Consider the following 56,139-nt stretch of genomic DNA (forward strand, 5'->3'; position numbering starts at 1 on the left):
GCAGAGGGGACTCTGTGGGAGAGTAGGACGCCGCCGAACAATTTTTCAGCTCCGGTCCCTGAACCTTGTGGTTCAGGGACCGGAGCTTTTTTGCGTTCCCGAGGAATATGAATAGCCGGGCCGTACGTTTTTCGGGCCCGCACGGCATGGCGTTTACGCTCGAAGGATGCGCTATGACCTCATCATCTTCGACAACGACGGCGTGCTCGTCGACAGCGAGCCGATTTCCAACACCATCATGGCCGGCTATCTCACCGAACTCGGCCATCCCACCTCGTACGAGGAATCGATCCGCGACTACATGGGCGCCGCGATGCACCGGGTGCACGACCTGGTCAAGGAGCGGACGGGACAGCTCCTCCCCGAGGACTTCGAGACCACTTTGCACGCGCGCGTCTTCGAAGCCTTCGAGCGGGAGCTGGAGCCGGTCGCCGGGGTGGCCGAGGTGCTGGGCAAGCTGACGGCGGACGGGACGCCGTACTGCGTGGCCTCCTCCGGCAGCCACGAGCGGATCCGCGTCGGACATCGCAAGACCGGCCTCGCCGAGTGGTTCGAAGAGGAGTGGATCTTCAGCTCGCAGGATGTCGGCAAGGGCAAGCCGGCCCCCGACCTGTTCCTGCACGCGGCCCGCGAGATGGGGGTGGCCCCCGAGCGCTGCGCGGTGGTCGAGGACAGCCCGCTCGGCGTCCAGGCCGCCGTCGCCGCAGGTATGGACGTGTACGGCTTCACCGCGATGACTCCCGCGGAGAAGCTCACCGAGGCCGGCGGCGTCGCCGGCCTCTTCGCATGCATGGCGGACCTGCCCGCCCTGTTGGCATAACCCCAGCCCCGTCCGCACCCCTGCTCACCTCCCACCCACCGCCCACCTCCCGCCCCACCGTTCGACCGATACGGTGACGGGCATGAGCGGCCGTGCACAGCTGATGTGGGACGAGGCAGTAACGGGCTACGACTTCGGGCCCGGACACCCGATGGACCCGGTCCGGCTCGCGCTGACCATGCGGTTGGTGGAGGCGTACGGACTTGACCGGGGGCCTGACGCGGTGGAAGTGGTGGCCGCGAAGGCCGCTGGAGTCTCCACGCTGCGGCTCGTGCACCGCGAGGACTACATCGACGCCGTACGGCAGGCGTCGGCCGACCCGAAGGCCGCCGACCCCGCCTACGGGATCGGCACCGAGGACGATCCGGCGTTCGCCGGGATGCACGAGGCGTCGGCCCTGATCGCGGGGCAGTCAGTGGGCGCCGCGGAAGCCGTGTGGCGCGGCGACGCCCTGCACGCGGTGAACTTCGCGGGCGGCCTCCACCACGCGATGCCGGGCGGCGCGTCGGGGTTCTGCATCTACAACGACGCGGCGCTGGCCGTCGCCCGCCTGCTGGAGCTGGGCGCCGAGCGCGTCGCGTACGTGGATGTCGACGTGCACCACGGGGACGGCGTACAGGCCGCCTTCTGGGACGACCCCCGCGTCCTGACGATCTCTCTGCACGAGCACCCCCGGACGCTCTTCCCGCAGTCCGGCTGGCCGGAGGAGACCGGCGGGGAGGGCGCCGAGGGCAGTGCGGTGAACGTGGCGCTGCCGGCCGGTACCGGCGACGAGGGGTGGCTGCGGGCCTTCCACGCGGTGGTGCCGGACCTGCTGGCCGCCTTCCGGCCGGACGTCCTGGTGACGCAGCACGGGGCCGACACCCACTTCGAGGACCCGCTCGCCCACCTGGCGGTGAGCCTGGACGCGCAGCGGGCGGTGGCGGCGGCCTGCCACGACCTGGCGCACGAGCACGCCGGCGGCCGGTGGGTCGCGCTGGGAGGCGGTGGCTACGCGGTGGTCGACGTCGTACCCCGCTCCTGGACCCACCTGGTGGCGATCGCGGCGGGACGGCCGATCGAGCCCACGTCGCCGGTGCCGGAGGAGTGGCGGCACGAGGTGTTCCGGCGTACGCGCCAGGACGGGCCGCACCGGATGACGGACGGCCGCGGGGCGGGTTGGCGGGACTTCGTCGGCGCCGGGTACGACCCGGCCGACCGCCTGGACCAGGCGGTACTGGCGACGCGGCGGGCGGTGTTCCCGGCGCACGGGTTGCTGCCGTAGGCGGTCGTGGGCGGCCGTAGGGCCGGGTTCGTCCCGAAGGGACGGCACTTCGGGGCCAATGCGCCCGGATGTGTGACTACTGGGCGGTTCGGGCATGGGCCGGTCGCCGGACCCGTCAGCATGGGGGCCGTGTGGGGCACCGGTGCGGGGACGGACGGTACGGACAGGTCAGGCGGTACGGACAGGACAGGCGGCACGAACGGGTCAGGCGGCACGAACGGGTCAGGCGGTACGGGCGGTACCGGCGATACCGACAGGGCGGCGGACGCCGAAGCGCGGAAGCTGAAGTCGCATGTGGTCAGGGTGCGGCTGGCGGGGACGATCGCGACCCCGCGGGAGAAGAGCCTGACCCGGTACCGGCTGTTCGCGGCCGGCGACCCGCGCGTACTGATCGGTCTTGAGCCCGAGAACGACTGGTCTGTGAGTGAAGTGCTTCAGGTGATGGCTGAGCAGTGTGGAGTTTCGGCCGACCCTAGGCACACTTCCGGCCCAGATGTGATCGATCCGGAGCGTACGCTGGTGGGGCTCGACGCCTTCGCGGACCGGCTCGGCGCGGCGGCCGCCCGGCACGCTCCGGTACTGATCGGAACGGGCCACCCGCACCGGCTGCTGGGCTTCTACGGCGGGTTGGCAGACGCTCTGTCGGCGGCGGGATGCCCCCTTCTCACCCCGGCGTATGGCGACTGTGTCGACATAGCGACCCGATTCGGGGTACGCACGTACAACCTTGACTACGTACGGGGAGTCGCGCTGATGCGCGAACCGGGCGTGCGGCGCACCGCCGGTGAGCCGGGTGTGCACACCCACTCCCCCCTCCCGGTTCGTACCGCCCTCGACGCCGCGGCAGACGCCGGCGGACCCCTTCCCGAGCTGGTGATCGGTGACCACGGATGGGTCTGCGGAGCAGGTCAGCTGGGCTTTGAGGCCATCGGACTGGCGGATACGGACGATCCCGCGCTGTTCGTCGGGCAGGCGGAGGGGCGGGTGTCCGCCGTAGTTCCGCTTGATGACGCTGTGCGGTCTGATTACTACCGACCGCTTACTCGCTATGTACTCAATCGAGCGTGTCTGTCACAGTAGGCGGCCGATCGCTGCTCCTCTTCCCCACTCGCATCACCCGCCCCTAACCTGGGGAGTGAGCGCACAGCGACGGGGAGTCACCGGAGGGGAAGCCGGTGCCCGTCATGTGCGGAAGGTTCAGGTGTGTCATGGCTGCAGACCAAAGGCCTCTCAATGAGGTCGTGTTCCTGACCGTGGCGGAAGTCGCCACGGTGATGCGAGTGTCGAAGATGACCGTGTACCGCTTGGTGCACAGCGGTCATCTGCCCGCGATCCGAGTGGGGAGGTCATTCCGGGTTCCGGAGCAAGCGGTCCACGACTACCTCCGTGAGTCCTATGTGGGGGTGGAATCGGCCTGAGGGGCTCAAGGTGACCCTCGGATTACGCCGTAGGCTCGTTGCCGGGTAGGCTGGCCCGATGTAGGTAGTGTGGGCTCGGACGCCCCGCACCGAGTGATACGAAGTGAGCGAGGGTAGTCGTGGGCTCTGTTATCAAGAAGCGGCGCAAGCGGATGGCCAAGAAGAAGCACCGCAAGCTGCTCAAGCGCACCCGTGTTCAGCGTCGCAACAAGAAGTAAGCGACGCTGATCGCGATTCCGCAGCCTCTCACCGCATCAGGCGGTGGGGGGCTGCGGTGCGTTTGGGGGCGGCTCAGCGGTGCACTCGGTGGGGCGCGGAACGGGCGCCGGATTGTTCATCCGTGAAGAACGTGGGGCGGCGTTCGTACGTATCCGTGTCCTGTCGGCGGTCCATTCGCGGTGGCACCCGATGCGCGGGAGCGCACCCGCTCCGAGGCCGTGGGAAAGCCTGCCGATGCCGCGGGAAGGACTGCCGAGGCCGTGGGAAAGACGGCCGACGCCGCGGGCAAAGCTCGGGCCAAGGCTTGAAATGTAGCTCAGCGCAGCCCGCGGTCATCACAGCGCAACAACGACCCGATAGCGTGGCCGCACAGCTCGGCTCACGTGAGGGACAGAGGGCGGGAAGGAAGGGCTGATCTTGGGAAAGGTCGTGCTCGTCACTGGAGTCGCACGGCAACTGGGGGGCCGGTTCGTACGACGCATTCAGCGCGACCCCGACGTCGCCCGGGTGATCGGAGTCGATGCGGTGGAGCCCGAGCATCAATTGGGCGGCGCCGATTTCCTCAAGGCCGACATCAGGCATCCGGCCATTGCCAGGGTGCTGGCCGAGACCAATGTGGACACCGTGGTCCACATGGACATCAACGGCACGCCGCTGGGCGGCCGCGGCAGCCGGGCGACGGTCAAGGAGACCAACGTCATCGGCACCATGCAGCTGCTCGGTGCCTGCCAGAAGGCACCCCACGTCAAACGGCTGGTGGTGAAGTCCAGCACCAGCGTGTACGGCTCCGCGCCCCGCGACCCCGCGGTCTTCACCGAGACCACGCCGCCGAAGTCGCTGCCCAGCGGTGGCTTCGCGAAGGACGCGGTCGAGGTCGAGGGATACGTACGCGGCTTCGCCCGGCGCCGCCCGGACGTCGCGGTGTGCGTACTGCGCTTCGCCAACATCCTCGGGCCGTGTGCCGACTCGCCGCTCGCCGAGTACTTCTCGCTGCCCGTCCTGCCCACGGTGCTGGGCTACGACCCGCGCCTGCAGTTCGTCCACGAGGACGACGCGATCGAGGCGCTGTGTCTGGCCGCCGGCAAGCCGCGCCGCGGCACGCTCAACAGCGGCACGTTCAACATCGCGGGGGACGGCGCGCTGCTGCTCTCCCAGTGCTCGCGGCGGCTGGGCCGGCCCACGCTGCCGCTGTTCCTGCCGACCGTCACCTGGGCCGGTACCGCGCTGCGCTCGGTCGGCATCACCGACTTCTCGCCGGAGCAGATCCGGATGCTCACGCACGGCCGGGTCGTTCAGACGACCCAGATGCGCGAGACACTGGGGTTTCACCCGAAATACACGACGGCGGAGTCCTTCGCGGAGTTCGCCCGCAGCCGTGGGCCCGGGCTGCTGCCGCCCGAGGTCCTCGCCCGTACCGTCGACCGGCTCGCCGCCGTGCTGCCCGCACGCAGCGGCCCGACCCAGTGAGGAGTTCACCCACAATGGCGGACGCCAAGGTCATTCCCTTCGGCGAGGAGCCCCGGTCGCGCAGAAAGATCAAGCGGCCGGGCCGCGGAGGCCGCCGTACGCCGCTGTCGCCCGTGCCCGAGCCGCGGCACCAGGGGGAGCAGGAGCAGGCGGCGGGAGCGCCGCAGGAGACGCCTGTGGCGTCCCTGGAGCAGCGGATCGCCGGCGGCCTGCGCTTCCTGCGCCGGCGGCTCACCGGTGAGTACGAGGTCGACGACTTCGGATACGACGAGGAGCTGACCGACCAGGTCCTGATGTCGGTGCTGCGGCCCCTGTACGAGAAGTACTTCCGGGTCGAGGTCAAGGGCATCGAGAACATCCCCGCGGACGGCGGCGCGCTGATCGTCGCCAACCACTCGGGGACGCTGCCCCTGGATGGGCTGATGCTCCAGGTCGCGGTGCACGACCACCACCCCGCCGACCGGCACCTGCGGCTGCTCGCGGCCGACCTGGTCTTCGTCCTGCCGGTCATCAACGAGCTGGCGCGCAAGGCCGGGCACACGCTGGCCTGCGCCGAGGACGCCCAGCGGCTGCTGGAGCGCGGCGAGGTCGTCGGGGTGATGCCGGAGGGCTTCAAGGGGATCGGCAAGCCCTTCGCGGACCGCTACAAGCTCCAGCGGTTCGGGCGCGGCGGGTTCGTCTCCACCGCGCTGCGGGCCGGGGTGCCGATCGTGCCGTGCTCCATCGTGGGCGCCGAGGAGATCTACCCGAAGATCGGGGACGCCAAGACGCTGGCGCGGGTGCTGGGCATCCCGTACTTCCCGCTGACGCCGACCTTCCCGTGGTTCGGGCCGCTGGGGCTGGTGCCGCTGCCGACGAAGTGGACGATCCAGTTCGGGGAGCCGATCCCGACGGACGGCTATCCGGCGGAAGCGGCGGACGACCCGATGCTGATGTTCAACCTGACGGACCAGGTGCGGGAGACGATCCAGCACACCCTGTACAAGCTGCTGGTGCAGCGGCGGTCGGTGTTCTTCTGACGGGGCCCGGTGGGCGGCTCCGGGGTGTTCGTACGTGGGCTGACGAGTCCGTGGCGCCCCGTGGTGTCCCCGTGGGGCACGCTGAACGCCCCGGTGCCGTGTGCCGGCACCGGGGCGTCGCGGCGTCGGGTGGCGGCCCGACGCGGTCGGTCAGCCCAGCGGGTTCTTCCCGTCGAGGCCGATGTCCGGGAGCAGGCCCGGGAGCAGCGGCGGGATGGTGACGTCGGGCTCGTGCGGCGTCTCCTTGCCCTTGCCGGAGCCCTTGCCGTCCGGCTCCGGGGTGCGGGCGTCGGCGGGCGGGTCGAGCAGGCCGCCCGTGCTGCCGCCGAGCAGACCGTCGTCCTCGTGGGACGGGGAGGAGGCGGGCGGATGCTGCGGTGTGTGCGAACCGCCGGCCTCGCCGGACGAGGAGGCACTCTTCCCGGACGGTGACGGATGGTCCGTACGGCCCTGGGTGCTGCCCGGCGCGGGCGCCTCGGGGGCGCTCTCGTGACGGCTCTCGCCGCCCGGGTTCTTGGGCAGCAGCGAGCGCAGCGGGCCGACCTCTTCGTCTATGGCGTCGAAGACCGAGCTGACCTCGTCGCGCACGTCCGTCAGCTGGGCCGGCAGGCGGTCGCGCAGCCGGCTCCAGCTGTCGCGGTGCGACTTGGTGAAGGCGTTGAGCGTCTGGATGGGGCCGAGGGAGCCGTCCCGCTCGTACTCCTCGTGGAGCAGGCGGTGGCCCTCGCCGGCGTCCTGCTTGACGCCGGACAGCGCCTTGCGGATCTCGCCGAGCGACTCGTGGTCGAGGGGGCCGGAGCGGATGCGCTCCATGAGGCGGTGCGCCTCGAACATCCGGGTGGACGCCTGGTCGAGGAAGAGGCGGCCACGGTCGGACACGTCGTCCGTCAGGTTGAGCTTGAGGTCCTCCATGCCGCGCTTGAGGGGGTACAGCGAGTCGCCGGGGAGCGCGTCGGAGCTGGCGGCGGCGACGCCGCTGAAGGCACCGGCCGCGACGCCCACCGTCAGGCCGCCCGCCGCGAGCCCCTTGGACAGCCGCGACCGGGGGCGCAGCCGGCCCAGGGACTTCGCCGCGCGGTGCGCGCCGCGTGTCCCGCGCTGCTGCGGCACCCGTGAGCCGTCCGACGCGCCGCCCTCGGCGAAGGCCGCCTCCATGGCCGCGATGAGCTGCGCCCGGTGGACGGTCCTGACCTCGGGGTCCAACTCCGGCTTGGGCAGTTCTCCGAGGGTGTCGGCGAGCGCCAACAGCCTTGTTTCTCCGCACGCTTCCGCCGGTGTGCCGACCTCGTCCTCGGCCGCCGCGCCCGGAAGGACCTGATCCTCCAGGGCCTGGGCGAAGGCGTTAGCCCGCCGGTGCACCGATACGTTCGCGATCACGGGCGGCACCTCCTCTCGTCATCCCGCTCGACTCCCCGGACTGGCTTGACTATCCAGACGGGCCGGAAGGTTGCACGCCTTGCTCGCATCCACTCGATCGAGTGAGTAGGTGCGGGCATGGCGTGACCGCAGGGAGCCTGCGTTCTGCACAACGAGCGCCGCGGCACTTGGGTTACGCACTCACGATGATCTGACCGAACGGTCACGAACGATCACGCACGGTCGGACACCTGGGGCGGCCGACGCCGGGCGTGTCCACGGACGCGGCGGTGTACGGGTGCCCGTACGGGGCGGGGTGGCCGTCAATGTCGGTCCGGGAGATTCAGGCGATCGGGGCGCTGGTTCAAGCGTTAGTCCTGGCGGTGGGCCGGAGCGGACGGATCCGGTGCGGTGTGGTGCGGCAGACGGAAGCGCGGTGGGCACGGGGACGGGTGCCGGGGCCGGGGCGCGGGCGGGGACGCGGGTGTGGCAGGCCGTACGGGCCGCGGTCCGTACGCTGCGGCGGCGGTCAGCGGGCGTCGTCCGGGAGCAGCCGCGCCAGCGTCCGTACGGCCCGGTACTGGAGCGTCTTGATGGCGCCCTCGTTCTTGCCCATGACGCGCGCGGTCTCCGCGACCGAGAGGCCCTGGAGGAAGCGCAGCGTCACGCACTCCTGCTGCTGCGGGTTGAGCTTGCGGACGGCTTCCAGCAGCGCCGCGTTGGACAGCGACTCCAGGACCGAGTCCTCCGGACTGCGTTCGACCTCGTTGGCGTCGAGCATCTCACCGGTGGTGACCTCCAGGCGGAAGCGCGACGACTTGAAGTGGTCGGCGACCAGGTTGCGGGCGATCGTGACCAGCCAGGCCCCGAAGTCGCGGCCCTGCCAGGTGAAGGTGCCGATGCGGCGCAGGGCGCGCAGGAACGTCTCGCTGGTCAGGTCCTCGGCCGTGGCCCGGCCGCCCACCCGGTAATAGATGTAGCGGTAGACCGTGTCGGCGTACTGGTCGTAGAGCCGGCCGAACGCTTCTGCCTCGCCGGCCTGGGCCCGCTCGACGAGGTCCATCATGCGGCGGCTGTCACTGTCGGCCGGGCGCCGGGCGGCGGGCGTGCCCGCGCCGCGGCGGGTTCTGCCGCCGGCCTTGCCGACTGTGGTGGTGCTCCCGTCGGCCAGGGCGTAGCAGGGGCCGGCGGGGATGGCGGTGGCGAATGCGGGGACGGCGATCGCGGTGGGGACAAAACTGCGCAGGTGGTCGACGAGTGTCGTACGCAGCGTAGCCAGGCCCGAGGCGTCAACCCCGACGTGTGGGTACACGGGACTCCCAGAGGCAGAGCTTCCATCACGTGCAGTGCGGGACCGTTCACCCGTCGTAGGGACGCGTGGGTACCGGTTTGCGTCTGAGGAGAATAACGCTTCGTACAGGCAGCGCTACACCCAGTTGCTCAAATCATCGATTACTTCTGGTCCGTTACGAGTTCCTGCCCGATCAAGTATCGAATCCTGAGCAGATATTGATCAGAAAGGAACGTGATCTGCCTGGTTGCGGGCTGAGGGTGACCGCGTACCTGGTCTCGCGCTTCGCGCGAGGGTTGCGCTGTCGCGCGGCTCGCATGGGTTTCGTTTGGGGGCGGGGGCGCGCAGGGGGCCAACTCCTCGGCACCGTGTACGTCGCCCGGGACGTGAAGTGAACCCAGGCTCCCGGCTGACCTGCGGGGATGACCCCCTACACGCCCCCTCAGGCCGGTTCGGCGAGGCCGGGACAGCAGGGGGGAGGAATCTGTCGATCACCCCGGTGTGCCCCCACCACATGGTGAGGTCCTCGGTGATGTGGCGCGTGGTCAGCGCGCCGCGTGCGGGTGCCCGTCTCGCGCTTCGCGCGAGGGTTGCGCTGTCGCGCGGCTCGCAGAGGTTGGTGCCGGGGCGGGGGCGCGCAGGGGGCCAACTCCTCGGCACCGTGTACGTCGCCCGGGACGTGAGGTGAACCCAGGCTCCCGGCTGACCTGCGGGGATGGCCCCCTACACGCCCCCTCAGGCCGGTTCGGCGAGGCCGGGACAGCTGGGGGAAGGGGGTCGATCACCCCGGTGAGCCCCCACCACATGGTGAGGCTCACGCCGGGGCCGGGGCGTCACTCCGCGTCACGTGAGCGTCATGAGGCGGCCCGGGTGCCTGCCCGCCTCCCTCGCGCTGCGCGCGAGCAAGGTCCCCCGTGCCGCGCGCGAGCAAGGTCCCCCCCGCGCTGCGCGCGAGCAAGGTTCCCTCGCGCTGCGCGCGAGTGAGCTTGTGGAATTTTCGCCCCGATGTCGGGATACCCGCAAACGGCGCGGGCTCGGGGACATACAGGGGTCTCCCCGCAGGTCAGCCGGGAGCCCGGGTTCACCTCACGTCCCGGGTGACGTACACGGTGCCGAGGAGTGACCCCTGTGTGGCCCCGAGCCCCCACCCACCGGACCCCTCGCGCACACGGCGCACCCCCACAAGGCCCCCACCCCCACACCAGGCCGGCGCACCCACAAGCCCGTCCGGCGCTTGAGGACAACAGGAACCCCAGCCACAACGACGAAGCCTCACGCAGAGCCGGGCGCGCCCGCCAGCCACCCCGCGTACCACGTGGCGAACTCCGGCCCCGGCGTCAGGCTCGGCCACACGGACAGATCGGTGAACCAGACGTGCCCCCGCTGCGCCCCGGTGACGACGAGGCGTACAAAGCCCCCGCACCCCATCTCGGCCACGGCGAGCGTCCCAGCCACCACCGCATCCGGGTCGAACCGCTCACCGGCCCGTGGCCGCCACGCCTCGGTGACCCGGAACGGCGTCGCGAGCGCGCCAGGCCTGCGATCGGCGTCGCGGACGTCCTCCGCCGCCCAGTCGTCCGGCGGCCCGAGGCAGGCGCTGGCCCCCACCAGCGGAAAGAGCCCGTGCTCCGGCCCGGCGCCACCATCGGCGACGTCGAGGACGAACGCGCGATACGACGCCGGCAGCTCCACCCCGTGCCGCGCCTCGAACGCGTGGAGCTCCGCAGCCGGCAGCGGCGGCGCGAGCCGGTAGCGGTGCTCGTCGGCGCCGAAGCGCGCGTACTCGGGGTCGAGGCGGCCCAGCTCCGCCACCCGGGACCGCACCGCGGCCGCATCCCAGGACCAGGACCAGGACGCCCCCGCCCCGAAGAACCGGTTCAGCGCCGCCGACGCTGGAGCGCGACGGCCGCCGCCGCTCCACCCGCCAGCGCCCCCACCCCGGCCGCCGCCGGAATGCCGATCTTGACCGCCTTGCGGCCGGTGCGGTAGTCGCGCAGCCGCCAGCCCTGCTCGCGGGCGTGCTTGCGCAGCCGCCCGTCGGGGTTGACCGCGTACGGATGGCCGACCAGGGACAACATCGGGATGTCGTTGGCGGAGTCGCTGTAGGCGGCGCAGCGCGACAGGTCGAGCCCCTCCGCGGCGGCCAGGGCGCGTACCGCCTCGGCCTTGGCGGGGCCGTGCAGCGGCTCGCCGACCAGCTTGCCGGTGTAGACGCCGCCGACGGACTCCGCGACGGTGCCGAGCGCGCCGGTCAGGCCGAGCCGCCGGGCGATGATCGTCGCGGTTTCGACGGGGGCGGCGGTGACCAGCCAGACCTTCTGGCCCGCGTCCAGGTGGGCCTGGGCGAGGGCGCGGGTGCCGGGCCAGATCCGCTCGGCCATGTACTCGTCGTAGATCTCCTCGCCGATGGTCATCAGCTCGGAGACGCGGTGGCCCTGGACGATGGAGAGCGCGCTGTTGCGGGCGTCCGCCATGTGCTCGGGGTTCTCCGAGCCGATGAAACGGAAGTAGATCTGCTGCCAGACGAAGCGGGCCAGGTCGCGCTTGTGGAAGAAGCGCCGTTTGTACAGGCCGCGTCCGAAGTGGAAGAGGGAGGCGCCCTGCATGACGGTGTTGTCGAGGTCGAAGAAGGCTGCGGCGTGGGTGTCGCCGACGACCGGGAACTCCGGCTCCTCGGCGCCCTCTTTCTGGGCGGCCGCTTCCTGCGCCTCGACCTCCAGCGAGGTCTTGCGCGCGGCCTCGGCCGCGGCTTCGCCTGCGAGCACGCTGCGCGCGGTGGCGGGGCGCCTACGGCGGTTGAACCACCCCGTGGGGAGGAGCGCGCCGTAGGCGTTCCTACGGGGACGGCGGGCGGACGACGGGTGGGCCATGTAGCTAGCGTAGCCAGGTTGTTCGGTGCGGCCGGTTACGGCCGGATGTCGGACGGCCACGGTCCGGCCGACCGCTGCGTTACGGCCATCCCGGTGACGGCGCCGGACCGCCGGGCGCGCGCCGCGGTGGGGGCGTACGTCGGGCGGTTCAGGTGCGGTACGCGGCCGGGTCGGCCGGGCGTAGAAGGGCTCGTACCGCTGCCGGGCCCGGTCCTCGTACCGTCAGGCGCCCAGTGCCTTGCGCAGCCGCTGGGGGTCGACCCGCCAGAAATCGTGCTGCGCGCCGTCCACGAGGACGACCGGAATCTGTTCCCAGTACTTGCGGTACAGCTCCTGGTCCTGGGTGATGTCCTTCTTCTCCCAGGAGGCGCCGGTCTCGGCGCAGACTCTTTCGATCACTTCCTGTGCGACATCGCACAGGTGGCAGCCGGGCTTGCCGATGAGCGTGACCGTGCTGTCGGCGGGGTTCTTGCGGGCGCTGCGGCTGAAGAGGGAGGCCATGTCCGTCATTGTGCCTCTGTCCGGGCACCGGCCCCGCCGGTCCGCGCCCGGGCCCCTCCGCCCGTACAGCGGCAGATCCGACGCGGGGCAGATAGTCGCCTGAGTCGACTACCATCGGTGGGCGATTTGTAGGTTTCCGGGGGGATAGCGGTGAGGAGTGAGGGCGCGTGCTGCCGTCGGCGCTCCCGTGTTACCGGCGCGAAACGTGTGAACGGTGCGCCGGAGGAGTTGGTTCCGCGAAGGCGCGCAAAAGGCGCGTGACCCCGGTCACTTTGGCCGGACAAAGCGGACACCATCTTTGTGCACGCGTTCACAAAGACATAGCCTGCTGTCGACGGGGCGGTCGGGAAACCTACGGCCGTCCACAGCCCCGCTCTACCCGCAGGAGCACCGTGGCAACTGGCCGAACTCACCGACCGGCGACCCGAAGCCGAGGAATTCCCGAGGCCACCGTCGCCCGGCTTCCGCTGTATCTGCGCGCGTTGACCGCGCTCTCCGAGCGCTCGGTCCCCACGGTCTCCTCCGAGGAACTCGCCGCCGCAGCGGGGGTCAACTCCGCGAAGCTGCGCAAGGACTTCTCCTACCTCGGCTCGTACGGCACCCGCGGGGTCGGTTACGACGTGGAGTACCTCGTCTACCAGATCTCGCGTGAGCTGGGCCTGACGCAGGACTGGCCGGTCGTGATCGTCGGTATCGGTAACCTCGGCGCCGCCCTGGCCAACTACGGCGGCTTCGCCTCCCGCGGGTTCCGCGTCGCCGCGCTCATAGACGCCGACCCGGCGATGGCCGGCAAGCCGGTGGCAGGCATCGCGGTCCAGCACACCGACGAGCTGGAAAAGATCATCAAGGACAACGGCGTCTCGATCGGTGTGATCGCCACGCCCGCGGGCGCCGCCCAGCAGGTCTGCGACCGGCTCGTGGCCGCCGGCGTCACCTCCATCCTGAACTTCGCGCCCACCGTACTGACCGTCCCGGACGGCGTGGACGTACGCAAGGTCGACCTGTCGATAGAACTCCAGATCCTGGCCTTCCACGAGCAGCGCAAGGCGGGCGAGGACGCGGGGCACGACGACGACGGTTCCGACGACGCCCGCGCCGTCGCCGCGCGTGAGGCCCGGCGGGCCATGCGCGAGGTGCGCGAGGCCGCGGCCAAGGAGGCCCCGGCCGCGGACGCCCCCGCCGGGCCGTCCGACCGTAAAGGACCCGACGGGGACGTACCCGCCGTGATGCCGGCATGAGCGAGCGCAGCGTGGGGGTACCCCCGGTCGGCGACTGGGAGAGAATCAACAAAAGGTGCGTCACAGGCGAAGGCTGTGCCCCGCGTAGCGAGGTAAAAGCATGAGCCTCCTTGTCGTAGGGCTCAGCCACCGCAGTGCCCCCGTGAGCGCCCTGGAGCACGCCGCCATCGCCCCCGAGGCGCGCGGCAAGCTGCTCCAGGACACGGTGTCGGCCGAGCCGGCCGCCGAGGCCGCGGTGCTCTCGACCTGCAACCGCATCGAGCTGTACGCCGACGTGGACAAGTTCCACGCCGGTGTCGCCGAGCTGTCCACCCTGCTGGCCCGGCACAGCGGCGCGGGCCTGGACGAGCTGACCCCTTACCTGTACGTGCACTACGAGGACCGGGCCGTCCACCACCTCTTCTCGGTGGCCTGCGGCCTGGACTCGATGGTCGTGGGCGAGGGCCAGATCCTCGGCCAGATCAAGGACGCCCTCGCCGTCGCGCAGGAGCAGCACACCGCGGGCCGCCTGCTCAACGACCTCTTCCAGCAGGCGCTGCGGGTCGGCAAGCGCGCCCACAGTGAGACCGGGATCGACAAGGCGGGCCAGTCGCTGGTCACCTTCGGTCTGGAGCAGCTGGCCGGCGGTGCCGACGTCGCCGAGTGGGCCCGGGGCAGGCGCGCCCTGGTCATCGGCGCCGGTTCGATGTCCTCGCTGGCCGCCACCACGCTCGTACGGGCGGGAGTCGGCGAGCTGGTGGTCGCCAACCGTACGGTGGAGCGCGCCGAGCGGCTGACGCAGATCCTGACCGAGCCGGGTTCGGCGGGCGCGCTGAACGGGCTGACCGCCCGCGCCGTCGCGATGACCGCCGTACAGTCCGAGCTGGCCCTGGCCGACGTGGTGGTGTCCTGTACGGGCGCCACCGGCCTGGTCCTGACCGGCGGGGCGATCGAGACGGCCGCGGAGACGCGGGCCGCCCGGACCGCGGCCGCCGACGGCCTCACCGGCACGGCGGGGGGCGCCGGCAGCACCGTCGCGCCCGCCCCCGAGCTGGCGCTGCTCGACCTCGCCATGCCGCGCGACATCGACGCCGCCGCGCACCGGACCGAGGGCGTGCGCCTCGTCGACATCGAGTCCCTCGCCGACGCGTCCGCGGACGCTCCGATGGCGGCCGACGTGGACCGGGTGCGCGGCATCGTCTCCGACGAGGTGGCCGCGTTCGGCGCCGCGCAGCGGGCCGCGCACATCACGCCGACCGTGGTCGCGCTGCGCACCATGGCGGCGGACGTGGTGGCGAGCGAGATCGCGCGGCTGGACGGCCGCCTCCCCGACCTTGACGACAAGCAGCGCGCGGAGATCACCCAGACCGTGCGCCGGGTCGTCGACAAACTCCTGCACGCGCCCACCGTGCGGGTCAAGCAGCTGGCCAGCGAACCCGGCGGCGCCGGATACGCGGACGCGCTGCGTGAACTCTTCGATCTCGACCCGCAGACGGTGGCCGCCGTCAGCCGGGCCGACACGCGGGCCGACGGCTCGCACACAGCACGGGAGCGGGCATGACCGACAGCAATCCACGGGCCCTGCGGCTGGGGACGCGGCGCAGCAAGCTCGCCATGGCCCAGTCCGGCATGGTCGCCGAGGCGGTGCGCGAGCTGACCGGCCGCCCCGTCGAACTGGTGGAGATCACCACGTACGGCGACACTTCGCGCGAGCACCTGGCGCAGATCGGCGGGACCGGTGTGTTCGTCTCCGCGCTGCGCGACGCGCTGCTCGACGGGACGATCGACTTCGCCGTGCACTCCCTCAAGGACCTGCCGACCGCGCAGCCCGAGGACCTCGCGCTGGCCGCCGTACCGCTGCGCGAGGACCCGCGCGACGTACTGGTGGCCCGGGACGGTCTGACCTTCGAGGAGCTGCCGGACGGTGCCCGCGTGGGTACGGGGTCGCCGCGCCGCATGGCACAGCTGAACGCCTGGGCGCGTTCGCTGGGCCGGCGGGTGGAGACCGTACCGATCCGCGGGAACATCGACACCCGTATCGGTTACGTCGAGAAGGGCGAGCTGGACGCGGTCGTGCTGGCCGCGGCCGGGCTGTCCCGCATCGGCCGGATCGAGGAGGCGACGGAGCACCTGTCGCCCGACCTGGTTTTGCCCGCCCCCGGCCAGGGGGCCCTGGCGGTGGAGTGCGCCGCGCACAACGCGCAGCTCGCCGCCCAGCTCGCCGAGCTCGACGACCCGTTCACCCGGGCCGCCGTGACCGCCGAGCGTTCCCTGCTCGCCGCCCTGGAGGCCGGCTGCTCCGCACCTGTGGGTGCGTTGGCCGACCTGCAGGCCGACGGGCAGGCTGTCACCGAATTGCGCCTGCGTGGCGTCGTCGGCACGACCGACGGCTCGACGCTGGTGCAGCTGTCCACCACCGGACACGTACCCGCCTCTCTCGGCGACGCGGACGCCCCCGTGAACATGGGGCGCGAACTCGCTGCCGAGATGCTCGCGAAGGGTGCGGCCGGTCTTATGGGGGAGCGAGCACTTTGAACCCCACCGCCCCGAACCACCCTGCCGCCGGTCAGGTCACCTTCATCGGCGCCGGTCCCGGAGATCCGGGCCTGCTGACGCTGCGTGCCGTCGAGGCACTGGCGCGCGCCGACGTGCTGATCGCCGACCCGCAGGTGCTCGATGTCGTCCGCGCGCATGCGCGGCCGCATGTGGACACGCCGCAGCAGCCGACGGCTGACGAGGCGTCAACCACCGCCGGTGTCCCCGCTCTTAGGGACACCACCAATCTTGTCATGTCGGCTGTGCGCACCGGCAAGCGGGTGGTGCGTGCGGTGTCCGGTGACCCCGGACTGGACGCGCACGTCGCCGAGGAGATGCTGGCGTGTGCCTCGGAGGGCGTCGTCTTCGAGGTCGTGCCGGGCATCGCCGCCGCGGTCGGTGTGCCCGCGTACGCGGGTGTGCCGCTGCGCGACGCGGACGGTACGGACGTGCGTTTCATCGACGCCCGGACCGCCGGCGAGCGCTGCTGGTCGGAGGTGGGCAGCAGCGACGCGACCGCCGTGGTGTCCACCTCGCTGGACTCGGTGGCCGCCGCGGCCGGTGAGCTGGTCTCCGCGGGCCGCAAGCCCGACACGCCGATGACGGTCACCGTCGCCGGTACGACGACGCGCCAGCGCACCTGGAACGCGACGCTCGGCTCGGTGGCGCAGGTGCTGAAGGCCGCGAAGGTGCTGCCGTCGGCGGACGGTGGGCAGCCGGTCATAGCCGTGGTCGGTGAGCGCGGTGCCGCGGCTCAGCGCGACCGGCTGTCCTGGTTCGAGAACAAGCCGCTGTTCGGCTGGCGGGTCCTCGTACCGCGGACCAAGGAGCAGGCCGCTTCGCTCTCCGACCAGCTCGTCGAGTACGGCGCGGTGCCGCACGAGGTGCCGACCATCGCCGTGGAGCCGCCGCGCACCCCGCAGCAGATGGAGCGCGCGGTCAAGGGCCTGGTCACCGGCCGCTACGAGTGGATCGCCTTCACCTCGGTCAACGCCGTCAAGGCGGTCCGGGAGAAGTTCGAGGAGTACGGGCTGGACGCCCGCGCGTTCGCCGGGATCAAGGTCGCGGCGGTGGGCGAGCAGACCGCGAAGGCGCTGGTCGCCTTCGGCGTGAAGCCCGACCTCGTGCCGTCCGGCGAGCAGTCCGCGGCCGGGCTGCTGGAGGACTGGCCGCCGTACGACCCGGTCTTCGACCCGATCGACCGGGTGTTCCTGCCGCGCGCCGACATCGCCACCGAGACGCTGGTGGCGGGCCTGATCGAGCTGGGCTGGGAGGTCGACGACGTCACGGCCTACCGGACCGTACGGGCTTCGCCGCCGCCGCAGGAGACCCGCGAGGCGATCAAGGGCGGCGGTTTCGACGCCGTGCTGTTCACCTCGTCCTCGACGGTGCGCAACCTGGTCGGCATCGCCGGCAAGCCGCACAACGTGACCGTGATCGCCTGTATCGGCCCGGCCACCGCCAAGACCGCCGAGGAGCACGGGCTGCGCGTGGACGTCATGTCGCCCGAGCCCTCGGTGCACAAGCTGGCCGAAGCGCTCGCGGACTTCGGGGCGGCGCGGCGCGATGCCGCGCTGGAGGCCGGTGACCCGGTCACCCGCCCCAGCGAGCGCCGGCCCGGATCGCGTAGGAGGGCTCGCAGTTGAGCAGCAGTACGTACGGCAACTTCCCCGGCGCCCGGCCGCGCCGGCTGCGCACCACGCCGGCCATGCGCCGGATGGTCGCCGAACACCGCCTGCACCCGGCGGACCTGGTCCTGCCCGCGTTCGTGCGGGAGGGGATCTCGGAGCCGGTGCCGATCGGTGCGATGCCGGGCGTCGTGCAGCACACCCGTGACACGCTGCGGAAGGCCGCCGTGGAGGCGGTCGAGGCGGGCGTCGCCGGGATCATGCTGTTCGGTGTGCCGGAGGACGCGAAGAAGGACGGGGTCGGCTCGGCCGGCACGGATCCGGACGGCATCCTCCAGCAGGCGATCCGCGATGTGCGTACCGAGGTCGGCGACGACCTGGTGATCATGTCGGACCTGTGCCTGGACGAGTTCACCGACCACGGCCACTGCGGTGTCCTGGACGCCGAGGGCCGGGTGGACAACGACGCGACGCTGGAGCGCTACGCCGAGATGGCGCAGGTCCAGGCGGACGCGGGCGTCCACGTGGTGGGCCCGAGCGGCATGATGGACGGCCAGGTCGGCGTCATCCGTGACGCGCTGGACCAGACGGGCCACGAGGACGTGTCGATCCTCGCGTACACCGCGAAGTACGCCTCGGCGTTCTACGGCCCGTTCCGCGAGGCCGTCGGCTCGTCCCTCAAGGGCGACCGCAAGACGTACCAGCAGGACTACGGCAACTCCCGCGAGTCGCTGCGCGAGCTGGCGCTCGACCTCCAGGAGGGCGCCGACATGGTGATGGTCAAGCCGGGCATGCCGTACCTGGACGTGCTGGCGAAGATCGCGGAAGCGGTGGACGTGCCGGTCGCCGCGTACCAGATCTCCGGTGAGTACGCGATGGTCGAGGCCGCCGCCGAGAAGGGCTGGATCGACCGCGACGCGGCGATCCTGGAGGCCCTGACCGGGTTCAAGCGGGCGGGCGCCGACATGATCCTGACGTACTGGGCCACGGAGGTCGCGCGCAAGCTCTGATTCCCCATCCGTACCTCTGCCGTTCCCGCGTCGCACGCGTGTACCCAACTCCCTTCAGGGGCAAGGGGAAAGCGACGTCACTACAGGGAGGGGCACAGGACATGAGGATGCGCCTGAAGAGATGGCGGCGCTCCGTCGGGAGCGCCGCCGTCGCGCTGTGTACGGCGGCCGGACTCGGCGGGGCGCTGGCCACACCGGCGGCCGCGGCGGCCGGGCCGCAGCCGGTCACCTCGTACGCGTACACCAGCGTGGCGGGGGACTACATCGGGCAGGGGCGCGCCGGTACGTACCGGGAGCCGGCCGCGACGATCACCATGGGGGGCGACGCCGGGTACGCCCGCGTCCAGGTCTCCACCGCCGAGGAGCGGTGGGACATCGACCTCGCCGCTCCCAAGGGCGAGCAGCTGCGCCCCGGCGTCTACCGCAACGCCGAGCGGGCCGCGTTCCGCACCGGCCGGTCGCCCGGACTCGACGTCGGCGGCAACGGCCGCGGCTGCAACGAGGTGTACGGCCAGTTCACCGTCCACCAGATCGCCACGGACGCGACGGGCGCGATCACGCTGCTCGACGCCTCGTACACGCAGAACTGCGAGTCGGCGACGGCCCAGCCGCTCAAGGGGACGGTCAAGTACCGCGCGCTGCCGCTGTCGTACGCCTACAAGAGCGAGGCCGGCGACTGGATCGGGCAGGGCAAGTCGGTGACGCACACCGGCGCCACCAGCACCTTCAGCCTGAAGGACAGCTACAACGGCGGCGTGGAGTTCGGCGTCGAGGGCAAGCGGGAGTACTGGACGGCGGTGTTCCGGCCGCCGCTGGGCGAGCGGCTGACCGCCGGGCGTACGTACCAGGTCACCGGCGTGGAGGGCGCCGCCACCATGGAGGTCTACGGCAACGGGCGGGGCTGTGGCAACGCCCGGGGGGAATTCACCGTGGACCGCCTGTACTTCACCGACGAGGGCAAGGTGACCGGCCTCGCCGCGCGCTACCGGCAGATCTGCGGCAGCGCGACGGGGGCCATGACGGGCACCGTGCACTACGCGGCCTGACCGGCCGGTACGGGGCCGCGTCCTGCCGGGGGCGCGTCCTGCCGGGGGCCCGGCCCGCCGTGCGACGCGGCCCGCCGTGCGACGCGGACGACAGCGCAGGTCGAAGCTGACCGAGCCGGCCTTGTTCCCGGCGGTGTCGAAGGGCGCGTACTGGGCGTCTGGTTTTCTGCCGGGCCTGTGGTCCGGGGGTGGCGTGAGTTTCGGGTGGGGGTGGCGTGGGATTCCGGTGCGGTCGGTGCGGCAGTCCCGCCCGTCCCGCCCGTGGTGATTGGCCGGTTCCGTGGCTTGTGACCCCTTCGGAGTGTCCACATAATCACAACGCTCTGCCGCGCTGTGGTGCCCCTTCCCCCACGTACGTCCCGTTCCAACGGGCCCCTCGGACGCGCGAACTTGGCATGACCCGATCAATCCGGTCCCGGTGCCCGCCGAGACCGCGCAACCCCCTCGGAAAGGACGTCCGGTGACCCGTTCCGCGAAATTCCTGAAGAGATCCGTCGCCCTCGGCGCCGTCGCCCTCGCGGCCCTGTCGCTCCAGCCCGGCGCGGCGAACGCGGCCGGCGAGCCGACGCCGTCGAGCGGCACCCCCGGCACCAAGGTCGTCGGCGGCGTGCCCGCCGCGCAGGGCGAGTTCCCGTTCATGGTGCGGCTGTCCATGGGCTGCGGTGGCGCGCTCTACCGCCAGGACATCGTGCTGACCGCCGCACACTGCGTCGACGGCAGCGGCAACAACACCTCCATCACCGCCACGGCCGGCGTCGTGGACCTCCAGAGCTCCAGCGCGATCAAGGTCAGGTCCACCAAAGTTCTCCAAGCCCCCGGCTACAACGGCTCGGGCAAGGACTGGGCACTGATCAAGCTCGCCCGTCCCGTCAACCTGCCCACCCTGCGCACGACCACGGACGGCCGCTACGACCAGGGCGACTTCGTCGTGGCCGGCTGGGGCGCCACCCGGGAGGGCGGCGGGCAGCAGCGTTACCTGCGCAAGGCGACGGTGCCGTTCGTGGACACCGCGACCTGCAAGCAGGCGTACGGCAGCGCGTACATACCCGGCGAGGAGATCTGCGCCGGGATCATGCGGACCGGCGGCGTGGACACCTGCCAGGGTGACTCCGGCGGCCCGATGTTCCGCAAGGACGACGCGGGCGCGTGGGTCCAGGTCGGCATCACCAGCTGGGGCGACGGCTGCGCGCGGCCCGGCAAACCGGGCGTCTACACGCGGGTGAGCGCCTTCTCGCAGGCCATCGCCAAGGCGGCGGACCAGCTGCGGCGCTGACGTCGCCGAGTCCGGGCGGGCGGGGGTCCGCCGCGTACCGGCTGTCGTGCCGCGCCGCCGTGCCGAGCCGTCGCGCCGGGTCACCCGCCCGTACCCGTACGCCAACTCCCGTGTCCGTACGCCAATTGGTCCGAACCACCCAGATGCGGATACGTCTCTCTCACCCGGCTACTCGGGAAGTGGCCGGTTTCAGAACCTTGTGCATCTTTGGGGGCGTCCACATAATCACAACACTCCAGTGACGCGGCGGCACTTGGGGCGCAGGACTGCGCGCCCGGTGGTGCCTCGGTGTGCCGCGCGGCGGCGACTGGAGCGCTGGACACCGAAGTGCCTCCGACGCGAGAGGAAAGTCCTTGAAGCGCTCCGCGAGATGTGTCAAGAGATCCATAGCCGTTGGCGCCGCCGTGGCGGCGGCGGTCGCACTCCAGTCGGCGGGCGGCGCGACCGCAGCGCCGGCCCCGACGCCGACCCCCGGCCAGCAGATCATCGGCGGACCGCCCGCCAAGCAGGGCGAGTTCCCGTTCATGGTCCGGCTCTCGATGGGCTGCGGTGGCTCCCTCATCCGCGAGGACGTCGTCCTGACCGCCGCGCACTGCGTCGACGGCAGCGGCCCCGACACCAGCATCACCGTCACCGCGGGCGTCGTGGACCTCCAGAACCCCAAGGCGATCAAGGTGAAGTCCACCGAGGTCGCGCAGGCACCCGGCTACGACGGCAAGGGCAAGGACTGGGCGCTGATCAAGCTGGCCACGCCGATCAAGAACCAGGAGACGCTGCATCTCGCGGAGGACGACAACTTCGACCGCGGCCAGTTCACCATCACCGGCTGGGGCGCCAGCCGCGAGGGCGGCGCGCAGCAGCGCTACCTGCGCAAGGCCAAGGTCCCGTTCGTGAACATGACCACCTGCAAGCAGGCGTACGGCGACCTGCTGACCCCCGGCGAGGAGCTGTGCGCCGGCTTCGTGGCGGAGGGCGGCGTCGACACCTGCCAGGGCGACTCCGGCGGCCCGATGTTCCGCCGCGACGAGGACGGCGACTGGGTCCAGGTCGGCATCACCAGCTGGGGCGAGGGCTGCGCGCGGCCCGGCAAGCCCGGCGTCTACACGAAGGTGAGCGCCTTCTCCGCCCAGATCGAGAAGGCCGCCAACAAGCTGACGGCGCACTGACGGTCGGCTGAGCGGACGCGCCCCGGGCCGCATGGTCCGGGGCGCCGCCGTGTGGTGAACTCCCTTCCACCACTGCCCAGGTCTGGGGGTACATGGCGCTTCGGGACTGCACGAACTTCTACAAGAACGCCCCGATGAACGCAGGGGGCTGGAGTGCGGACCGAGCCAGTGCCCGGTGAGAGCGGAGTTCCGAAAGTCGCCACCGTTGGGTAGGCGGAGGACCAACGAGACGGGTAATCCGGCCGCCCCCTGGGGGCAATGCGGCGTACTGTACGTCCATATACCGAATGCGACTGGACTGTGCGGGGAGACCGATATGGCCATCGATTACACCAAGCCCCCACGCCATGCCCCCGGAGCGTCGGCCATCAGCTTGGAAAAGGTGCAGTCGGCGGCTCCGAGGCTCGTCAACCTGTACAAGGCGGCGCAGGTCTCGCTGGAGAAGTCCGGTCTCTCCGGTCAGCGCGCCGCGGTGTACCTCATACTTGATCGTTCCCGCAGTATGAATGCGCACTACAAGGACGGGACTGCGCAGTACCTGGCCGAGCAGGTCCTGGGGCTTTCAGCGCACCTTGACGATGACGGCACCGTTCCCGTCGTCTTCTTCTCCACCGAGGTCGACGGCGTCTCCGAGGTCAAGCTGGATGCGTACGAGGGGCGCATCAATGAGCTCCACAGCGGCTACGGGGCCATGGGGCGGACCAACTACCACCTGGCCATGCAGGCCGTCATTGATCATTACACGGCCTCGGGGGCCGCTGACCCCGCGCTGGTGATATTCCAGACTGACGGTGGGCCCACGTCGCGTACGGCCGCCGAGCACGTGCTGTGCACCGCTGCCCGTTTGCCGATCTTCTGGCAGTTCATCGGCTTCGGCGACCCTGACAGCAAGCAATTCGATTTTCTTCGCAAGCTCGACGATCTTCCGGTCCCCGCCAAGCGGATCGTGGACAACGCGGGCTTCTTTCCGGCCGGTCCGACCCCTCGGGAAGTGCCGGACGCGAAGATTTACGCATCACTCATGAGCGAGTTTCCCCTGTGGCTCCGTGCCGCACGCGCTGCGGGCATTCTGCGCTGACGGGGAGTTGCCGTTCGGGGCGTGGGGTCAAGAGCTGCAAGAATGCCCGACTGTACGGCGTGCATGAAGGAGCCGAGGACTGTCCGGCTCACTGCAAGGGCGGCGTTCGGGGCTCGACTCTCTCACAAGAGGAGGGTGCCGACGGCAGCTGACGCCAGGGCGAGGCAGTTGTTCGACTCGCTGCAGTAGGTAGACGCCGGCCAGTGGATCGAGAGCACTCTCGGCCCTTTTCACGTCCGAGTGCTGGTGAGTATCCCTGCCTTGATCGCGCCTATGAGAGAGCCGAGTTGGGTCTGCGTGGCCCTGACCACCGTGTGCGGGTCCTCGCTTTCACGGATGCGTATGGTGTTGTCGGGGGTGGGGACGAGACACAGGCAGTTGCTGGAGTCTGCGCAGTAGGACGACTTCTGCCGGCGGACCGGAGGCATGTTCGGGGCTCCGTTCGTCAGTATGCGTTTCGCGTTCGGGTGCTGGTGATGTTCCCTGCCTTGATGGCGCGTATGAGCGAGCTGAGCTGCGGGCGGCTGGTGGTGAGGATCGCGTCCGGGGTTTCACTCTCGCGGAGGCAGGCGGAGCCATCGGGACTGGTGGCGATGGCCAGGCAGTTGTTCCCTGTGCCGCAGTAGGAGGATGTCTGCCAGTCGTACGTGGACATAGGTGGCCTCTCAGAGCTCTCGCGCGATGGTGAGGATGAAATCCCGGGACTCGGCCGGTTTGAGGGCAACGGCTTCGTGCCGGTCCAAGATGGCGCGGTACCGGGCCAGTTGTGCTGCTGCGTCGATGAACACGGGGCCGTGTGCCTGGTCGATCTGGGCCGTGTCCAGCTGGGGTGTCGGGCCGGTGGCGTAGAGGATCGTCTGGCCGCCGCCCGGGTAGGCGCCGGCGGAAAAGGGGATGACCAGCACGGTGATGTTGTCGCGCTCGCTCATTTCGGCGATGTATCGGAGCTGGCGACGCGCTGCCGTCACCCCGCCGAACTGCATCCGCAGAGCCGCCTCGTGGATGACTGCGGTGTACGGCGTCCCGGCTTCCCCGAACAGGATCGCCTGGCGTTTGATGCGGTGCGATACGCGGTGCTCGACCTCTGGAGGCGGCAGTGGCGGGATGACCTGCTCAAACGTGGCCCGGGCGTGGTCGGCCGTCTGTAGCAGGCCCGGCAGCGTTGCCGTCTGTGCCGTACGCAACTCGACCGCGTGGTGCTCCAGCTCGGCGATGTCCAGTAGGCCGAGCGGGAGGATTTCCCGGTACTCCTGCCACCAGCCCCGTTTGCGCTCGCCTGTCATGCCGACGAGGGCGTCGATCAGCGCTTGGTCCGTACACGCGTAGCGATGCGTGATGGTGCGCAGCCGTTCTGCACTGAGGCCGAAGCGTCCGGTCTCGATGTTGCTGATCTTTGTGCGCTCCGTGCTGAGCCGGGCTGCGGCCTCGCTGGCCGACAGCCCGGCCTGCTCGCGGAGTTTGCGCAGCTCGACGCCCAGACGGCGCTGCCGCGTGGTGGGGGTGCTCCTGGGTGGCATGGTCCCTCTCTCCTCGCTGGCGCACAGTCTGCCGTGGTCACCCATAAGCGTCTAGTCGCACCAGGACTACCGATTGTGTAGCACCGGTCCTCCTGAAGCGCGTACGGTGTGGCGCATGCCACTCACGCTCCGCGTGAGTCAACTGCGCATCCACGACGGAGGCTTCGCATGTCCGGTGACTGGGAGTACGCGTTCGAGATGTCCGACCATCCCCGTGCTCCGCGTGTCGCGCGGCGGGTGGTGCGGCTGGTGTTGGAGGAGCACGGGGAGACGGAACTGGTGGACGGGGCGGAGCTGTTGGCGGCGGAGTTGATTGCCAACTCGTACCGGTATGCGAAGGGCCCCGCGAACGTGCGGGTGAAGCGGATCGGGGCGCGGCTGCGCGTCAGCGTGTGGGACGGGAATCCGGAGTTGCCGGTCTTCGGCGTGGCCGCGGTGTCCGGGCCGGCGGCGGAGGCCGGGCGGGGGCTGGGGCTGGTCAGGTTGTGTGCGGAGAGTTATGGCGGGTTCGCGTACGGGTCGGGGGCGTTGGGGGCGGGTGGGGGCAAGGTGATGTGGTTCGAGTTGGGGGAGCAGTGTCCGTTGAGGGGTGGGTGTGAGGGCGGGGGCGGGTGAGGAGGGGGATCGCCGTTCCTGCGAGGAGGAGGGTCAGGGCGGCCCAGGGGAGCGTTGCGGGTGGGGCGGTCGTCAGGAGGAGGGCACCGGTCAGTGCGCCGCCGCCGATGCCGGTGTTGAAGGCGGCTACGTAGAGGGACGAGGCCGCGTCGGGGGTGTCAGGGGCCGTACGCAGGACGGCGGTCTGGAAGCAGACGGGGAGGGCGGTGCAGGCCATTCCCCAGGTGGCGATGGAGAGGTGGAGGAGCGGCGGGTTCGAGGGTGCCGCACCCAGGGTGGTGAGGGAGACGGCCATCAGGGCGAGCGTGCCGAGGAGGGCGGCTCGGGGGCGGGTGTCGACGAGGCGGCCGCTCAGCAGGGTGCCCGCGAGACCGGCCAGGCCGAAGAGGAGGAGTACGGCGCTGACGGAGGCGGGGGTGATGCCGGCGGCGTCGTGGAGGTACTCGGTCACGTAGGTGTAGAGCGTGAAGTGGCCGAGGATGACCAGGCCGGTGGTCAGGACGACCCGCCCCAGGCCGGGGGTGCGGGCCACCCGGGGGAGGTCGGACACCCGTAGGGGCGGACCGGGCGGGACCTGGGGGAGCAGGCGCGCGGCGGCGAGCAGCGCGACCAGGCCCAGTGCGGCGGTGGCGAGGAACGCGGTGCGCCAGCCGAAGGCCGTACCCACCGTCGTACCGAGCGGGACTCCGACGACGAAGGCCAGGGACACGCCCGCGAAGACGATCGCGGTGGCGCGGCCCGAGCGGCCCGGCCCGGCGATGGCCGCCGCGTACCCGGCGACGATCGCGTAGAAGATGCCGTGGGCCAGGCCGCAGAGGAGGCGGGTGGCGGCGAGGGACGCGTAGGTGGGGGAGAGCCCGGAGAGCGCGGTGGCGCCCATGAAGACGGCGCACGTGGTCAGGAAGAGGCGCTTGCGGGGCCAGGCGGAGGTGCGGGCGGTGAGCGGGGCCGCGGTCAGGCCGACGGTGAAGGCGTAGACCGTGACGAGCAGCCCCGTACGGGACGGGTCGACGCGCAGGTCCCGGCTGATGTCCGGGAGCAGGCCGACCGGCAGGAACTCGATGGTGCCGATGATGAAGACGAGGAGGGAGAGGAGAAGGAGTCGGGGGGTGGGGCGGGGCCGCCCGGGGCTGGGGGACATGCGCGGGACCGTAGGTGTTGACACCGATGTGAAGGTCAAGGCGCCCGCCACGGGGCGCCTTGCCTCGGGTGCGCGTACCGGGGGCCCGGCCGGGGTCAGGGCTGCGTGGCGGGGTGGGGTGCTGCGTACGGCACGGCCGGAATCTGCTGCATCCGGGTCAGCTTGCGGACGAAGAGGACGGCGAGCACGGCGGCGGCGATGTCCAGGAGGTCGGAGAGCGCGACGACCGACACGGCCTGCCGGATGGCGTCCGGCAGTTCGGCCCTCTTGTGGAGGGTGCTGCCGACGCGGCTGACGATGATGGTGAGGACCCACAGCGTCCACCAGGCCCGCACCAGCGCGGTGGAGACCGTACGCGGGGAACCGTCGGGCGCCGACTGGACGCTGGCCTGCCAGGTCTCCTTGGCGACGCGGAACGGCAGCCACAGGTTGCCGATCGGTACGAACCAGGAGCCGATCGCCCAGCCGCGGCCCAGGGTGCACACGTCCCGGGTGTAGTGCTCGGCGTTCACCCGGGAGCGGTGGAACCAGACGATGAAGACGACGGCGGTGGGGATCAGGAGGGCGCCCTGGAGGTAGGCGGCCACTGCGTACAGTGCGTCGGCCCGTTCGGCGTCCTGTCCGGTGGCGGTCGCCAGGTTGTCCAGCAGCGCGCGCAGGAAGAGGTCGGCGCCGAGGGCGAAGAGGTCGGCGGCGATGACGAGGTACAGCAGCGTGGTGAGGGCGGTGGCGAGGCCCTTGGTCGGCTGGAGCGCCGGGCCGCCGGTGGGCGGGAAACCGTCGTACGGCGGGACACCGTGGAGCGGCGGACCGGCGGATATATGGGACATGGCAGAACAACTCCCCTGAGCATGCAAATGCCCGCCCTTGGGGCGGGAGGAGAGGAATTTACGGGACGCCCGGTGTCCCGGCAAATGAGTGACACGTCAGTCGTGGAGTACGCCGGACATGGAGGACAATCTCTCGGTTCACTCATGTACGGCGACGAGGTGCTCGTCGCTCACGGGCAACGCGCTCTGCGTCGCCCGTGGGCAGGCCTTCGTGGACCAGGCACTCAAGACCAAGCGGGAACTCGGGATCACCGGCAAGCATTCGTCGCGGATCATCGGTACCGCGCACGGCAAGTGCGGCCGGAAGCTGGACTGGTGAGGTCGGAGGGCGGCCGGGTCAGGGCCAGGCGTACTGGCCCTGAGGGGTGCTCAGGCGGCCGAGGGGGCCCGTCCGACCGCCTCGGCCAGCACTGCGGCGGTCTTGATGATCAACGGGGTGTCGCCCGAGGCGGTCGGGAGCGTCGGCTTGTGGGTGAAGGCGGCGAGGACGACCGGGGCGCCGTCGGGGGTCCAGGCGATGGCCACGTCGTTGCTCGTCCCGTACGTGCTGCCGCCGCCGGACTTGTCCGCCACCTTCCAGCTCTTCGGCAGCCCCGCGCGGAAACGTTCCACGCTGGTGGTGTTGCCCAGCAGCCAGTCGGTCAGCAGCGTCCGGTCCGGGCGGCCGAGGGCACTGCCGAGGACGAGCCGGCGGTAGGTGCGGGCGATGGCGTACGGGGAGGTGGTGTCCGTACGGCGGCCGGGCTCGGCGGAGTTCAGCTCCGGCTCCCAGCGGTCGAGGCGGGTCACCGGGTCGCCGAGGGAGCGGCAGAAGCGGGTGACGGCGGTCGGGCCGCCCAGCTCACGCAGGAGGAGGTTGGCCGCGCAGTTGTCGCTGAACCGGATCGTCGCGTCACACAGGTCCCGTACGGACATGCCGTAGGCGATGTGCCGGGAGGTGACGGGCACATGACCGGCCTTCGCCACGTCGGCCTCGGTGTAGTGGATGACGCGGGAGAGCTGGGTGCCGTCGTGGTCGAGGTCGCGCAGTACGGCCGCGACGGCGAGCGTCTTGAAGACCGAGCAGATCGGGAACCGTTCGTGGGCGCGGTGGAGCAGGGTCGCGCCGGTGGCGAGGTTGAGCGCGAAGACGCCGATCCGGGCCTGGTGCTCGCGCTCCAGGTCGCGCAGGCGGCGGGTGGCGGCCGGCTGCGCGGTGGTGGCGGGGTGCGCGGTGGTGGCCGGGGACGCGTACGCCGTCGTGGTGCCGAGCGCGAACGCGCCACCGAGGCCGAGGCCGGCGCCGAGCACGGAGCGCCGGGTGGGTGACGGCGTGGGCTTGCGCATGGTGAGTCCTTTCCCCAGTCCCCCGGTTGGCTGTTGCTGGTGGGGACGCCGGGGCTGGAGGGTTGGTTGCACACGTCCGGCGGAGCGGGTGCGGGAGCGCCGCGCCGCCCGTCCTAGAGGGCGTCGTCCAGTTCGCTCTGCCAGTACGTGACCTGGGCGGAGTCGTCGATGTACGTGCCCTTCGGGAGCGCGGGCCGGGCCGGGCGTTCGGCGTAGCTGCCGTCCCGGTGCGCGAAGAACACCTCCAGGCTGTGCGCCGTCTTCCCGCCGCTTGCCTCCCCGGTGGCGTCCGACGTGCGCACGGCCGCGTACGCGGACCGGCCCGGCTCGACGGACACCACGGCCTGCGGCTTGCTGTCCGGCCGCACCGCGGTGGACGCCTGGGCGTCGTCGAAGCGGAGGGCCGGGTAGTGGTAGGCGTCGCACCGGACCGAGCCGGTGTTGGTGATGGTGAGGAGGAGGTGGTTGATGGGGCGGCTGAGCTTGGAGACGGTCACCTTGGTGTTGGCCGCGGTGCAGGTGGTGGACGTCCCGCCCGGCGTGGTGCCGTGCTTGCCGCCGGTGCCGGCCTTGGTGGGGGACGCGTGCGAGCCGCGGCTGCCCTGAGCGTCGCCGCCCGAGGGGGACTTGGCCGACGGGCCCGTACCGCCCGTACCGTCCGAGCCCGCCGCGGAGCCGGAACCGGAACCGGAGCCGGAGCCGGTGTCGGAACCGGACGGGGAGTCCGGGCCGGCCGAGGCCGCGGGCCGGTCGGCGCCGGCGGCCTTCTTGCCGTCCTCGGCACCGCCGCACGCGGTCAGCGAGAGGGCGGCGGCGACGGCCGCGGCGGAGGCGGCGACGCGGGCGGTACGAGTGGTGAAGAGGCGCGAACGCATGGGTGGTGCTCCCCGTGAGGTTGTGAGACGTGAGGTCTTGGGACGGGCGTGAGGTCTTGGGACGGGCGTGAGGATCTGGGACGTGAGGTCCTGGGGAAGAAGGGCGGTGGCTGATCGAGGCACGGTCAGAGGCCGTGGAGTACGGCCGCTATGACGGCGACACAGATGGCCAGTACGCCCAGTGCCGCGAAATCGGCCGGATCCATGTCGATAGGGCAGCGGAATCGGGTCCGCACGGCTGCTCCCCGGTAAGGCCCCTGGTCAGGGCGTCGTCAGTGGTCACAGCCTGGGCGACGGTTCGTCCCGGCCACAACGGCCGTCGGCACATCCGGGACGCTGGAACGATCCCGCGTACCCTGACCTGGGGGAATGAGGGGCGCCTGGAACGCGGTTCCGGGACGAGGCGGGAGGGAAACGGTGAGCACGGCTTCCGGCACGGACGGATTCGCGGCGCTGTTGCGCGAGATGAAGACGAGGTCAGGACTGAGCTACGGCGCTCTGGCCAAGCGCCTGCACATGAGTACGTCCACGCTGCACCGCTACTGCAACGGCGACGCGGTGCCGACGGACTACGCGCCCGTGGAACGGCTGGCCAGGGTGTGCGGCGCGAAGCCCGAGGAACTGGTCGAGCTGCACCGCCGGTGGATCCTGGCGGACGCGGCACGGGGGCGGCGGACGGCGGTGGAGGCCGTACCGGAGGAGGCCGTACCGGAGGACGCCGTACCGGAGGACGCCGTATCGGAGGAGGCCGTACCGGAGGACGCCGTACCGGAGGAGGCCGTACCGGAGGACGCCGTACCGGAGGAGACGGTTACCCCCACAGCACCCCCCACCCCCGGCCACCCCCGCCACCCCACTCCCCGCACCCGCATCCGCACCCGCACCCACCCCCGACTCCGCCTCGCCCTCGCGGCAGCCGCCGTCGTCGCGCTGGCCGTGCCCGTCATCGTCGTCAGCACCACCTCCTCCTCGGCCCCGGACCGGACGGCACCGGCCGGGACGCAGGTGGCCGACCGGTCGGCCCGTGGCGGGCGCGGGCCGGTTCCGGACGGCGGGGCCTCCGGCACGCCGTCCCCGTCGGCGTCCGCGTCCGCTTCCGCGGCGGCCGGTGAGCCGGTGCGGGGCAGTACGCCGACCACCGCGAGCCCGCCCGGGGCCGCGTCCGACGAGGGGGAGGGCAAGGGCGAGGCGGGTGGCAACAGCGGCCGGAGCAGCGGCTCCCCGCTGACCGTCGACGTCCGTACGAACAACTGGGACGACCCCTGCGACCGCTGGTACATGCTCGACAAACCGCCCACCGAGGTCCCGCCGCCGCCCACCGGGGTGAGCGCGCGCGGCTGGGCGGACGCGCTCGGCGGGGTGCCCGGCGGGCACCTCAGGGTCGCGCTGGCCGTGCAGGGCACCAGCGACCAGGCCGTCGTCCTGCACTCGCTGACCGTACGGACCACGACGCGCACGGCGTCGGTGGCGGGGTCGGCGTACTCCATGGGCGACGGCTGCGGCGGCGGGCTCACCCCGGCCTCGTTCGACGTCGGCCTGGACGCGGCGCAGCCGGTGACGCGGCCGGTGGCCGGGGAGCAGGGGGACCGGAAGATCCCGGCGACCGACTTCCCGTTCAAGGTCTCGGCGTCCGACCCGCAGATGCTGTACGTGGACGCGCACGCGGAGGCGAACGACGTCAGCTGGTACCTGGAGCTGGAGTGGAGCAGCGGCGGCCGGCGCGGCACGCTGCGCCTGGACGACCACGGCAGGCCGTTCCGTACGAGCGCGATGAAGGGCCGCCCGTCGTTCATCTACCGCTACGACGTGAATGCCTGGAAGCCCACCGGGAACTGAACCCGCGCAGCGCAAAGGCCCCGCCGGAACGATCCGTTCCGGTGGGGCCTTTGCCTGTGCGTGTCGTCAGAGCCGCTCGGGCGTCCGGATGCCCAGCAGCGCCATGCCGCGGTGCAGCGTGCGGGCCGTCAGGTCGCACAGGAACAGGCGGTTCTCGATCTGCTCGCTGCCGCCCTCGGCCTTCAGGACCGGGCACTGGTCGTAGAAGGTCGTGAAGAGGGAGGCGAGCTGGTAGAGGTACGCGGCCAGCTTGTGGGGCTCGTAACCGGCCGCCGCCTCCTCCAGGGTCTCCGCGAACTGGTCCAGGTGCAGCCCCAGCGCGCGCTCGGCGGTGGCCAGCGGCAGCTCCGGGTGCGCCTTGGGGGCCGCGGTGTCACCGGCCTTGCGCAGGATGGACCGGATCCGGGCGTACGCGTACTGGATGTACACGCTGGTGTCGCCGTTGAGCGAGACCATCTGGTCCAGGTCGAACTTGTAGTCGCGGGACGCCGAGGTGGACAGGTCCGCGTACTTCACGGCGCCGATGCCGACCTGGGAGCCGTTCTCGGCGATCTCCGCGTCGGTCAGGCCGATCTTCTCGCTCTTCTCGCGGACGACCGCGGTCGCCCGGTCCACCGCCTCGTCGAGCAGGTCCACCAGCCGCACCGTCTCGCCCTCACGGGTCTTGAACGGCTTGCCGTCCTTGCCGAGGACGGTGCCGAAGGCGAGCTGTACGGCCTCGACGTCCTCGCCCAGCCAGCCGGCCCGGCGGGCGGTCTCGAAGACCATCTTGAAGTGCAGCGACTGGCGGGCGTCGACCACGTACAGCAGGGACGAGGCGCCCAGGCCCTGCACCCGGTCGCGGATGGCGGACAGGTCGGTGGCCGCGTAGCCGTAACCGCCGTTGGACTTCTTGACGATCAGCGGGGTCGGGTTGCCGTCCGGGCCCTTGACGTCGTCGAAGAAGACGCAGAGCGCGCCGTCGGAGCGGACCGCGACACCGGACTCCTCCAGGAGGCGGCAGGTCTCCTCCAGCATGGCGTTGTAGCCGGACTCGCCGACCACGTCCGCGTCCCGGATCTCCATGTCCAGCTTGTCGAAGACCGAGTAGAAGTAGACCTTCGACTCGTCGACGAAGCGCTGCCACAGGGCGAGCGTCTCCTCGTCGCCGGCCTGGAGGTCGACCACGCGGCGGCGGGCGCGGTCCTTGAACTCCTCGTCGGAGTCGAACAGCGCGCGGGACGCCTTGTAGAGGCGGTTGAGGTTGGACATGGCCTCTTCGCCGGAGACCTCGGCGGAGGCGTCGTCGCGCTTGTGGTCCAGCTCGTGCGGGTGCTCGATGAGGTACTGGATGAGCATGCCGAACTGGGTGCCCCAGTCGCCGATGTGGTGGCGGCGGATCACCTTCTCGCCGGTGAACTCCAGGATCTCGACCATCGCGGCGCCGATCACGGCGGAGCGCAGGTGGCCGACGTGCATCTCCTTGGCGACGTTCGGCTGCGCGTAGTCGATGACCGTGGTGCCCGGGTTCTCGGCGTACGGCACGCCGAGGCGGTCGTCGGCGGCGCGCGCGGCCAGCGTGCGGACGATCGCCTCGTCGGAGACGGTGATGTTCAGGAAGCCGGGCCCGGAGACCTCGATCTCCTTGATCACGTCACCGCCGGTGAGCTGCCCGACGACCTGGGAGGCCAGCTCCCGCGGGTTGCCCTTGAGCTTCTTGGCCAGCGCGAGCATGCCGTTGGCCTGGAAGTCGGCCCGGTCGCTTCGTCGCAGCAGCGGGTCCGCGGCGCCGGCCTCCGGCAGGGCTGCCGAGAGGGCGTCCGCGACGCGCTGGTTGACCGTAGCTGCGAGGGAAGGGACCGAGGTCATGGAATGAAGGCCGTTCCGTTGGTGTGGAAAGGGTTTGCCACCGAGTATCCCACGGCGGTTCCACCGGTTTTCCACAGGGAAAAATCGGCTGCCGCTCCGTCTGGGAGAATGGGGCCGTCAGGCACGTCGAGTGGTGAGAAGAGGAAGGGCCGATCGTGGCTCAGCAGAGCACCGAGACCGACTGGGTCTCCAGGTTCGCGGACGAGGTCATTGCCGAGGCGGAGCGCCGCGCCCCCGGCAAACCGATCGTCTGCGCCTCGGGCCTGTCCCCTTCCGGCCCGATCCACCTCGGCAACCTGCGTGAGGTCATGACCCCGCACCTGGTCGCGGACGAGATCCGCCGCCGCGGGCACGAGGTCCGCCACCTGATCTCCTGGGACGACTACGACCGCTACCGCAAGGTCCCGGCCGGCGTCGCGGGCGTCGACGAGTCCTGGGCCGAGCACATCGGCAAGCCGCTGACCTCGGTACCGGCCCCGGCCGGCTCCGCGTACGCCAACTGGGCCGAGCACTTCAAGGCCGCCATGGTCGAGGCGCTCGCCGAGCTGGGCGTGGAGTACGACGGCATCAGCCAGACCGAGCAGTACACCTCCGGTGCCTACCGCGAGCAGATCCTGCACGCGATGAAGCACCGCGCCGACATCGACGCGATCCTCGCCCAGTACCGCACCAAGAAGGCGCCCGCGAAGAAGTCGCAGAAGCCGGTCGACGAGGCCGAGCTGGAGGCCGCCGAGGGGTCCGGCGCGGCCGCCGAGGACGACGGCTCCAGCGGCTCGGCCGGTTACTTCCCGTACAAGCCGTACTGCGGCCAGTGCGACAAGGACCTGACCACCGTCACCTCCTACGTGGAGGAGACGACCGAGCTGACGTACTCCTGCACGGCGTGCGGCTTCGGCGAGACGGTCCGGCTCAGCGAGTTCAACCGCGGCAAGCTGGTCTGGAAGGTCGACTGGCCGATGCGCTGGGCGTACGAGGGCGTGATCTTCGAGCCGTCCGGGGTGGACCACTCCTCGCCGGGTTCGTCGTTCGTGGTCGGCGGCCAGATCGTGCGCGAGGTCTTCGACGGCGCGCAGCCCATCGGCCCGATGTACGCCTTCGTCGGCATCAGCGGCATGGCGAAGATGTCGTCCTCCAAGGGCGGCGTGCCGACCCCGGGCGACGCGCTGAAGATCATGGAGGCGCCGCTGCTGCGCTGGCTGTACGCGCGCCGCAAGCCCAACCAGTCCTTCAAGATCGCCTTCGACCAGGAGATCCAGCGGCTCTACGACGAGTGGGACAAGCTGGAGGCCAAGGTCGCCGACGGCTCGGCGCTGCCCGCCGACGCCGCCGCGCACTCCCGCGCGGTGCGCACCGCCGCCGGTGAGCTGCCCCGCACCCCGCGCCCGCTGCCGTACCGCACGCTGGCCTCGGTCGCCGACATCACCGGCGGGCACGACGAGCAGACGCTGCGCATCCTCAGCGAGCTGGACCCGGCCGACCCGGTCACGTCCCTGGACGAGACCCGCCCCCGGCTGGACAAGGCGGAGTACTGGATCAACACCCAGGTCCCGGCCGAGCAGCGCACGATCGTGCGCGAGACGCCGGACACCGAGCTGCTCGGCTCGCTCGACGAGCAGGGCCGCGAGTCGTTGCGGCTGCTGCTGGACGGGCTGGACGAGCACTGGTCGCTGGACGGGCTGACCACGCTCGTCTACGGCGTGCCGAAGATCCAGGCCGGGCTGACGCCGGACGCCAAGCCGACGCCGGAGCTGAAGGTGGCGCAGCGCTCGTTCTTCGCGCTGCTCTACAACCTGCTCGTCGGCCGCGACACCGGCCCGCGGCTGCCCACGCTGCTGCTCGCGGTCGGCGCGGACCGGGTGCGCAAGCTGCTGGCGGCGTGAGCGGCTGACGGAGCGGGCCCGGCGCGGAGTGCGTACGGGCTCGCGCCGCGCCGGGCGAGTGTGTACGGGCCCGCGCCGCGCCGGGCGCCTACCGGTATCCCGCGCCGCGCGCGTGCGGGTATGAGGCCCCGACCGCGCCCGCTGCGACTTTCGACGGAGTGCCGATTCGGCCCCGGGGACGACGATCCCCGGGGCCGCTCGCGTGAGGCTGGAGCCATGCGAGAAATCATCGGAGTCCTCGGAATCATCGTCCTGATCCAGGGAGCCCTGGGCGCCCTCGGCCGGATCTTCACGGACAGCACGGGCTGGGGCATCCTGCCGCACTGGTTCGATCTGCCGACGTTCGCGTACGCCGGTATGGCCGTGGCCGGCCTGGTCCTCTGCGTGTGGGGGGAGGCGGGCAAGAAGCGCAGGAAGCGGGTGGGCTCGGGCGCGTAGCCGCCCACCGCACCCGCCGCACCGGCTCACCACATCCGCCGTACAGGCCTGCCGCACCCACCGCACCCGCCCGCCCGGCGGCGTTCCGGGCGGGAAATGGCCGGAAGAGACATACGTCGAACACCGGGCGGGGACTCGTCTCCCATGACGGATTCGCTGACCTCACTCGGGCTGCCGGACCGTGTCCGGGCCTGTCTGTTCGACCTCGACGGTGTCCTGACCAAGACGGCCGTGGTGCACACGGCCGCCTGGAAGGAGACCTTCGACGACTTCCTGCGCCACCGGGACGGCCCCGGGTTCACCCCTTTCGACCCGGTCGCCGATTACGACGAGTACGTGGACGGCCGCCCGCGCGCCGACGGCGTCCGCATCTTTCTCGCCTCCCGCGGCATCGAACTGCCGGAGGGCGGCCCCGACGACCCGCCCGACCGCGAGACCGTGCACGGGCTGGGCAACCGCAAGAACGACCTGCTGCTGAAGAAGCTCCGCGAGCAGGGCGCCGAGGCGTACGAAGGCTCCCGCCGCTATGTGCGGGCCGTCCGTGAGCAGGGCCTGGCCACCGCCGTCGTCTCCTCCAGCGCCAACTGCCGCGAGGTGCTGGCGTCCGTGGACATGGAGCACCTCTTCGACGTACGGATCGACGGGAACGTGGCCGCCGAGCGGAAACTGCCGGGCAAACCGCACCCCGACACCTTCCTGGAGGCCGCCAGGGAACTGGGCGTGTCCGCCGCGCAGGCGGTCGTCTACGAGGACGCCCTCGCCGGGATGGACGCCGGACGGGCCGGCCACTTCGGGTACGTCGTCGGCGTCGACCGGGTCGGCCAGGCCGACGCGCTGCGGCGGCACGGCGCCGACATCGTCGTCAAGGACCTCGCCGAGCTGCTGAAGGAGGACGGCCAGGCATGATCACCCACTCCTCGTACGCCTGCGACCCCTGGCTGCTGCGCGAGACCGACCTCAACCTGGACGTCCTGCCGCAGAGCGAGTCGGTGTTCGCGCTGTCCAACGGGCACATCGGCTGGCGCGGCAACCTGGACGAGGGCGAGCCGCACGGCCTGCCCGGCACCTACCTCAACGGCGTCCACGAGCTGCGCCCGCTGCCGTACGCCGAGGCCGGGTACGGCTATCCCGAGTCGGGGCAGACCGTCATCAACGTCACCAACGGCAAGCTGATCCGGCTGCTGGTCAACGACGAACCGTTCGACCTGCGCTACGGGCGGCTGCGCTCCCACGAACGCGTACTGGACCTGCGCGCCGGGGTGCTGCGCCGTACCTGCGAATGGACCTCGCCGGCCGGCTGCACCGTGCGGGTGACCTCCACCCGCCTGGTCTCCTTCACGCAGCGGGCCGTCGCCGCCGTCGCCTACGAGGTCGAGCCCCTGGACTCCGAAGTGCGGGTCGTGGTGCAGTCCGAACTCGTCACCAACGAGCAGCTGCCCGAGTCCGGCGGCGACCCGCGCGTCTCCTCGGCGCTGCACAACCCGCTGGAGCCCGAGGAGCACTTCGCCTCCGGCCCGCGCCTGCGGCTGATCCACCGCACCCGTCGCAGCGGACAGCGGGTGGCCGCCGCCGCCGACCACGTCGTCGACGGCCCGGAGGACCACACCGGCACCGACAGCGAGAGCGGCGACGACGTCGCCCGCTTCACCGTCACCTCGCTGCTGAAGCAGGGCCAGCGGCTGCGCCTGGAGAAGACGGTGGCGTACGGCTGGTCCGGCGCCCGTTCGCTGCCCGCCGTACGCGACCAGGTGGACGCGGCGCTCGCCGGGGCCCGCAGCATCGGCTGGCAGGGCCTGGCCGACCAGCAGCGCGCCTACCTGGACGACTTCTGGGACCGCGCGGACGTCGAGGTCGACGGGGACGCGGAGATCCAGCAGGCCGTCCGCTTCGCCCTCTTCCACGTCCTCCAAGCGGGTGCGCGGGCCGAGCAGCGCGCCATCCCCGCCAAGGGGCTGACCGGTTCCGGATACGACGGTCACACGTTCTGGGACAGTGAGACGTTCGTGCTGCCCATGCTCACGTACACCTCGCCCGGCGCCGTCGCCGAAGCGCTGCGCTGGCGGCAGAACACGTTGGGCGCCGCCTGCGAGCGGGCCGCCCAACTCGGGCTGCGGGGCGCGACGTTCCCCTGGCGCACCATCGAGGGTTCGGAGTGCTCGGCGTACTGGCCGGCCGGTACCGCCGCCTTCCACGTCAACGCCGACATCGCCGACGCGGTCGTCCGTTACGTGTGCGCCACCGGCGACGAGGAGTTCGAGCGCGAGACGGCCGTACCGATCCTGGTGGAGACCGCCCGGCTGTGGCACTCGCTGGGCCACCACGACCACCACGGCACGTTCCACATCGACGGCGTCACCGGCCCCGACGAGTACAGCGCCGTCGCGGACGACAACGTCTACACCAACCTCATGGCCCAGGCGAACCTGCGCGCCGCCGCCGACGTGGCCGAACGCCACCCGCGCGAGGCCCGGGCGCTCGGCGTCGACGACGAGGAGAGCGCGGCCTGGCGGGACGCCGCGGAGGCGGTGGCCGTCCCGTACAACTCCAACCTGCGGGTGCACGAGCAGTCGGCGGGCTTCACCACCCACCAGACCTGGGACTTCGCCGCCACGCGCACCGACCAGTACCCGCTGATGCTGCACTTCCCGTACTTCGACCTGTACCGCAAGCAGGTCATCAAGCAGGCCGACCTGGTCCTCGCCCTGTACAAGCGCGGCGACTGCTTCGACGACGAGCACAAGGCGCGCAACTTCGCGTACTACGAGCCGTTGACCGTACGCGACTCCTCCCTGTCCGCCTGCGTCCAGGCCGTCGTGGCCGCCGAGGTCGGCCATCTGCGGCTGGCGTACGACTACTTGGGCGAAGCAGCCCTGATGGACCTCCAGGACCTGGAGAACAACACCCGCGACGGCCTGCACACCGCCTCGCTCGCCGGCACCTGGATCGCCCTCGTCGCCGGCTTCGGCGGCATGCGCCACACCAGCCAGGACGGCCTGACCTTCGCCCCCCGCCTCCCCGAGAAGCTCAGCCGCCTGGCGTTCTCGGTCCAGGTCCTGGGCCGGCGGCTGCGCGTCGAGATCACCGCCAACTCGGTGACGTACAGCATGGTCGAGGGCGCGCCCCTCGAAATACAGCATTACGGCGAACCCCTCACCGTCTCCGACAAGGCCCCCCAGGAACGCGAGATCCCCGAACTGGCGGCACGCCCGGAGCCGACCCAGCCGCCGGGGCGGCGGCCGCTGCGGAGGCACTGAGGGCGGGGTACGGGGATGGGGACCACTACGGGATGTGCTCGGCGGTCTCCATCTCCTCCCGCAGCCGCTGCCGGAACTCCCGCACGAACGCCCGCAGATAGCTCTCGGAGAGCGGACCGCCCTCGCGGCCGGTGACACCGTACGCGTCCAGCAGGAAGCGGCCGAACTGCCGGGAGTCGGGGAAGTGGTCCTTCTCGGCGACGTACGTACGGAAGGCTTCGTAGTACGCCTCGTCCCGGGGGATGTCGTCGGGGAGGCCGGCGGGAGCGGGCGGGGGCGTCGGTTCGGGATCCGGGGCCGGCAGGGGAGCGGGGCTCGGCTCGGTGGCCCGTGGCTCCGGGATGGGCAGCGGCCCGGTCGCACCGCCGAGGGGCCGGGAGCGTCCGGGGGCCACGGGGACCGTCAACCGGGCTTCATGGGCCGGGTGTTCGGTGGCCGCTTCGTCGGGACTGGTCGTCGCTTCGTCGGGCCTGGCCGTCACTTCGTGCGGTTCGGGCTCGGGTTCGGGTTCGGGCTGGGGCGCCGGAGTCGGCGGACGGTCGAGTACGGGCGGCTCCGGGGCGACCTGAGGCGCCGGATCGGACACTGCGGCCGGGGCGGCTGGAGACTCCGCCGATGCCGCCGATGCCGCTGATGCCGCCGATGCCACCGGCTCCGCCGGTGCCGTCGCGGAATCCGTGGTCACGGCCGCGGCGGTCTGGATCCCCGCCGCCGCCAGCCCCGCGGCCTCCGTCTCCGCCAGCGGCACCCCGTACCGCGCCAGCCGCAGCGGCATCAGCGCCTCGACCGGTGCCCGCCGCCGCCAGGCCCGCCCGTACCGGGCCCGCAGCCGCGTCCGGTAGACCAGCCGGTCCCGCTCCAGCTCGATCACCTCGTCGTACGACCGGAGCTCCCACAGCTTCATCCGGCGCCAGAGCCGGAACGTGGACGGGAACGCCAGCAGCCAGCGGGCCAGGCGGACGCCCTCCATGTGTTTGTCGGCGGTGAGGTCGGCGATCCGGCCGACGGCGTGCCGGGCGGCCTCGACGGCGACCACGAACAGGACCGGGATCACCGCGTGCATCCCGACGCCGAGCGGGTCCGGCCAGGCCGCCGCGCCGTTGAAGGCGATGGTGGCGGCGGTGAGCAGCCAGGCGGTCTGGCGCAGCAGCGGGAACGGGATGCGGGTCCAGGTCAGCAGGAGGTCCAGGGCGAGCAGGACCACGATCCCGGCGTCGATGCCGATGGGGAAGACGGCGGAGAACGCGCCGAAGCCCTTGCGTTCGGCGAGGTCGCGGACGGCCGTGTAGGAGCCGGCGAAGCCGATCGCCGCGATCAGGGCGGCGCCGGCGACGACCACGCCGATCAGGATGCGGTGGCTGCGGCTCAAGCGCGTCGCGTGTGTCGTCGCGGGCACCCGCGATCCCTCCCCGGCTTCGGCTGACTGTGGCGGCTCAGCCTGGCACACCCGTCGGGCCGGGGCCGGGGAGGGCCCGTACAGCTGCCGACCGGCGCTACTGGTTGGCCTTGCCGACCGCGGCGACGGCTTCCTTGGCGGCGGTCTCGGCGGCCTTGAGGAGGTCGCTCGGGTCGGGGGCGTCGGCGCCGGCCATGCCCGCGCCGTTGTAGTTGACGGTGACCACGACGTTGGCGGTGCGGGCGACCACCGTCTGGTTCTTGAAGTCGGAGCCGTCCTTCTTCAGGTCGTACGTGATCCAGGAGGACTCGTCGCCGTTGCCGTCGACCGCGCCGGTCTTGGTGTTCTTGGCGTCCTGGGTGGCCTTGGCCGTGTCGATCTGCTTCTTGTAGAAGTCGGTGGCGCGCTTCTCGCCGGTGCCGAGCGTCGGGTCGGAGTCGTAGCGCTGGAGGCCGACGTCCAGCCAGCGGTACTGGGTGCCGTCCACGCCCTGGGCGTCGGAGCTGGTCCAGGAGCAGAAGCCGCGGGTCATGGCGTCGGAGGACTTGCCCTGCTCGCCGGCCTCGTTCTTGGTCTTGGGCACCAGCTTCTTGATGGTGTCCTTGGTCACGGCCTGGCAGGGGTTGGGCAGCTTCTTCAGCTTGGCGGGCGTGACGCTGGGGGAGGAGCTGCCGCTCTTGCTGGGGGAGGCGGACTTCGACGCGCCGCCCGAGTCCTTCTTGCCGGAGTCGTCGTCGGAGGAGCAGCCGGCGACGAGCATCACCGGTACGGCTGCGCAGGCGAGGAGGCTGGCGAGTCGCTTGGCTGAACGGTGCATGGTTCCTTCGCTGTTCGTCGTCGTTCGGCGCGTCGCACTGGACGCCGTCGGGTGCCGCGTACGGCCGCTGTCGCGGTGCGCGCGCGGTACGTCCTTCGGAGCGCGCGGCGACGCTGCCGCGCGCGGGGCTCGGGGGCACACGGTACGCGGCGGAGGGCGGCCGGCGGGCGATTCGTGACGTTACTCGCCGGACAAAGCGGACTATTCGTTGAAGTGGTCGGCCAGCTCCTGGGCCAGCGCCTGCGCCTTGTCCTGGAGGTCCTTGCTGTCCGGCAGCGCCGTCTTGTCGGTCGACCACTGGTCGTAGGCGAGGGTCACGATGACGTTCGAGGAGCGGAAGACGATGGTGACGTCGCGGTGCACGCCGCTGTCCGCGGTGATCAGCTTGTCGTTGAGGAACGCGGCGTCGCCGAGCCCGTCCAGGACGCGCGGGGCGAGGGCGGAGCCGGGCGCGTCGCTCGCGCCCTTGCCGGTCGGGGCGGTCGAGGGGGCGGACGGCGAGGACGGTGTGGTGGGGACGGGGGACGCCTTGCCGCCGGCGGTGACCTTGCCGGCTTCCTGGTCCCCGCTGCCCTTGTCCCCCTTGTCCCCCTTGTCGTCCGCGTTGCCTTCGGCGCCCTTGTCGCCCTTGTCGCCCTCCTCGCCCTTGCCGTCCTTGTCGGCGGAGGGGGTGGGGCTGGAGGGTGAGGCGCTTGTGCCGGACGGCAGGTCGGCCGCCAGCTCCTTCTTCGCGTAGACGGTCTGCGCCTTGTCGTCGTCGCTGACCGCGGGGTCGTAGGAGACGACCCGCTCGAAGTCCAGGGTGAGGTGGCGGATGCCGTCGGACGCCTCACGCTTCCAGCGGCAGCCGACCCGGCGGTCCGTGTCGTACGTGATGTCGGCCGTGCCCGCGTAGATCTTGTCGGCGTCCTGCGGGCTCTCCGTGCCGCCGGGCGGCAGCAGCTTGCGCAGGGTGCCCTTGGAGGGCAGGCGGCAGGGCTCGGGGAGCGTCTTGTACTTGCCGGGCTCGGCGGACTGCACCGTGGCGGCCGTGTCGCCGCTCTTGGTGTCGGCGGAGCCGCCGCCGGTGCCGGTGCCACCGGTACAGGCGGTGAGCGTGGCGGCCAGCGCCGCCGCGGTCGCCAGCGCGGCACCCGGTACGAACGACCTTCGCTGCACCGTACCCGGCTCCTTCCGTAGGAAATCTGGTTGCCGCGGCCTGACGGCGGATGGACACAATGTCTACCGCACGTTCTGCCGCATACGCCGGTTCCCTGTCCTTGATCAGGCTTCTTGTCCGGCTTTTGCTATTTGATACTTATCGGGGGATTGGGGAAGTCATGTCGTACACCGAGGTGCCCGGAGCGAAGGTTCCGATCCGGATGTGGGCGGACCCGTCCACGGTCGAGGGCCAGGCCATGCAGCAGCTGCGCAACGTGGCCACCCTGCCATGGATCAAGGGCTTGGCCGTGATGCCGGACGTGCATTACGGCAAGGGTGCGACGGTCGGATCGGTGATCGCCATGCACGGCGCGGTCTGCCCGGCGGCCGTCGGTGTCGACATCGGCTGCGGCATGAGCGCCGTGCAGACCTCGCTCACCGCCGACGACCTCCCCGGCGACCTCTCCCGGCTCCGCTCCAAGATCGAGGAGGCCATCCCGGTCGGCCGGGCCATGCACGACGAGCCGGTGCACCCCGGCCGGCTGCACGGCCTGGCGACCAGCGGCTGGGACGACTTCTGGAGCCGCTTCGGCGGGGTCGCGGAAGCGGTCAGGTTCCGCGAGGAGCGCGCCGTCAAGCAGATGGGCTCGCTCGGCGGCGGCAACCACTTCATCGAGTTCTGCCTCGACGAGTCCGGCTCGGTGTGGCTGATGCTGCATTCCGGCTCCCGCAACATCGGCAAGGAACTGGCTGATTTCCACATCGGCCAGGCCCAGAAGCTGCCGCACAACCAGGGCCTGGTCGACCGCGACCTCGCCGTCTTCATCGCGGACACCCCGCAGATGGCGGCCTACCGCAACGACCTCTTCTGGGCGCAGGAGTACGCCAAGTACAACCGCGCGATCATGATGGCCCTCTTCCAGGACGTGGTCCGCAAGGAGTTCAAGAAGGCCAAGCCGACGTTCGAGCCGGTGATCTCCTGCCACCACAACTATGTGGCGGAGGAGCGGTACGACGGCATGGATCTGCTCGTGACGCGGAAGGGTGCGATCCGGGCCGGGAGCGGCGATTACGGGATCATTCCCGGTTCGATGGGCACCGGTTCGTACATCGTCAAGGGGCTGGGGAACCCGGCGTCCTTCAATTCCGCCTCGCACGGCGCGGGCCGGAAGATGAGCCGCAACGCCGCGAAGAAGCGGTTCTCGACGCGGGACCTGGAGGAGCAGACGCGGGGTGTGGAGTGCCGCAAGGACTCCGGCGTCGTGGACGAGATCCCGGGCGCGTACAAGCCGATCGAGAAGGTCATCGACCAGCAGCGTGACCTGGTGGAGGTCGTGGCCAAGCTCAAGCAGGTGGTGTGCGTGAAGGGCTGAGGCGGGTGTGCGGGCCCTGGCCTTCCGGGGCCGGGGCCCGCTTTCACCGCTGTCGGTCTCTCACAGGGAGATCAGTGCCCGTACGGGCATGCCGGTGTCCGCCAGGGGGCGGACGGCCAGACGCAGCAGGGTCAGGGCGTTGTCGTCGCCGGCGGTGCGGTTGGTGCTCAGCGCGCCGCAGGCCAGGCACTGGTGGACCAGCAGCCACTCGCCGTCCTGCCGGGTGGTCAGGCACAGGGCGCGCATCCGGCCGCCGCAGGCCGCGGCCCGGTCGCCCGGGATCCTGCGGTCCACGTGGCGGCTGGCCAGGCACTGCGGGCAGTGGTTGCGGTGGGCGGTGCCCGGTGCGGTCAGCGGGACCTCCAGGCGGCACTCGACGCAGCGGAAGGTGTCTCCGGAGGCGCCGCCCGGCCCGTGGAGGACGTCCTTGGGGCGCTGGGCGCGGCGCTGCGGGCGGGGGGTACGGCGTCGTGGCACGGTCGCGTCTCCCTCGCTCACAGGTCGCCGAAGGCTTCGAGCGGGAACGGCGGATGAGCCAGTGGCCGGACCGCCATCCGCATCAGGATGAGCTGGTTGTCGTCCGGGGAGACCGGGTTGGACGTCAGCTCGTCGCAGCGGGTGCAGCGGTGGATGACCATCCAGTCGTCGGTGCGCAGCACCGCGATCGCGATGGGCGACATTCGGGAGCCGCAACTGGACGGGCCGCCCTCGACCGCGTCCCGTACGTGCCGTGAGTGCAGGCAACTGGGGCAGTGGTTGCGGCGGTTGCCGTCCGGGGCGAGGGTGGTGACGGTCAGCCCGCACCGGACGCAGGTGAAGGTGTCGGTGCGCGGGAGCGGGTTCGGGCGGTGTGGGTTCTTGGGGCTGTTGGACAGCACTCGGGGTCTCCTTGCCGGAAAACATGGGTCATGGCAGCGGGAGCGGGCCGAGCGGCCTCGGTCGTACGGGCAGTGGCGGCACCGCGCGCAGGCGGGTGCGGCCGGGCCGGTGCGGCGGACGGCGGCCGTCAGACGGTGAAGGTCAGCGGCGGGGTTCGTCCGCGCGGTGGTGAGGCGCGCTCAGCGCCGGCCGGGGCATAGACACTGCTTTCCAGGGCGAGGCCCGAAAGATGGGGACACGTGCGAGGTCGGGCACGTGCGACGGCGCGCGGATGCGCCGACCCTGGAGACGGTACGGGCGGGGGCCGCCGCGGCGCCAGCGGTTTTTCCGGTGGCGCCGCGGGGCGGCCTTCGCGTACCCGGTGTGTGCTTCAGGAAGCGCGGTGCACCTTGGTGTTGGAGGCCTGGGCGCGCGGGCGGACCACGAGGAGGTCGATGTTGACGTGGGCGGGGCGGGTGACGGCCCAGCCGATGGTGTCGGCGACGTCGTCGGCGGTCAGCGGCTCGGCCACGCCTTCGTAGACCTTGGCGGCCTTGGCGGTGTCGCCGCGGAAGCGGGTGGTGGCGAACTCGTCGGTCCGGACCATGCCGGGGGCGATCTCCAGGACGCGGACGGGCTCGCCGCACAGCTCCAGGCGGAGGGTTTCGGCGATGACGTGCGCGCCGTGCTTGGCGGCGACGTAGCCACCGCCGCCCTCGTACGTGCCGTGGCCCGCGGTCGAGGACACGACCACGACGGTGCCGTCCCCGGAGGCGGTCAGGGCGGGCAGCAGGGCCTGGGTGACGTTGAGCACGCCGAGGACGTTGACCTCGTACATCGTGCGCCAGTCGGCCGGGTCGCCGGTGGCGACGGGGTCGGCGCCCAGGGCCCCGCCGGCGTTGTTGACCAGCACGTCCACCGAGTCGTGGCGCTCCTGGAGCTGGGCGGCGAAGGCGTCCACCGCGGTGCGGTCGGTGACGTCGAGCTGGTACGCCTCGACGTCCGGCAGCTCGGCGGCCAGTGCCTCGATGCGGTCCTTGCGGCGGGCGGCGAGGACGACGCGGTAGCCCTCGGCGGCCAGCCGGCGGGCGGTCGCGGCGCCGATGCCGCTGCTGGCTCCGGTGACGACGGCGGTACGGGTACGGGCGGCGGGCGCATCGGGTACGGCGGTCATACGGCGGCTCCTCGGGCGCTGCGGGCGGGGTCGTGGTGCCTACGCAGGATATGCGCGGGTCAGCGGCCGTCGGGCGGTAAATGATCAACGGCCCCTGGGGGCATACATGATCACTGCCAGGCCGGCCAGGCAGACGAGCGCGCCGGCCACGTCCCAGCGGTCCGGGCGGTAGCCGTCCGCGACCATGCCCCAGGCCAGTGAGCCGGCGACGAAGACACCGCCGTACGCGGCGAGGACGCGGCCGAAGTCGGCGTCCGGCTGGAGCGTGGCGACGAAGCCGTAGGCGCCCAGGGCGAGCACGCCCGCGCCGATCCAGAGCCAGCCGCGGTGTTCGCGTACGCCCTGCCAGACGAGCCAGGCGCCGCCGATCTCGAAGAGGGCGGCGAGGAGGAAGAGGGCGAGGGAGCGGGCGATGAGCATGGGGGCAGGGTAGGCAGGGGCGGGCGGAAGGGGGTGGAGCGGGCCGTCGGGGCCGGTGGGGGCATTTCGGGTGCGGTTCGGCGGTGGCCGGGCGGGTGGTGTGCGGGGCCGTTGTCAGTGGCGTGTGAGAGCTTCGAGACATGCTCATCGAACGTGCGTACGTGGATCTCTCCGAGGAAGCGTGGGCGGAGAGCGAAGAGAGCTGGCCCTGGACGGTCCCGTGCGTGCGGCGGTTGGCTGCGGACGGGCTGAAATTCCGCGCGCCGGTCACCTTTCTCGTGGGGGAGAACGGCTCTGGCAAGTCGACGCTCGCCGAGGCCCTGGCGGAGGGCTTCGGGCTCGACTCGTACGGCGGCTCGGCCGGGTACAAGTACGCCAGTTCGCGCGCGCCGTCGGTGCTGGGCAGCGCCATCCGCTTCGACCCGACGACGGCGGGCCGCCGGATGGTGCGCGGGCCGCGTACCCGCCGGCGCGGCTTCTTCCTGCGCGCCGAGACCGCGTGGGACGCGCTCGGCCGTACGCGGCTGTCGGGTGCGCCGGAGGAGATGAGCCACGGCGAGGGGTTCCTGATGGCGTTCCGGGAGAAGTTCCGGCAGCCGGGGCTGTACGTGCTGGACGAGCCCGAGGCCGCGCTGTCGTTCTCCTCCTGCCTGGAACTGCTCGCGGTGCTCGACGAGTTGGGCCGCAGTGGCGCCCAGGTCGTCTGTGCCACGCACTCTCCGCTGCTCACGGCCCTGCCCGGCGCGGAGATAGTCGAGGTCGGTGAGCACGGCATGCGCTCGGTGGAGTGGGACGAGCTGGCCCTCGTCGACCACTGGCGGCGCTATCTCACCGACCCGCGGGCGTATCTGCGGCACATCATCGGAGGAGGCTGAACCCGAGCCGGGGAGAGGTGGAGGGTCGGGGAGCACGGTCCGGCCGCGTTGTCCGGAAGCGGGGGTTGACGGGGACGGGGAAGGCGCCGGCGGCCGCCGCTGCGTGAACGGCGAACCACTGGCCAAAAACCGTACGGGGCGTCACATCCGCTGGCCGGGCCCCTTGTCAGGCGGCAGGGGCGTGCCTAGATTCCCCTCTTACCGGGGGGTACGACGCTGATCGGTGGATGGCGGGCGGAGCGGTGAAACGTGCCATTCCGCTGACCGGCGGACAACTGGTGACCACCTCGAATGCCCTGCGGCGTATCCGGGCGCGCCGACACGCCCGGCCCGCCCCGCGTCTTCGGGGACCGGCCTCACCTTCCATCGCGTACGACCGCACGGACTTCGGTGGCAGGCGGCGGGAACCGGGCAGCTGCGGGATCCGGTCCGGCCGCCGGGCCCGGCGAGCGTCCGTCCGCCCGGCCCGGGGACGGCCGGGCGTACCGGGCGGCGCGGACCCGTCCCCCGTTCATGGCCGGGGGACGGGTCCGCGCGGGCCGCACCGGGTGCGGACGGCGTGATGGTCAGGACCGGGCCGCGGTGCGGGCCGCGGCCCGGCCCGAGCCGGTCCAGCGGTCGAGTGCGGCGCGCAGGGCGCGGGCGCGTACGGCCGGGTCGGTGGCGTCGGTGGCCCAGGCGATGTAGCCGTCGGGGCGGACGAGGAGCGCGGTCCGCCGGTCACCGGCCCAGCAGGCCCGTACGAGACGGGGGCCCGCGGCAGTCCCGTCCGCCGGGAAGTCCTCGGCCCGCGGCAGCTCGCCGGCCGGTGACAGGTCCTCGTCCCGCGGTGTGACGAGGACGAAGCCGCCGCCCCGCAGCGCCTCCAGCAGCCGGGTGCCGCCTGCCAGCCGCAGGTCGGGGGCGCGCTTGCCGGTGAGCGGATGGGCGCCGCGTTCGGCCTGGTAGGCGATGCCGACCCCGCTGATGCTCGCCATCGCCCGGTCCGCCAGCGGCGGCACGGTGTTCAGCAGCTGGGCGAGCACCGCGCGCAGCGCCCGCGTCGGCGCGCTGCGTACCTGTGCCAGCCGGACGAGTGCGCCACTGCTGCGCAGCACCTTCTTGCCCACCGGGTGGCGTTCGGTGTGGTACGTGTCCAGCAGGCTGTCGGGCGCGTCGCCGCGCAGTACGGCGGTCAGCTTCCAGCTGAGGTTGGCGGCGTCCTGGAGGCCGGTGTTCATGCCCTGGCCGCCGGCCGGGGAGTGGACGTGCGCGGCGTCGCCCGCGAGGAAGGCGCGGCCGACGCGGTAGTGGGGCACCTGACGCTCGTCACTGTGGAAGCGGGAGGTCCAGCGCACCTCGCTCAGCCCGTAGTCGCTGCCGAGGGCGAGGCGCATGTACGCGCGGATCTCCTCGGTCTCGACAGGGGTGTCCTCGGAGGTCTGGCGGTGGCGGTCCCAGCCGATGACGCGGTACCAGCCGTCGCCGTAGTTGCTGATGAGCGCGAAGGAGTCGGCGGTGGCGTTGGCGATCAGGGGGACGTCGGGCCGGTCGTCGAGCCGTACGTCCGCCAGCACGATGGATCGGACCACCGCCCGGCCGGGGAAGGGCAGGCCGATGGCCTTCCGGACGGTGCTGCGCACCCCGTCCGTGCCGACGACGTAGGACGCGCGGTACGTCGCGGTGACCTCGCCCTCTTCCTGTACGTGCACCTGGACACCGTGGGCGTCCTGGTCCAGCCCGGTCACACGGGCCCCGTGGCGGAAGGTGACGCCGGCCTTCTGGGCGCGCCGCTCCAGCAGCCGCTCGACCTCGTACTGCGGGGTGACCAGCAGGAACGGGAAGCGGGAGGGCAGCCGGGACGGCTTGAGGACGGCGCCGGACAGGAGCTGGAGGCGGGGCAGCGGGTGGCCGGTCGCCACGAGTTCGTCGGCGAGGCCGCGCGCGTCGAGCTGTTCGAGGCTGCGGGCGTGCACGCCCAGGGAGCGGGTCAGGTTGCTGATGCCGGGGGCGCGGCGCTCCAGCAGTGTGACGCGGAGGCCGGCGGCGGCGAGGTCGCCGGCGAGCAGCAGGCCGGTGGGGCCGGCGCCGACCACGAGGACGTCGGCGTCCTCGCCGGCGCGCCCGCCGGGTGTGGGGTTCTGGTCGTCGGTGGTGCCGGGCTTGCGGTGCATGGCCGCCTCCAATGCCAACGTCTGTTGGTCAACGCTCGTTGGCCAACGCTTGTTGGCAACGATAGGTGTGCCGCGCTGGCCCGTCAACAGGTGTTGGCCTACAGTCGTTGGCATGGCTGACACCGCCCCCGCCCCCACCGCCCCGGACGCCGCACCGGACCGCCCCCGCCGCTCCGACGCCACCCGCGCCGCGATCCTCGACGCCGCCCGGGACCGCTTCGCCGCCGACGGCTACGAACGCGCCACCATCCGCGCCATCGCCCGGGACGCGGGCATCGACCCGTCGATGGTCATGCGCTACTACGGCAACAAGGCGGGCCTGTTCGCGGCGGCCTCCGAGATCGACCTGCGCCTGCCCGACCTGGCGTCCGTACCGCGCGAGCAGCTCGGCGCCCTGCTCGTGGAGCACTTCCTCGACCGCTGGGAGGGCGACGAGACGCTGACCGGGATGGTGCGCGTCGCCGTCACCAACGAGGCGGGCGCCGAGCGCCTGCGCGGTGTCTTCGCCGACCAGATCAGACCGGCGCTCGCGGCGGTCTGCCCGGTCCCGGAGGAGCTCTCGGCCCGCGCGGCGCTGGTCGGCTCCCAGCTGGTGGGCATGGGCATGCTGCGGTACGTCCTGCTGCTGCCGCCCGCCGTCGGGCTCAGCCGCGAGGAGATCGTGGCCTGGCTGGCACCGACGCTCCAGCACTACCTGACGGCCGAGCACCCGTAGCGGCGCCCGCCGGCCCGTCCGCCGCGCCCGGCTTCCGCGATCCGCGGACGCGGCAGCGCCGCCGTTCTACGGTGGTGGCCGTACCGCCGTACGTGCCGCCGTACCCGCTGTGGACCGGGAAGGAGACGCATGGCCCGGCAGCCGTCCGTGTCACCGTCACCCCAGGAACTCGTCGAGCTCTACGGACTGGAGCCGCTGCCCAGGGAAGGCGGCCGGTACCGCCGCACCTGGGCGGGCCCCGAACGCCCCGACGGGCGGCCGGCGGGCTCCGCGATCGTCATGCTGCTCACCTCGGAACCCGGCGATCACAGCGCGCTGCACCGCCTGCCCGGCGACGAGATCTGGCACTTCTACCTCGGCGACCCGCTCACGCTGCTCCTGCTGGAACCGTCCGGCGGCACCCGGACGGTGATCCTCGGCCCGGACGTGCTGGGCGGCCAGCACGTGCAGTTCACGGTGCCCGCCGGTACGTGGATGGGCGCCGAGGTCGCCGCCGGCGGCGCCTGGTCGCTGTTCGGCTGCACCATGGCGCCGGGCTTCACCTTCGACATGTACGAGCACGGGGACGCCGCCGAACTGGCCGCGCGCTACCCCAGGGAGGCGGCGCGGATCACCGCGCTGACCCGCCCGTGAACGCCGCGGCGGGCAGCCCGGAGCTGCCGTCCCTCGCCGGCCAGGTGGCCCTGGTGACCGGCGCGGGCGGCTGCCTCGGCACCGGCATCGCGCGGCGCTTCGCCGCGGCGGGTGCCGCGGTCGTCGCCCACTACCGTACGAACGCCGCCGCCGCCGACGCGCTCGTCGCCCGTATCGAGGAGCGGGGCGGCAGCGCGCTCGCCGTACAGGCCGACCTGTCCGCCGAGGAGGAGTGCCACCGCCTGGTGCGTACGGCGGCGGAGTGGCGCGGCCGGCTCAGCGCGCTGGTGAACAACGCGGGCGTGCAGCCCGGCCAGGGCCTGGCCGGCATGACCGTCGCCGACTGGCGCGCGGTCAACGACACCAACGTCCTGAGCACCTTCGCCTGCACCCAGGCCGCGGCCGCGGTGATGCGGGACGGCGGAGGCGGTTCGGTCACCCACATCGCGTCCGTCCAGGCGCACCAGAGCGCGGCCGGCCACGCCCACTACTGCGCGTCCAAGGCGGCCGTCGTCGCGCACGCCCGCTCGGCCGCGCTGGAGTACGGGCCCGACGGCATCCGGGTGAACACCGTCTCACCGGGCCTGGTCGACCGGGAGGGGCTGGAGGAGGCCTGGCCGGACGGCGTGTCCCGCTACCGGAGGGCCGCACCGGCCGGCCGGCTCGGCCGCCCCGAGGACATCGGCGACGCATGCGTCTTCCTCGCCTCGCCGATGGCCGCGTGGGTGACCGGGCACGACCTGGTGGTGGACGGCGGGGTGTCGGCCGGACCCACCTGGTGACCGCCCGTGCACGCCCGCCCCGGCCCGGCGGGCTACTTGCCCTTCGCGGCGCCGCCCCCGCGCTCCGCGCGGTACCGTCGGTCGTAACGGTCCTGGCGGATGCGGCGCTCCCGGTAGGCGCGGTACTCCGCGTCGTACCCCAGGTAGCCCTGGCGAAAGCGCACGGCGAGGTAGAGCAGTACGGCGGAAGCCAGCCACCACACCGGATTCGCCAGTCCGGCGATGGCCGTGAGCAGGAACGAGACGAGCAGAAGCGCGAACACTGCGCACCTCCCACAAAGTGTGCGGTGTACGGGAGCGCCCCGCTCGGAACGCTCCCTTCCTAGGCCGCGGCCCCGGCCGGCGGACCGGGCGGTTCGGCGGCCGGAGTCCCCGTCGCGGTGTCCAGGCCGGCGAAGACCGGCAGCAGCCGGTTCAGCCCACTGGCCTGCAACGCTTCCGAGACGGCGGGACTTGGCTGGACGAGTCGCAGGTCACCGCCCTGGGAGCGGGCCCGCCTGGCCGCCGCGACGAGCGGCCCGAGGGCGAGCGCGCAGCAGTCGGTGACCTCGGACAGGTCGACGATCAGCAGGCTGCCGGGAGTACGGGGCAGGCGCCGCAGGCGTTCGCGCAGCGTGGGCAGGGTCGCCAGGTCCACCCTGCCGCGCACGATCAGGACGGCGAAGTCGGTGTCCGTCACGGGGACCGACGGCGCGTCGTCCGGCACGGGGGCCGGTGCGCCGTCCCTGGCCGGACCCGGTGGGCCGGCCGGTGCGGGGCGCCGCGCCGGTGGGTGCAGGGCGTGGTGACGGGTCGGGGGCACCCGCGAGCCCACCGCGCCGGCGCGCGGGAAGTCGAGGGAGGTTCCGGGGTCTGCCATCAGCACGCGCCTCCTCCGGGCGGACGGGCTTCCGCGCTGCCGGGGACTCGGGCTGCACCGTCCAGGGTAGTGCGCCACGGGTGGCGCGAACAGCGTGCGTGACCGACCGGTCGGATAACGGGGGCGCCATGACGGCGCGTCATCCGCGCGGCGCACGCCGTACGGGTCCGCCGGCTGCCGCCCCCGGCCGCCCGTCACCCGCCGTGACGGCCCCGCCGGAGCCCACCGGAGGCGGACACGTGGGGCTGCCCCCGGAGCACGGCCGTACTAGGGGCGCACGCGCGGAACTGCCCGGCGGGCACCGTCGCACCAGGGGCGGACGTGCGGGACTACCGGGAGGTCACGGCCACACCAGGCAGTACGCCTGATGCCCCGCCTCGTGCAGCCGGTGGGAGAAGTCCTGCCACTCGTGGAGCAGCTGGTAGACCGTGAAGGCGTCGCGCGGGCCGCCGCGGTCGGGGACCGTGGACCAGATGAAGGCCGCCGCGCCCACCGATTCCTCGCCGACGCCGCGCAGCGGGTCGACGACCGTCATGGGCAGCTTGACGACCGCGTAGTCGGGATGGAGGACGACCAGTTCGAGCGGGGGGACCTTGTGCAGCGGTATGCCTTCTATACCGGTGAGGACCATCGCGGCCATCGTCTCCGGTTTGATCTTCGTGAACATGCCGCCCATGCCGAGCTCGTCGCCGCCGAGCTCCTCGGGCCGCATCGAGATCGGCACGCGCGCCGCCGTGGCACCGTTCGGCGCGCCGAAGTACTTGTACGTCACCCCCATGCGGCCGCCTCTGTTTCCCCCGCCCTTGGTCTCCTCGCGCCGGTGGCGGCCCCGCTGGTCGCGCTCAGGACCCCGGTCATCGGTGCCCTCGCCCAGTCCGCCACCGCGATGCATATCTCCACCCGACCACTCGCAGCCCCAGCCGCGCAACCCGATCATCGTCTCAGAGACCTCCCCCGTCACCGGCGCGTGAAACGCCCGGCCGCGCGCCCCCGTGCGCCTCTGAGACCATTGCTTGCGTGACTTACTCGTACGTTGTCCCAGTTTTGCAGACCCGCAGGGTCTGACACCTGGACGGGAGCGGGGGGTTTTCCGTTCCGCGCTCCGCCCGGGTGCCGCCGCCCGCCGCCGCCCCTTCCTACGTTTGTGCAGGTCAGGATCACAGTGCCTTTTCCCTATGAAGCCCCAGTTTCGCAGACGCTCTTCGACCGCGCGGCCGTTGTGACGCCGGGCGGGGTGAACTCTCCCGTGCGCGCGTTCGGCGCCGTGGGTGGTTCGCCCCGGTTCATGGTGTCCGGTACCGGTCCGTACCTCACCGATGCCGACGGACGCGAGTACGTCGACCTCGTGTGCTCGTGGGGACCGATGATCCTCGGGCACGCCCACCCCGAGGTGACCGCCGCCGTCCAGGAGGCCGTCGCCCGCGGCACCTCCTTCGGCACGCCCGGCGCCGGCGAGGTCGAGCTGGCCGAGCAGATCGTGGACCGGATCGACCCGGTCGAGCAGGTCCGGCTGGTCTCCTCCGGCACCGAGGCGACCATGTCCGCCATCCGCTTGGCCCGCGGCTTCACCGGCCGGACCAAGGTCGTGAAGTTCGCCGGCTGCTACCACGGGCACGTGGACGCGCTGCTGGCCGCGGCCGGCTCCGGCGTCGCCACCTTCGGACTGCCGGACACGCCCGGCGTCACGGGCGCCCAGGCCGGTGACACGATCGTGCTGCCGTACAACGACATCGAGGCGGTACGGGCCGCCTTCGCCGCGCACCCCGGCGAGATCGCCTGTGTGATCACCGAGGCGGCGGCCGGCAACATGGGCGTCGTCCCGCCGCTGCCCGGCTTCAACCAGGGCCTGAAGGACCTGTGCGCCGAGAACGGCGCGCTCTACATCTCCGACGAGGTCATGACCGGCTTCCGGGTCAGCCGCACCGGCTGGTACGGCATCGACGGCGTCCGGCCCGACCTGATGACCTTCGGCAAGGTCATGGGCGGCGGCTTCCCGGCCGCGGCCTTCGGTGGGCGCGCCGATGTGATGGCCCACCTCGCCCCGGCCGGCCCGGTCTACCAGGCGGGCACCCTGTCCGGTAACCCGGTCGCCACGGCCGCCGGTGTCACGCAGCTCAAGCTGCTGGACCAGGCCGCGTACGACACGGTCGACGCGGTCTCGGAGCAGGTGCGCTCGCTGGTCACCGACGCCCTGACGAAGGCGGGCGTCGCGCACCGTCTCCAGGTCGCGGGCAACATGTTCTCGTTCGCCTTCACCGACCAGGACGTGACCGACTACACCTCGGCCAAGGCGCAGGAGGCGTTCCGCTTCACCGCCTTCTTCCACTCGATGCTCTCCCAGGGCGTGTACCTGCCGCCGTCCGCGTTCGAGTCCTGGTTCGTCTCGACCGCCCACGACGAGCGGGCGGTCGAGCGGATCGCCGCCGCCCTGCCGGCGGCCGCCCGGGCCGCCGCCGAAGCGAGCGCGTGAGCGCGGCGGGCGGCGGAGCGGACCGGAAGATGGATGACATGAGCAGCGAAGACATCACCGTCGTACACCTGATGCGGCACGGTGAGGTGCACAACCCCGAGGGCGTGCTGTACGGGCGGCGGCCCGGCTACCACCTCTCCGAGCTGGGCCGCAGCATGGCCGACCGGGTCGCCGAGCACCTGGCGGGGCGGGACATCACACACGTCGTGGCGTCCCCGCTGGAGCGGGCGCAGGAGACCGCGGCGCCGGTCGCCAAGGCGCACGGCCTGGACCTGGCCACCGACGAGCGGCTGATAGAGGCGGCCAACGTCTTCGAGGGCAAGACCTTCGGGGTCGGTGACGGCGCGCTGAAGAAGCCGGGGAACTGGAAGTACCTGACCAACCCGTTCCGCCCGTCGTGGGGCGAGCCGTACCTGGAGCAGGTCGTACGGATGATGGGGGCGCTCGGCGCGGCGCGCGACGCGGCGCGCGGGCACGAGGCGGTGGCGGTCAGCCACCAGCTGCCGATCTGGATCGTGCGCAGCTTCGCCGAGCGGCGGCGGCTGTGGCACGACCCGCGCAAGCGGCAGTGCACGCTCGCCTCGCTGACCTCGTTCACCTTCCGCGGCGACAAGATCATTTCAGTGGGTTACAGCGAGCCTGCGCTCGATCTGGTGCCGGCGCACCTGCGCGCGGGCGCCAAGCCGCAGGCCGGAAAATCCAAGGCCTTCGGAGCGTGACGCCGGACCGGCTTTTCGCGTCTTGTGGTGCGAGGGACGCGAGAGGCCGGTGTGACGTGAGGTCATCTAAAAGTAAAATAAGAGATTTGCGCCAATAGCCCGGAACCTCCGTGTTCGACAAAGCCTCTTACTCGATGTCCGTTTATACGGATATTGAGTGTGACGAGTACGGATGGGGACGACGGTATGCGCGCGATCAGTCGGCGGAACGTACTGGGCCTGGGAGTGGGTGCGGCCGCGGCGCTCGGCGTCGCGGGCTGCTCCACCGGCTCCGGCTCCGAGTCCGGCCAGGACAAGAACGCGGTGCAGGCCAAGGCCAAGCCGATCGGCGACGGCTCGACGGCCGACGCGGGTCCGCAGCCCCACCAGCCGGAGAAGCCGCGCAAGCTGGAGCCCGGCGAGACCCCGCCGCAGTTCGTGATCTTCTCGTGGGACGGCGCGGGCGAGGTCGGCAACGGCCTCTTCCCGCGCTTCCGCAAGCTGGCCAAGGACCACAACGCGGCCATGACCTTCTTCCTCTCCGGCCTCTACTGCCTCCCGGAGTCCAAGAAGCACCTCTACCGCCCGCCGAACAACAAGGTCGGCGCCTCCGACATCGGCTACCTCTCCGACGAGCACATCAAGGCGACCCTGAAGAACGTGCGGGAGGCGTGGCTGGAGGGCCACGAGATCGGCACCCACTTCAACGGGCACTTCTGCGGCGAGGCCCGTACCTCGGTCAAGCACTGGACCCCCGCGCAGTGGCAGTCCGAGATCGACCAGGCCAAGGACTTCGTCAAGAAGTGGCGTACCAACACCGGCTTCACCGATCTTGAGCCGCTGCCCTTCGACTACGAGAAGGAACTGATCGGCGGCCGTACGCCGTGCCTGCTCGGCCAGGACAACCTGCTGCCCACCGCCAAGAAGCTGGGCTGGCGCTACGACGCCAGCTCGCCGGGCGGCCTGCAGATGTGGCCCAAGAAGAAGCTGGGCATCTGGGACTTCCCGCTCCAGCAGATACCTTTCCCCGGCCACCGA

The 56,139-nt window shown here is 71.6% G+C and carries 54 protein-coding genes (1 of these 54 only partly in view); 30 read left to right on the top strand and 24 right to left on the bottom strand.

Annotated elements, in window-relative coordinates; genetic code table 11:
* Positions 1-166 precede the first annotated feature (166 nt).
* The 7 genes from AB0L45_RS12895 (at position 167) to AB0L45_RS12925 (ending at position 6,207) form a co-directional block, all read left to right on the top strand.
* On the top strand, positions 167-820 hold the full coding sequence (locus tag AB0L45_RS12895) for an HAD family hydrolase (RefSeq protein WP_365839058.1): 654 nt from the start codon (positions 167-169) through the stop codon (positions 818-820).
* A 151-nt stretch (positions 821-971) separates the two neighbouring features.
* Positions 972-2,084, top strand: coding sequence for an acetoin utilization protein AcuC (locus AB0L45_RS12900; RefSeq protein ID WP_365839501.1), 1,113 nt, complete (start codon positions 972-974; stop codon positions 2,082-2,084).
* Between the two features lie 282 nt (positions 2,085-2,366).
* On the top strand, positions 2,367-3,164 hold the full coding sequence (locus AB0L45_RS12905; RefSeq protein ID WP_365839503.1) for a phosphatase: 798 nt from the start codon (positions 2,367-2,369) through the stop codon (positions 3,162-3,164).
* 128 nt (positions 3,165-3,292) lie between these two features.
* Entirely contained in the window at positions 3,293-3,502 is a 210-nt protein-coding gene (locus AB0L45_RS12910) for a helix-turn-helix domain-containing protein (RefSeq protein ID WP_014144137.1), read from the top strand.
* A 119-nt stretch (positions 3,503-3,621) separates the two neighbouring features.
* Positions 3,622-3,720, top strand: a complete 99-nt coding sequence (locus AB0L45_RS12915; RefSeq protein ID WP_003948845.1) for an AURKAIP1/COX24 domain-containing protein — start codon at positions 3,622-3,624, stop codon at positions 3,718-3,720.
* Positions 3,721-4,138: 418 nt separating this feature from the next.
* Entirely contained in the window at positions 4,139-5,188 is a 1,050-nt protein-coding gene (locus tag AB0L45_RS12920; protein ID WP_365839060.1) for an NAD-dependent epimerase/dehydratase family protein, read from the top strand.
* A gap of 14 nt (positions 5,189-5,202) precedes the next feature.
* Positions 5,203-6,207: a lysophospholipid acyltransferase family protein gene (locus tag AB0L45_RS12925; RefSeq protein ID WP_365839062.1), complete on the top strand. Its 1,005-nt coding sequence runs from the start codon at positions 5,203-5,205 to the stop codon at positions 6,205-6,207.
* A gap of 150 nt (positions 6,208-6,357) precedes the next feature.
* Here AB0L45_RS12925 and AB0L45_RS12930 read toward each other — a convergent pair whose 3' ends face one another.
* From AB0L45_RS12930 to AB0L45_RS12950, 5 genes are all read right to left on the bottom strand, one after another.
* Entirely contained in the window at positions 6,358-7,584 is a 1,227-nt protein-coding gene (locus tag AB0L45_RS12930) for a DUF5667 domain-containing protein (protein WP_365839064.1), read from the bottom strand.
* Between the two features lie 508 nt (positions 7,585-8,092).
* The gene (locus AB0L45_RS12935; RefSeq protein ID WP_365839066.1) at positions 8,093-8,875 is read right to left on the bottom strand and encodes an ECF subfamily RNA polymerase sigma factor, BldN family; all 783 of its coding nucleotides are present in this window, start codon (positions 8,873-8,875) and stop codon (positions 8,093-8,095) included.
* 1,251 nt (positions 8,876-10,126) lie between these two features.
* Positions 10,127-10,666 (bottom strand): SMI1/KNR4 family protein, encoded by a 540-nt coding sequence (locus AB0L45_RS12940; RefSeq protein ID WP_365839068.1) that lies wholly within the window; start codon positions 10,664-10,666, stop codon positions 10,127-10,129.
* Between the two features lie 65 nt (positions 10,667-10,731).
* Positions 10,732-11,724: an HAD-IB family hydrolase gene (locus tag AB0L45_RS12945; RefSeq protein ID WP_365839070.1), complete on the bottom strand. Its 993-nt coding sequence runs from the start codon at positions 11,722-11,724 to the stop codon at positions 10,732-10,734.
* Between the two features lie 222 nt (positions 11,725-11,946).
* The gene (locus tag AB0L45_RS12950) at positions 11,947-12,225 is read right to left on the bottom strand and encodes a glutaredoxin family protein (RefSeq protein WP_030024824.1); all 279 of its coding nucleotides are present in this window, start codon (positions 12,223-12,225) and stop codon (positions 11,947-11,949) included.
* Positions 12,226-12,617: 392 nt separating this feature from the next.
* Here AB0L45_RS12950 and AB0L45_RS12955 point away from each other — a divergent pair, with 392 nt between their 5' ends.
* The 9 genes from AB0L45_RS12955 to AB0L45_RS12995 all read left to right on the top strand — a co-directional run bounded on the left by AB0L45_RS12955 (position 12,618) and on the right by AB0L45_RS12995 (position 23,178).
* Complete coding sequence (locus tag AB0L45_RS12955) at positions 12,618-13,463, top strand: redox-sensing transcriptional repressor Rex (protein WP_365839073.1); 846 nt, start codon at positions 12,618-12,620, stop codon at positions 13,461-13,463.
* Between the two features lie 100 nt (positions 13,464-13,563).
* Positions 13,564-15,003 (top strand): glutamyl-tRNA reductase, encoded by a 1,440-nt coding sequence (locus AB0L45_RS12960; protein WP_365839075.1) that lies wholly within the window; start codon positions 13,564-13,566, stop codon positions 15,001-15,003.
* Positions 15,000-15,977: a hydroxymethylbilane synthase gene (gene hemC / locus AB0L45_RS12965; protein WP_365839077.1), complete on the top strand. Its 978-nt coding sequence runs from the start codon at positions 15,000-15,002 to the stop codon at positions 15,975-15,977. The genes AB0L45_RS12960 and hemC overlap by 4 nt, the downstream gene beginning before the upstream one ends.
* Positions 15,974-17,623, top strand: coding sequence for a bifunctional uroporphyrinogen-III C-methyltransferase/uroporphyrinogen-III synthase (locus AB0L45_RS12970; protein ID WP_365839079.1), 1,650 nt, complete (start codon positions 15,974-15,976; stop codon positions 17,621-17,623). The genes hemC and AB0L45_RS12970 overlap by 4 nt, the downstream gene beginning before the upstream one ends.
* Positions 17,620-18,615: a porphobilinogen synthase gene (hemB, locus tag AB0L45_RS12975; protein WP_365839081.1), complete on the top strand. Its 996-nt coding sequence runs from the start codon at positions 17,620-17,622 to the stop codon at positions 18,613-18,615. The genes AB0L45_RS12970 and hemB overlap by 4 nt, the downstream gene beginning before the upstream one ends.
* Before the next feature lie 101 nt (positions 18,616-18,716).
* A complete protein-coding gene (locus AB0L45_RS12980) occupies positions 18,717-19,661 on the top strand; it encodes a hypothetical protein (protein WP_365839083.1) in 945 nt (314 codons plus the stop codon).
* A gap of 460 nt (positions 19,662-20,121) precedes the next feature.
* Positions 20,122-20,934, top strand: coding sequence for a serine protease (locus AB0L45_RS12985; protein WP_365839085.1), 813 nt, complete (start codon positions 20,122-20,124; stop codon positions 20,932-20,934).
* Between the two features lie 353 nt (positions 20,935-21,287).
* Positions 21,288-22,100, top strand: coding sequence for a serine protease (locus AB0L45_RS12990; RefSeq protein WP_365839087.1), 813 nt, complete (start codon positions 21,288-21,290; stop codon positions 22,098-22,100).
* Positions 22,101-22,416: 316 nt separating this feature from the next.
* On the top strand, positions 22,417-23,178 hold the full coding sequence (locus AB0L45_RS12995) for a VWA domain-containing protein (RefSeq protein WP_365839089.1): 762 nt from the start codon (positions 22,417-22,419) through the stop codon (positions 23,176-23,178).
* A gap of 230 nt (positions 23,179-23,408) precedes the next feature.
* On the opposite strand, the gene AB0L45_RS13000 is transcribed toward AB0L45_RS12995, so the two are convergent.
* From AB0L45_RS13000 to AB0L45_RS13020, 5 genes are all read right to left on the bottom strand, one after another.
* Complete coding sequence (locus AB0L45_RS13000; RefSeq protein WP_365839091.1) at positions 23,409-23,606, bottom strand: DUF397 domain-containing protein; 198 nt, start codon at positions 23,604-23,606, stop codon at positions 23,409-23,411.
* 17 nt (positions 23,607-23,623) lie between these two features.
* Positions 23,624-23,833 carry a DUF397 domain-containing protein gene (locus tag AB0L45_RS13005; RefSeq protein ID WP_365839093.1) on the bottom strand — a complete coding sequence of 70 codons (210 nt, stop codon included), beginning with the start codon at positions 23,831-23,833 and terminating at the stop codon, positions 23,624-23,626.
* Positions 23,834-23,843: 10 nt separating this feature from the next.
* Entirely contained in the window at positions 23,844-24,695 is an 852-nt protein-coding gene (locus AB0L45_RS13010; protein ID WP_365839095.1) for a Scr1 family TA system antitoxin-like transcriptional regulator, read from the bottom strand.
* A 478-nt stretch (positions 24,696-25,173) separates the two neighbouring features.
* Positions 25,174-26,451 carry an MFS transporter gene (locus AB0L45_RS13015; RefSeq protein WP_365839097.1) on the bottom strand — a complete coding sequence of 426 codons (1,278 nt, stop codon included), beginning with the start codon at positions 26,449-26,451 and terminating at the stop codon, positions 25,174-25,176.
* A gap of 95 nt (positions 26,452-26,546) precedes the next feature.
* Positions 26,547-27,281 (bottom strand): DUF4328 domain-containing protein, encoded by a 735-nt coding sequence (locus AB0L45_RS13020; RefSeq protein WP_365839099.1) that lies wholly within the window; start codon positions 27,279-27,281, stop codon positions 26,547-26,549.
* 118 nt (positions 27,282-27,399) lie between these two features.
* Between AB0L45_RS13020 and AB0L45_RS13025 the strand changes: the two genes are divergently transcribed.
* On the top strand, positions 27,400-27,600 hold the full coding sequence (locus tag AB0L45_RS13025) for a hypothetical protein (RefSeq protein WP_365839101.1): 201 nt from the start codon (positions 27,400-27,402) through the stop codon (positions 27,598-27,600).
* Positions 27,601-27,650: 50 nt separating this feature from the next.
* Here the strand turns inward: AB0L45_RS13025 and bla are convergent, their stop codons facing one another.
* Complete coding sequence (gene bla, locus AB0L45_RS13030) at positions 27,651-28,607, bottom strand: class A beta-lactamase (protein ID WP_365839103.1); 957 nt, start codon at positions 28,605-28,607, stop codon at positions 27,651-27,653.
* 113 nt (positions 28,608-28,720) lie between these two features.
* Complete coding sequence (locus AB0L45_RS13035) at positions 28,721-29,482, bottom strand: DUF4232 domain-containing protein (protein ID WP_365839105.1); 762 nt, start codon at positions 29,480-29,482, stop codon at positions 28,721-28,723.
* Between the two features lie 417 nt (positions 29,483-29,899).
* On the opposite strand from AB0L45_RS13035, the gene AB0L45_RS13040 reads away from it, so the two are divergent.
* Complete coding sequence (locus AB0L45_RS13040) at positions 29,900-31,318, top strand: helix-turn-helix transcriptional regulator (RefSeq protein WP_365839107.1); 1,419 nt, start codon at positions 29,900-29,902, stop codon at positions 31,316-31,318.
* A gap of 66 nt (positions 31,319-31,384) precedes the next feature.
* Here AB0L45_RS13040 and argS read toward each other — a convergent pair whose 3' ends face one another.
* Positions 31,385-33,166 (bottom strand): arginine--tRNA ligase, encoded by a 1,782-nt coding sequence (gene argS, locus AB0L45_RS13045; protein ID WP_365839109.1) that lies wholly within the window; start codon positions 33,164-33,166, stop codon positions 31,385-31,387.
* Positions 33,167-33,321: 155 nt separating this feature from the next.
* On the opposite strand from argS, the gene lysS reads away from it, so the two are divergent.
* From lysS to AB0L45_RS13065, 4 genes are all read left to right on the top strand, one after another.
* Positions 33,322-35,046 (top strand): lysine--tRNA ligase, encoded by a 1,725-nt coding sequence (lysS, locus tag AB0L45_RS13050; protein WP_365839111.1) that lies wholly within the window; start codon positions 33,322-33,324, stop codon positions 35,044-35,046.
* A gap of 216 nt (positions 35,047-35,262) precedes the next feature.
* Positions 35,263-35,484, top strand: coding sequence for a hypothetical protein (locus AB0L45_RS13055; protein ID WP_365839113.1), 222 nt, complete (start codon positions 35,263-35,265; stop codon positions 35,482-35,484).
* Positions 35,485-35,628: 144 nt separating this feature from the next.
* Entirely contained in the window at positions 35,629-36,390 is a 762-nt protein-coding gene (locus tag AB0L45_RS13060; RefSeq protein WP_365839115.1) for a beta-phosphoglucomutase family hydrolase, read from the top strand.
* A complete protein-coding gene (locus AB0L45_RS13065; RefSeq protein ID WP_365839117.1) occupies positions 36,387-38,738 on the top strand; it encodes a glycosyl hydrolase family 65 protein in 2,352 nt (783 codons plus the stop codon). The genes AB0L45_RS13060 and AB0L45_RS13065 overlap by 4 nt, the downstream gene beginning before the upstream one ends.
* 25 nt (positions 38,739-38,763) lie before the next feature.
* Here the strand turns inward: AB0L45_RS13065 and AB0L45_RS13070 are convergent, their stop codons facing one another.
* The 3 genes from AB0L45_RS13070 to AB0L45_RS13080 all read right to left on the bottom strand — a co-directional run bounded on the left by AB0L45_RS13070 (position 38,764) and on the right by AB0L45_RS13080 (position 42,109).
* Positions 38,764-40,107, bottom strand: coding sequence for a DUF2637 domain-containing protein (locus AB0L45_RS13070; protein WP_365839119.1), 1,344 nt, complete (start codon positions 40,105-40,107; stop codon positions 38,764-38,766).
* A 124-nt stretch (positions 40,108-40,231) separates the two neighbouring features.
* Entirely contained in the window at positions 40,232-40,951 is a 720-nt protein-coding gene (locus tag AB0L45_RS13075) for a DUF3558 domain-containing protein (RefSeq protein WP_365839121.1), read from the bottom strand.
* A gap of 201 nt (positions 40,952-41,152) precedes the next feature.
* On the bottom strand, positions 41,153-42,109 hold the full coding sequence (locus AB0L45_RS13080; protein ID WP_365839123.1) for a hypothetical protein: 957 nt from the start codon (positions 42,107-42,109) through the stop codon (positions 41,153-41,155).
* A 161-nt stretch (positions 42,110-42,270) separates the two neighbouring features.
* On the opposite strand from AB0L45_RS13080, the gene AB0L45_RS13085 reads away from it, so the two are divergent.
* Positions 42,271-43,464: an RtcB family protein gene (locus AB0L45_RS13085; RefSeq protein ID WP_365839125.1), complete on the top strand. Its 1,194-nt coding sequence runs from the start codon at positions 42,271-42,273 to the stop codon at positions 43,462-43,464.
* 60 nt (positions 43,465-43,524) lie between these two features.
* Here AB0L45_RS13085 and AB0L45_RS13090 read toward each other — a convergent pair whose 3' ends face one another.
* The 4 genes from AB0L45_RS13090 to AB0L45_RS13105 all read right to left on the bottom strand — a co-directional run bounded on the left by AB0L45_RS13090 (position 43,525) and on the right by AB0L45_RS13105 (position 45,916).
* On the bottom strand, positions 43,525-43,941 hold the full coding sequence (locus AB0L45_RS13090) for an RNHCP domain-containing protein (RefSeq protein ID WP_365839127.1): 417 nt from the start codon (positions 43,939-43,941) through the stop codon (positions 43,525-43,527).
* A 17-nt stretch (positions 43,942-43,958) separates the two neighbouring features.
* On the bottom strand, positions 43,959-44,339 hold the full coding sequence (locus AB0L45_RS13095) for an RNHCP domain-containing protein (protein WP_365839505.1): 381 nt from the start codon (positions 44,337-44,339) through the stop codon (positions 43,959-43,961).
* A gap of 374 nt (positions 44,340-44,713) precedes the next feature.
* Positions 44,714-45,496 carry an SDR family oxidoreductase gene (locus AB0L45_RS13100; protein WP_365839129.1) on the bottom strand — a complete coding sequence of 261 codons (783 nt, stop codon included), beginning with the start codon at positions 45,494-45,496 and terminating at the stop codon, positions 44,714-44,716.
* Positions 45,497-45,580: 84 nt separating this feature from the next.
* Complete coding sequence (locus AB0L45_RS13105; protein ID WP_365839131.1) at positions 45,581-45,916, bottom strand: YnfA family protein; 336 nt, start codon at positions 45,914-45,916, stop codon at positions 45,581-45,583.
* A gap of 140 nt (positions 45,917-46,056) precedes the next feature.
* Between AB0L45_RS13105 and AB0L45_RS13110 the strand changes: the two genes are divergently transcribed.
* Entirely contained in the window at positions 46,057-46,791 is a 735-nt protein-coding gene (locus AB0L45_RS13110; RefSeq protein WP_365839133.1) for an AAA family ATPase, read from the top strand.
* Positions 46,792-47,357: 566 nt separating this feature from the next.
* On the opposite strand, the gene AB0L45_RS13115 is transcribed toward AB0L45_RS13110, so the two are convergent.
* Entirely contained in the window at positions 47,358-48,944 is a 1,587-nt protein-coding gene (locus tag AB0L45_RS13115) for an FAD-dependent oxidoreductase (RefSeq protein ID WP_365839135.1), read from the bottom strand.
* Positions 48,945-49,056: 112 nt separating this feature from the next.
* Between AB0L45_RS13115 and AB0L45_RS13120 the strand changes: the two genes are divergently transcribed.
* The 3 genes from AB0L45_RS13120 (at position 49,057) to AB0L45_RS13130 (ending at position 51,074) form a co-directional block, all read left to right on the top strand.
* A complete protein-coding gene (locus AB0L45_RS13120; protein ID WP_365839137.1) occupies positions 49,057-49,659 on the top strand; it encodes a TetR family transcriptional regulator in 603 nt (200 codons plus the stop codon).
* A 129-nt stretch (positions 49,660-49,788) separates the two neighbouring features.
* Entirely contained in the window at positions 49,789-50,292 is a 504-nt protein-coding gene (locus tag AB0L45_RS13125; protein ID WP_365839138.1) for a cupin domain-containing protein, read from the top strand.
* Entirely contained in the window at positions 50,289-51,074 is a 786-nt protein-coding gene (locus AB0L45_RS13130) for an SDR family oxidoreductase (protein ID WP_365839140.1), read from the top strand. Before AB0L45_RS13125 ends, AB0L45_RS13130 begins: the two co-directional genes overlap by 4 nt.
* 32 nt (positions 51,075-51,106) lie before the next feature.
* Here AB0L45_RS13130 and AB0L45_RS13135 read toward each other — a convergent pair whose 3' ends face one another.
* The 3 genes from AB0L45_RS13135 to AB0L45_RS13145 form a co-directional block, all read right to left on the bottom strand.
* Positions 51,107-51,337 (bottom strand): hypothetical protein, encoded by a 231-nt coding sequence (locus AB0L45_RS13135; RefSeq protein WP_365839142.1) that lies wholly within the window; start codon positions 51,335-51,337, stop codon positions 51,107-51,109.
* A 59-nt stretch (positions 51,338-51,396) separates the two neighbouring features.
* Positions 51,397-51,933 (bottom strand): STAS domain-containing protein, encoded by a 537-nt coding sequence (locus AB0L45_RS13140; RefSeq protein WP_365839144.1) that lies wholly within the window; start codon positions 51,931-51,933, stop codon positions 51,397-51,399.
* 340 nt (positions 51,934-52,273) lie between these two features.
* Positions 52,274-52,825 carry a hypothetical protein gene (locus AB0L45_RS13145; RefSeq protein WP_073769157.1) on the bottom strand — a complete coding sequence of 184 codons (552 nt, stop codon included), beginning with the start codon at positions 52,823-52,825 and terminating at the stop codon, positions 52,274-52,276.
* 270 nt (positions 52,826-53,095) lie between these two features.
* Between AB0L45_RS13145 and hemL the strand changes: the two genes are divergently transcribed.
* The 3 genes from hemL to AB0L45_RS13160 form a co-directional block, all read left to right on the top strand.
* Positions 53,096-54,403, top strand: coding sequence for a glutamate-1-semialdehyde 2,1-aminomutase (gene hemL, locus AB0L45_RS13150; protein ID WP_365839146.1), 1,308 nt, complete (start codon positions 53,096-53,098; stop codon positions 54,401-54,403).
* A 38-nt stretch (positions 54,404-54,441) separates the two neighbouring features.
* Positions 54,442-55,122 (top strand): histidine phosphatase family protein, encoded by a 681-nt coding sequence (locus tag AB0L45_RS13155; protein WP_365839148.1) that lies wholly within the window; start codon positions 54,442-54,444, stop codon positions 55,120-55,122.
* A 186-nt stretch (positions 55,123-55,308) separates the two neighbouring features.
* Positions 55,309-56,139, top strand: the 5' portion of a protein-coding gene (locus AB0L45_RS13160; RefSeq protein WP_365839150.1) for a hypothetical protein. The gene runs 387 nt beyond the window's last position; only the first 831 of its 1,218 coding nucleotides appear in the window; the start codon lies at positions 55,309-55,311; the stop codon falls past the right edge of the window.

Source organism: Streptomyces sp. NPDC052496, from assembly GCF_040679095.1.
Lineage (GTDB): Bacteria > Actinomycetota > Actinomycetes > Streptomycetales > Streptomycetaceae > Streptomyces.

Excerpts from the sequence above, each read along its gene's own strand:
- AB0L45_RS13125 (WP_365839138.1), top strand. The coding sequence starts at position 49,789 with ATGGCCCGGCAGCCGTCCGTGTCACCGTCACCCCAGGAACTCGTCGAG.
- AB0L45_RS13060 (WP_365839115.1), top strand. The coding sequence starts at position 35,629 with ATGACGGATTCGCTGACCTCACTCGGGCTGCCGGACCGTGTCCGGGCC.
- AB0L45_RS12925 (WP_365839062.1), top strand. The coding sequence starts at position 5,203 with ATGGCGGACGCCAAGGTCATTCCCTTCGGCGAGGAGCCCCGGTCGCGC.
- AB0L45_RS13075 (WP_365839121.1), bottom strand. The coding sequence starts at position 40,951 with ATGCACCGTTCAGCCAAGCGACTCGCCAGCCTCCTCGCCTGCGCAGCC.
- AB0L45_RS13145 (WP_073769157.1), bottom strand. The coding sequence starts at position 52,825 with ATGCATCGCGGTGGCGGACTGGGCGAGGGCACCGATGACCGGGGTCCT.
- AB0L45_RS13055 (WP_365839113.1), top strand. The coding sequence starts at position 35,263 with ATGCGAGAAATCATCGGAGTCCTCGGAATCATCGTCCTGATCCAGGGA.
- AB0L45_RS13010 (WP_365839095.1), bottom strand. The coding sequence starts at position 24,695 with ATGCCACCCAGGAGCACCCCCACCACGCGGCAGCGCCGTCTGGGCGTC.
- argS (WP_365839109.1), bottom strand. The coding sequence starts at position 33,166 with ATGACCTCGGTCCCTTCCCTCGCAGCTACGGTCAACCAGCGCGTCGCG.
- hemC (WP_365839077.1), top strand. The coding sequence starts at position 15,000 with ATGACCGACAGCAATCCACGGGCCCTGCGGCTGGGGACGCGGCGCAGC.
- AB0L45_RS13110 (WP_365839133.1), top strand. The coding sequence starts at position 46,057 with ATGCTCATCGAACGTGCGTACGTGGATCTCTCCGAGGAAGCGTGGGCG.
- AB0L45_RS13115 (WP_365839135.1), bottom strand. The coding sequence starts at position 48,944 with ATGCACCGCAAGCCCGGCACCACCGACGACCAGAACCCCACACCCGGC.
- AB0L45_RS12960 (WP_365839075.1), top strand. The coding sequence starts at position 13,564 with ATGAGCCTCCTTGTCGTAGGGCTCAGCCACCGCAGTGCCCCCGTGAGC.
- bla (WP_365839103.1), bottom strand. The coding sequence starts at position 28,607 with ATGCGCAAGCCCACGCCGTCACCCACCCGGCGCTCCGTGCTCGGCGCC.
- AB0L45_RS12900 (WP_365839501.1), top strand. The coding sequence starts at position 972 with ATGGACCCGGTCCGGCTCGCGCTGACCATGCGGTTGGTGGAGGCGTAC.
- AB0L45_RS13105 (WP_365839131.1), bottom strand. The coding sequence starts at position 45,916 with ATGCTCATCGCCCGCTCCCTCGCCCTCTTCCTCCTCGCCGCCCTCTTC.
- AB0L45_RS13015 (WP_365839097.1), bottom strand. The coding sequence starts at position 26,451 with ATGTCCCCCAGCCCCGGGCGGCCCCGCCCCACCCCCCGACTCCTTCTC.
- AB0L45_RS13085 (WP_365839125.1), top strand. The coding sequence starts at position 42,271 with ATGTCGTACACCGAGGTGCCCGGAGCGAAGGTTCCGATCCGGATGTGG.
- AB0L45_RS12895 (WP_365839058.1), top strand. The coding sequence starts at position 167 with ATGCGCTATGACCTCATCATCTTCGACAACGACGGCGTGCTCGTCGAC.
- AB0L45_RS13065 (WP_365839117.1), top strand. The coding sequence starts at position 36,387 with ATGATCACCCACTCCTCGTACGCCTGCGACCCCTGGCTGCTGCGCGAG.
- AB0L45_RS12995 (WP_365839089.1), top strand. The coding sequence starts at position 22,417 with ATGGCCATCGATTACACCAAGCCCCCACGCCATGCCCCCGGAGCGTCG.
- AB0L45_RS13005 (WP_365839093.1), bottom strand. The coding sequence starts at position 23,833 with ATGTCCACGTACGACTGGCAGACATCCTCCTACTGCGGCACAGGGAAC.
- AB0L45_RS12950 (WP_030024824.1), bottom strand. The coding sequence starts at position 12,225 with ATGGCCTCCCTCTTCAGCCGCAGCGCCCGCAAGAACCCCGCCGACAGC.
- AB0L45_RS13100 (WP_365839129.1), bottom strand. The coding sequence starts at position 45,496 with ATGACCGCCGTACCCGATGCGCCCGCCGCCCGTACCCGTACCGCCGTC.
- AB0L45_RS13000 (WP_365839091.1), bottom strand. The coding sequence starts at position 23,606 with ATGCCTCCGGTCCGCCGGCAGAAGTCGTCCTACTGCGCAGACTCCAGC.
- AB0L45_RS13120 (WP_365839137.1), top strand. The coding sequence starts at position 49,057 with ATGGCTGACACCGCCCCCGCCCCCACCGCCCCGGACGCCGCACCGGAC.
- AB0L45_RS13035 (WP_365839105.1), bottom strand. The coding sequence starts at position 29,482 with ATGCGTTCGCGCCTCTTCACCACTCGTACCGCCCGCGTCGCCGCCTCC.
- AB0L45_RS13025 (WP_365839101.1), top strand. The coding sequence starts at position 27,400 with ATGGAGGACAATCTCTCGGTTCACTCATGTACGGCGACGAGGTGCTCG.
- AB0L45_RS12980 (WP_365839083.1), top strand. The coding sequence starts at position 18,717 with ATGAGGATGCGCCTGAAGAGATGGCGGCGCTCCGTCGGGAGCGCCGCC.
- AB0L45_RS13140 (WP_365839144.1), bottom strand. The coding sequence starts at position 51,933 with ATGGCAGACCCCGGAACCTCCCTCGACTTCCCGCGCGCCGGCGCGGTG.
- AB0L45_RS12910 (WP_014144137.1), top strand. The coding sequence starts at position 3,293 with ATGGCTGCAGACCAAAGGCCTCTCAATGAGGTCGTGTTCCTGACCGTG.
- AB0L45_RS13020 (WP_365839099.1), bottom strand. The coding sequence starts at position 27,281 with ATGTCCCATATATCCGCCGGTCCGCCGCTCCACGGTGTCCCGCCGTAC.
- AB0L45_RS13155 (WP_365839148.1), top strand. The coding sequence starts at position 54,442 with ATGAGCAGCGAAGACATCACCGTCGTACACCTGATGCGGCACGGTGAG.
- AB0L45_RS12945 (WP_365839070.1), bottom strand. The coding sequence starts at position 11,724 with ATGGCCCACCCGTCGTCCGCCCGCCGTCCCCGTAGGAACGCCTACGGC.